The sequence below is a fragment of the Allorhizobium pseudoryzae genome (assembly GCF_011046245.1).
GTDB classification, from domain to species: Bacteria; Pseudomonadota; Alphaproteobacteria; order Rhizobiales; family Rhizobiaceae; genus Neorhizobium; species Neorhizobium pseudoryzae.
On sequence record NZ_CP049241.1, the window covers coordinates 2,087,008 to 2,141,337 of the forward strand.

At 62.9% G+C, this 54,330-nt stretch carries 58 protein-coding genes and 1 tRNA gene (1 of these 59 only partly in view); 27 read left to right on the plus strand and 32 right to left on the minus strand.

Annotated features, from left to right (window positions below):
* Positions 1-72, plus strand: a tRNA-Met gene (locus G6N78_RS10035) (it extends 5 nt beyond the left edge of the window).
* 153 nt (positions 73-225) lie between these two features.
* Here G6N78_RS10035 and G6N78_RS10040 read toward each other — a convergent pair.
* On the minus strand, positions 226-447 hold the full coding sequence (locus tag G6N78_RS10040; RefSeq protein WP_165217957.1) for a helix-turn-helix domain-containing protein: 222 nt from the start codon (positions 445-447) through the stop codon (positions 226-228).
* 389 nt (positions 448-836) lie between these two features.
* Between G6N78_RS10040 and G6N78_RS10045 the strand changes: the two genes are divergently transcribed.
* The 3 genes from G6N78_RS10045 to G6N78_RS10055 all read left to right on the plus strand — a co-directional run bounded on the left by G6N78_RS10045 (position 837) and on the right by G6N78_RS10055 (position 3,111).
* Entirely contained in the window at positions 837-1,025 is a 189-nt protein-coding gene (locus G6N78_RS10045; RefSeq protein ID WP_165217959.1) for a hypothetical protein, read from the plus strand.
* A 184-nt stretch (positions 1,026-1,209) separates the two neighbouring features.
* A complete protein-coding gene (locus G6N78_RS10050) occupies positions 1,210-2,172 on the plus strand; it encodes a 1-phosphofructokinase family hexose kinase (RefSeq protein WP_165217961.1) in 963 nt (320 codons plus the stop codon).
* A 108-nt stretch (positions 2,173-2,280) separates the two neighbouring features.
* Positions 2,281-3,111 (plus strand): universal stress protein, encoded by an 831-nt coding sequence (locus G6N78_RS10055; protein ID WP_165217963.1) that lies wholly within the window; start codon positions 2,281-2,283, stop codon positions 3,109-3,111.
* Here the strand turns inward: G6N78_RS10055 and G6N78_RS10060 are convergent, their stop codons facing one another.
* The 6 genes from G6N78_RS10060 to G6N78_RS10085 form a co-directional block, all read right to left on the minus strand.
* Entirely contained in the window at positions 3,112-3,951 is an 840-nt protein-coding gene (locus G6N78_RS10060; RefSeq protein WP_306416191.1) for a GNAT family N-acetyltransferase, read from the minus strand.
* Positions 3,948-4,691 (minus strand): aspartate/glutamate racemase family protein, encoded by a 744-nt coding sequence (locus tag G6N78_RS10065; RefSeq protein WP_165217965.1) that lies wholly within the window; start codon positions 4,689-4,691, stop codon positions 3,948-3,950. The genes G6N78_RS10060 and G6N78_RS10065 overlap by 4 nt, the downstream gene beginning before the upstream one ends.
* Positions 4,691-5,512 carry an ABC transporter permease gene (locus tag G6N78_RS10070; protein WP_165217967.1) on the minus strand — a complete coding sequence of 274 codons (822 nt, stop codon included), beginning with the start codon at positions 5,510-5,512 and terminating at the stop codon, positions 4,691-4,693. Before G6N78_RS10070 ends, G6N78_RS10065 begins: the two co-directional genes overlap by 1 nt.
* Before the next feature lies 1 nt (position 5,513).
* Entirely contained in the window at positions 5,514-6,419 is a 906-nt protein-coding gene (locus tag G6N78_RS10075; RefSeq protein WP_165217969.1) for an ABC transporter permease, read from the minus strand.
* 230 nt (positions 6,420-6,649) lie between these two features.
* Positions 6,650-7,939 carry an ABC transporter substrate-binding protein gene (locus tag G6N78_RS10080; RefSeq protein WP_165217971.1) on the minus strand — a complete coding sequence of 430 codons (1,290 nt, stop codon included), beginning with the start codon at positions 7,937-7,939 and terminating at the stop codon, positions 6,650-6,652.
* 48 nt (positions 7,940-7,987) lie between these two features.
* A complete protein-coding gene (locus G6N78_RS10085) occupies positions 7,988-9,073 on the minus strand; it encodes an ABC transporter ATP-binding protein (protein ID WP_165217973.1) in 1,086 nt (361 codons plus the stop codon).
* Between the two features lie 257 nt (positions 9,074-9,330).
* Here G6N78_RS10085 and G6N78_RS10090 point away from each other — a divergent pair, with 257 nt between their 5' ends.
* Entirely contained in the window at positions 9,331-10,041 is a 711-nt protein-coding gene (locus G6N78_RS10090; protein WP_165217975.1) for a GntR family transcriptional regulator, read from the plus strand.
* A gap of 96 nt (positions 10,042-10,137) precedes the next feature.
* On the opposite strand, the gene G6N78_RS10095 is transcribed toward G6N78_RS10090, so the two are convergent.
* A complete protein-coding gene (locus tag G6N78_RS10095) occupies positions 10,138-11,958 on the minus strand; it encodes a methyl-accepting chemotaxis protein (RefSeq protein ID WP_165217977.1) in 1,821 nt (606 codons plus the stop codon).
* Between the two features lie 323 nt (positions 11,959-12,281).
* Here G6N78_RS10095 and G6N78_RS10100 point away from each other — a divergent pair, with 323 nt between their 5' ends.
* Positions 12,282-12,638 carry a hypothetical protein gene (locus tag G6N78_RS10100; protein WP_165217979.1) on the plus strand — a complete coding sequence of 119 codons (357 nt, stop codon included), beginning with the start codon at positions 12,282-12,284 and terminating at the stop codon, positions 12,636-12,638.
* A gap of 131 nt (positions 12,639-12,769) precedes the next feature.
* Complete coding sequence (locus G6N78_RS10105; RefSeq protein ID WP_165217981.1) at positions 12,770-13,123, plus strand: DMT family protein; 354 nt, start codon at positions 12,770-12,772, stop codon at positions 13,121-13,123.
* Here G6N78_RS10105 and G6N78_RS10110 read toward each other — a convergent pair.
* Entirely contained in the window at positions 13,107-13,970 is an 864-nt protein-coding gene (locus G6N78_RS10110) for a glycerophosphodiester phosphodiesterase (protein ID WP_165217983.1), read from the minus strand. The two genes, G6N78_RS10105 and G6N78_RS10110, sit on opposite strands and share 17 nt — an antisense overlap.
* Before the next feature lie 340 nt (positions 13,971-14,310).
* Here G6N78_RS10110 and G6N78_RS10115 point away from each other — a divergent pair, with 340 nt between their 5' ends.
* Positions 14,311-15,123: an SDR family oxidoreductase gene (locus G6N78_RS10115; protein ID WP_165221599.1), complete on the plus strand. Its 813-nt coding sequence runs from the start codon at positions 14,311-14,313 to the stop codon at positions 15,121-15,123.
* Between the two features lie 419 nt (positions 15,124-15,542).
* Here the strand turns inward: G6N78_RS10115 and G6N78_RS10120 are convergent, their stop codons facing one another.
* The 5 genes from G6N78_RS10120 to G6N78_RS10140 all read right to left on the minus strand — a co-directional run bounded on the left by G6N78_RS10120 (position 15,543) and on the right by G6N78_RS10140 (position 20,716).
* Complete coding sequence (locus G6N78_RS10120) at positions 15,543-15,827, minus strand: hypothetical protein (protein WP_165217985.1); 285 nt, start codon at positions 15,825-15,827, stop codon at positions 15,543-15,545.
* 4 nt (positions 15,828-15,831) lie between these two features.
* Positions 15,832-17,172, minus strand: a complete 1,341-nt coding sequence (locus tag G6N78_RS10125; protein ID WP_234905774.1) for an NAD(P)/FAD-dependent oxidoreductase — start codon at positions 17,170-17,172, stop codon at positions 15,832-15,834.
* Positions 17,169-17,357 (minus strand): hypothetical protein, encoded by a 189-nt coding sequence (locus G6N78_RS10130; protein WP_165217987.1) that lies wholly within the window; start codon positions 17,355-17,357, stop codon positions 17,169-17,171. Before G6N78_RS10130 ends, G6N78_RS10125 begins: the two co-directional genes overlap by 4 nt.
* Positions 17,358-17,632: 275 nt before the next feature.
* The gene (gene treY, locus G6N78_RS10135) at positions 17,633-20,296 is read right to left on the minus strand and encodes a malto-oligosyltrehalose synthase (RefSeq protein ID WP_165217989.1); all 2,664 of its coding nucleotides are present in this window, start codon (positions 20,294-20,296) and stop codon (positions 17,633-17,635) included.
* A gap of 147 nt (positions 20,297-20,443) precedes the next feature.
* Complete coding sequence (locus G6N78_RS10140) at positions 20,444-20,716, minus strand: DUF2309 domain-containing protein (protein WP_165217991.1); 273 nt, start codon at positions 20,714-20,716, stop codon at positions 20,444-20,446.
* Positions 20,717-20,873: 157 nt separating this feature from the next.
* On the opposite strand from G6N78_RS10140, the gene G6N78_RS10145 reads away from it, so the two are divergent.
* Both G6N78_RS10145 and G6N78_RS10150 read left to right on the plus strand, forming a co-directional pair.
* Positions 20,874-21,062 carry a DUF3008 family protein gene (locus G6N78_RS10145; RefSeq protein WP_165217993.1) on the plus strand — a complete coding sequence of 63 codons (189 nt, stop codon included), beginning with the start codon at positions 20,874-20,876 and terminating at the stop codon, positions 21,060-21,062.
* Between the two features lie 173 nt (positions 21,063-21,235).
* The gene (locus G6N78_RS10150) at positions 21,236-21,547 is read left to right on the plus strand and encodes a hypothetical protein (protein ID WP_165217995.1); all 312 of its coding nucleotides are present in this window, start codon (positions 21,236-21,238) and stop codon (positions 21,545-21,547) included.
* Between the two features lie 51 nt (positions 21,548-21,598).
* On the opposite strand, the gene hutX is transcribed toward G6N78_RS10150, so the two are convergent.
* A complete protein-coding gene (gene hutX / locus G6N78_RS10155) occupies positions 21,599-22,132 on the minus strand; it encodes a heme utilization cystosolic carrier protein HutX (RefSeq protein WP_165217997.1) in 534 nt (177 codons plus the stop codon).
* The gene (hmuQ, locus tag G6N78_RS10160) at positions 22,129-22,473 is read right to left on the minus strand and encodes a heme-degrading protein HmuQ (RefSeq protein WP_165217999.1); all 345 of its coding nucleotides are present in this window, start codon (positions 22,471-22,473) and stop codon (positions 22,129-22,131) included. Before hmuQ ends, hutX begins: the two co-directional genes overlap by 4 nt.
* A gap of 165 nt (positions 22,474-22,638) precedes the next feature.
* Here hmuQ and G6N78_RS10165 point away from each other — a divergent pair, with 165 nt between their 5' ends.
* Genes G6N78_RS10165 through G6N78_RS10175 form a run of 3 tightly spaced genes read left to right on the plus strand, consistent with a single transcriptional unit; the run spans position 22,639 to position 25,409 of the window.
* Complete coding sequence (locus G6N78_RS10165; RefSeq protein WP_370691396.1) at positions 22,639-23,520, plus strand: heme/hemin ABC transporter substrate-binding protein; 882 nt, start codon at positions 22,639-22,641, stop codon at positions 23,518-23,520.
* 3 nt (positions 23,521-23,523) lie between these two features.
* Positions 23,524-24,609 (plus strand): FecCD family ABC transporter permease, encoded by a 1,086-nt coding sequence (locus G6N78_RS10170; protein ID WP_165218003.1) that lies wholly within the window; start codon positions 23,524-23,526, stop codon positions 24,607-24,609.
* Positions 24,610-24,611: 2 nt separating this feature from the next.
* On the plus strand, positions 24,612-25,409 hold the full coding sequence (locus G6N78_RS10175; RefSeq protein ID WP_165218005.1) for a heme ABC transporter ATP-binding protein: 798 nt from the start codon (positions 24,612-24,614) through the stop codon (positions 25,407-25,409).
* A 6-nt stretch (positions 25,410-25,415) separates the two neighbouring features.
* Here the strand turns inward: G6N78_RS10175 and G6N78_RS10180 are convergent, their stop codons facing one another.
* Positions 25,416-25,781, minus strand: coding sequence for a YbaN family protein (locus G6N78_RS10180; protein WP_165218006.1), 366 nt, complete (start codon positions 25,779-25,781; stop codon positions 25,416-25,418).
* Positions 25,782-26,004: 223 nt separating this feature from the next.
* On the opposite strand from G6N78_RS10180, the gene galE reads away from it, so the two are divergent.
* From galE to G6N78_RS10210, 6 genes are all read left to right on the plus strand, one after another.
* Positions 26,005-26,994 (plus strand): UDP-glucose 4-epimerase GalE, encoded by a 990-nt coding sequence (gene galE, locus G6N78_RS10185; protein WP_165218008.1) that lies wholly within the window; start codon positions 26,005-26,007, stop codon positions 26,992-26,994.
* 27 nt (positions 26,995-27,021) lie between these two features.
* The gene (gene ung, locus G6N78_RS10190; protein WP_165221605.1) at positions 27,022-27,726 is read left to right on the plus strand and encodes a uracil-DNA glycosylase; all 705 of its coding nucleotides are present in this window, start codon (positions 27,022-27,024) and stop codon (positions 27,724-27,726) included.
* Positions 27,727-27,858: 132 nt separating this feature from the next.
* Positions 27,859-28,791 (plus strand): VOC family protein, encoded by a 933-nt coding sequence (locus G6N78_RS10195; protein ID WP_165218010.1) that lies wholly within the window; start codon positions 27,859-27,861, stop codon positions 28,789-28,791.
* Between the two features lie 10 nt (positions 28,792-28,801).
* Positions 28,802-29,410 carry an alpha/beta hydrolase gene (locus G6N78_RS10200; RefSeq protein ID WP_165218012.1) on the plus strand — a complete coding sequence of 203 codons (609 nt, stop codon included), beginning with the start codon at positions 28,802-28,804 and terminating at the stop codon, positions 29,408-29,410.
* A 238-nt stretch (positions 29,411-29,648) separates the two neighbouring features.
* Positions 29,649-29,882, plus strand: coding sequence for a hypothetical protein (locus G6N78_RS10205; protein WP_165218014.1), 234 nt, complete (start codon positions 29,649-29,651; stop codon positions 29,880-29,882).
* Positions 29,883-29,982: 100 nt separating this feature from the next.
* The gene (locus G6N78_RS10210; protein WP_165218016.1) at positions 29,983-30,384 is read left to right on the plus strand and encodes a RidA family protein; all 402 of its coding nucleotides are present in this window, start codon (positions 29,983-29,985) and stop codon (positions 30,382-30,384) included.
* 169 nt (positions 30,385-30,553) lie between these two features.
* Here the strand turns inward: G6N78_RS10210 and G6N78_RS10215 are convergent, their stop codons facing one another.
* The 7 genes from G6N78_RS10215 to G6N78_RS10245 form a co-directional block, all read right to left on the minus strand.
* Positions 30,554-31,123 carry a transglycosylase SLT domain-containing protein gene (locus G6N78_RS10215; RefSeq protein WP_165218018.1) on the minus strand — a complete coding sequence of 190 codons (570 nt, stop codon included), beginning with the start codon at positions 31,121-31,123 and terminating at the stop codon, positions 30,554-30,556.
* A gap of 73 nt (positions 31,124-31,196) precedes the next feature.
* Positions 31,197-31,778, minus strand: a complete 582-nt coding sequence (locus G6N78_RS10220; RefSeq protein WP_165218020.1) for an NAD(P)H-dependent oxidoreductase — start codon at positions 31,776-31,778, stop codon at positions 31,197-31,199.
* 379 nt (positions 31,779-32,157) lie between these two features.
* Positions 32,158-33,573: an FAD-binding oxidoreductase gene (locus G6N78_RS10225; protein ID WP_165218021.1), complete on the minus strand. Its 1,416-nt coding sequence runs from the start codon at positions 33,571-33,573 to the stop codon at positions 32,158-32,160.
* Positions 33,574-33,578: 5 nt separating this feature from the next.
* The gene (locus G6N78_RS10230) at positions 33,579-34,886 is read right to left on the minus strand and encodes a cytosine deaminase (RefSeq protein ID WP_165218023.1); all 1,308 of its coding nucleotides are present in this window, start codon (positions 34,884-34,886) and stop codon (positions 33,579-33,581) included.
* Entirely contained in the window at positions 34,886-35,722 is an 837-nt protein-coding gene (locus G6N78_RS10235) for an ABC transporter permease (protein WP_165218025.1), read from the minus strand. Before G6N78_RS10235 ends, G6N78_RS10230 begins: the two co-directional genes overlap by 1 nt.
* Positions 35,722-36,543, minus strand: coding sequence for an ABC transporter ATP-binding protein (locus tag G6N78_RS10240; protein WP_165218027.1), 822 nt, complete (start codon positions 36,541-36,543; stop codon positions 35,722-35,724). Before G6N78_RS10240 ends, G6N78_RS10235 begins: the two co-directional genes overlap by 1 nt.
* Before the next feature lie 304 nt (positions 36,544-36,847).
* Positions 36,848-37,852, minus strand: coding sequence for an ABC transporter substrate-binding protein (locus G6N78_RS10245; RefSeq protein ID WP_234905775.1), 1,005 nt, complete (start codon positions 37,850-37,852; stop codon positions 36,848-36,850).
* 195 nt (positions 37,853-38,047) lie between these two features.
* Here G6N78_RS10245 and G6N78_RS10250 point away from each other — a divergent pair, with 195 nt between their 5' ends.
* A complete protein-coding gene (locus G6N78_RS10250; protein ID WP_165218031.1) occupies positions 38,048-39,013 on the plus strand; it encodes a LysR family transcriptional regulator in 966 nt (321 codons plus the stop codon).
* A 338-nt stretch (positions 39,014-39,351) separates the two neighbouring features.
* On the opposite strand, the gene G6N78_RS10255 is transcribed toward G6N78_RS10250, so the two are convergent.
* Positions 39,352-40,149, minus strand: coding sequence for a creatininase family protein (locus G6N78_RS10255; RefSeq protein WP_165218033.1), 798 nt, complete (start codon positions 40,147-40,149; stop codon positions 39,352-39,354).
* A 122-nt stretch (positions 40,150-40,271) separates the two neighbouring features.
* Positions 40,272-41,159, minus strand: a complete 888-nt coding sequence (locus tag G6N78_RS10260) for a DMT family transporter (RefSeq protein WP_165218035.1) — start codon at positions 41,157-41,159, stop codon at positions 40,272-40,274.
* 200 nt (positions 41,160-41,359) lie between these two features.
* Between G6N78_RS10260 and G6N78_RS10265 the strand changes: the two genes are divergently transcribed.
* Both G6N78_RS10265 and G6N78_RS10270 read left to right on the plus strand, forming a co-directional pair.
* On the plus strand, positions 41,360-42,658 hold the full coding sequence (locus G6N78_RS10265) for an adenylosuccinate synthase (RefSeq protein ID WP_165218037.1): 1,299 nt from the start codon (positions 41,360-41,362) through the stop codon (positions 42,656-42,658).
* Between the two features lie 60 nt (positions 42,659-42,718).
* Positions 42,719-45,367, plus strand: coding sequence for a hypothetical protein (locus tag G6N78_RS10270; RefSeq protein WP_165218039.1), 2,649 nt, complete (start codon positions 42,719-42,721; stop codon positions 45,365-45,367).
* Positions 45,368-45,516: 149 nt separating this feature from the next.
* Here G6N78_RS10270 and rpoH read toward each other — a convergent pair whose 3' ends face one another.
* From rpoH to G6N78_RS10285, 3 genes are all read right to left on the minus strand, one after another.
* Positions 45,517-46,425 (minus strand): RNA polymerase sigma factor RpoH, encoded by a 909-nt coding sequence (gene rpoH, locus G6N78_RS10275; RefSeq protein ID WP_165218041.1) that lies wholly within the window; start codon positions 46,423-46,425, stop codon positions 45,517-45,519.
* Positions 46,426-46,686: 261 nt separating this feature from the next.
* Positions 46,687-46,962 (minus strand): helix-turn-helix domain-containing protein, encoded by a 276-nt coding sequence (locus G6N78_RS10280; protein ID WP_165218043.1) that lies wholly within the window; start codon positions 46,960-46,962, stop codon positions 46,687-46,689.
* Positions 46,963-47,026: 64 nt separating this feature from the next.
* Positions 47,027-48,055 (minus strand): RluA family pseudouridine synthase, encoded by a 1,029-nt coding sequence (locus G6N78_RS10285; protein ID WP_165218045.1) that lies wholly within the window; start codon positions 48,053-48,055, stop codon positions 47,027-47,029.
* Between the two features lie 40 nt (positions 48,056-48,095).
* Here G6N78_RS10285 and G6N78_RS10290 point away from each other — a divergent pair, with 40 nt between their 5' ends.
* A complete protein-coding gene (locus G6N78_RS10290; protein ID WP_165218047.1) occupies positions 48,096-48,479 on the plus strand; it encodes a hypothetical protein in 384 nt (127 codons plus the stop codon).
* Between the two features lie 2 nt (positions 48,480-48,481).
* Positions 48,482-49,318, plus strand: coding sequence for a TrmH family RNA methyltransferase (locus tag G6N78_RS10295; RefSeq protein WP_165218049.1), 837 nt, complete (start codon positions 48,482-48,484; stop codon positions 49,316-49,318).
* Positions 49,319-49,331: 13 nt separating this feature from the next.
* Here the strand turns inward: G6N78_RS10295 and G6N78_RS10300 are convergent, their stop codons facing one another.
* A complete protein-coding gene (locus G6N78_RS10300) occupies positions 49,332-50,516 on the minus strand; it encodes a coiled-coil domain-containing protein (protein ID WP_165218051.1) in 1,185 nt (394 codons plus the stop codon).
* A 159-nt stretch (positions 50,517-50,675) separates the two neighbouring features.
* On the minus strand, positions 50,676-51,269 hold the full coding sequence (locus tag G6N78_RS10305; protein ID WP_165218053.1) for a DUF1134 domain-containing protein: 594 nt from the start codon (positions 51,267-51,269) through the stop codon (positions 50,676-50,678).
* A 197-nt stretch (positions 51,270-51,466) separates the two neighbouring features.
* Here G6N78_RS10305 and chpT point away from each other — a divergent pair, with 197 nt between their 5' ends.
* Both chpT and G6N78_RS10315 read left to right on the plus strand, forming a co-directional pair.
* On the plus strand, positions 51,467-52,114 hold the full coding sequence (chpT, locus tag G6N78_RS10310; RefSeq protein ID WP_165218055.1) for a histidine phosphotransferase ChpT: 648 nt from the start codon (positions 51,467-51,469) through the stop codon (positions 52,112-52,114).
* 111 nt (positions 52,115-52,225) lie between these two features.
* Entirely contained in the window at positions 52,226-52,588 is a 363-nt protein-coding gene (locus G6N78_RS10315; RefSeq protein WP_165218057.1) for a response regulator, read from the plus strand.
* 181 nt (positions 52,589-52,769) lie between these two features.
* On the opposite strand, the gene ctrA is transcribed toward G6N78_RS10315, so the two are convergent.
* Positions 52,770-53,471: a response regulator transcription factor CtrA gene (gene ctrA / locus G6N78_RS10320; protein WP_165218059.1), complete on the minus strand. Its 702-nt coding sequence runs from the start codon at positions 53,469-53,471 to the stop codon at positions 52,770-52,772.
* A 438-nt stretch (positions 53,472-53,909) separates the two neighbouring features.
* On the opposite strand from ctrA, the gene G6N78_RS10325 reads away from it, so the two are divergent.
* Positions 53,910-54,260, plus strand: coding sequence for a flagellar export protein FliJ (locus G6N78_RS10325; RefSeq protein ID WP_165218061.1), 351 nt, complete (start codon positions 53,910-53,912; stop codon positions 54,258-54,260).
* Positions 54,261-54,330 lie beyond the last annotated feature (70 nt).

Genomic DNA, 54,330 nt, shown 5'->3' on the forward strand with positions numbered 1-54,330 from the left:
GGTAGCTCAGGTGGTTAGAGCGTGGGATTCATAACCCCAAGGTCGGCGGTTCAAGTCCGCCCCCCGCTACCACTCCAGTCTTCTGCTTGAAAAGTTTGGCAGGTCGACAAGGCGCACGGGTTTCCGGAGCGCCTTTTTTCATGCGCGCCATCGGCAGGTGTCAAAGGAGAGCCCTGTCGAGGAGGTGCGAGAGCGGGCCTTTGCCCGCTCCTGCCGGTCTTGGGATCAGATGGTCAGCGAGCGCAGCTTGAGGGCTGCTGCCACGCGCTGGAGACGGCTGGGATCGAGATCCGCTCCGGTCTCGATCACTTCCAGTTCCTGCACGGTCAATCCGCAGGCAATGGCGAGATCCTCCAGGCTATAGCCGGCGGTGCGTCGTGCATCTGCAATGGTCGAGGCAATGGAAACGGAGTTCTTTGTATCGAAATCAGTCTGAGAGATGGTCATGGATCACTCCTTTGGGTGTGCCGACCGAAGTCGGAAAATGAAGCATCAGCAGCAAAGGATGTTGCGGTGCTGATAAACGCATGCCGCAGCGCACCATAGATAGGCCTGAATTTTGAAGAGTCAAAGAGCAATCGCCCCACGCTGCCTCCGCGGCGCCATTTTGTTGCCCTGAGACGCGTTTTTTGGTCCTGTTGCGTACCATTTGATGTCGGATAAGTCGTCGCGCCCGTTCTGATTGCGCATTTCGACCGCCTCAAGGATCGGAGAAAGTCATGCTCAGGTCCGGCAAAGCCGTGGCAAAGCATTTCCCCCGTTGATCTTGACGGACGTGGCAAGTCAGACGACACTCTTTCGTGTACAGGATGTCCATCAAACTGGGAGTTGCGACTATGATTGGTGGTTTGACTCTGTTTGGTTTCGATCTCTTCGGTCTGTCGGAACGATCAATGCTGCGTCAGCAGCCGGCCGTACCACAGCCGACAGACGAACCCCGTCCGGAGGCGGATGAGGTCAAGCACGATGAGCGGTCGGTCGAGCCGTCCGAAAGCTTTTTCTGGGGCATGTATCCGGTCTATTGACCTTTTCGCACTGCAGCATGGCGGCAGCCGGTTCGAGCGCCGGCCGTGCCTCATTCCGTCATCCGGCTGCGCTGGATCAAACAAAACATGTGCCTGCGTGTTAGCCATGTAAGGATGGGCGGCTTCATCCAAGCTGCCCGGTTCCTGATCCTGCGATGCAGGCTGGTTTTTGAAAGGCGCGCGCATGTCCGATATCCTGTGCATTACGCTCAATCCGACACTTGATCTGTCGAACGAGGTGGACCGGGTCGTGCCCACCCACAAGATGCGGGTGCGCAACCAGCGCCACGATGTTGGCGGCGGCGGCATCAATGTGGCCCGTGTCGTGGCGGAACTCGGTGGCGCTGTGGATGCGCTGGTGCTCTCCGGGGGCGCGAGCGGCACCATTCTGGAGGCGGGGTTAAAGGCGCTGCCTGTCGGCGTGCACGTCTTCCCGATGGCTGGCGATGTGCGGATCGCCTTCATGGTCTACGAGCAGCAGACCGGCCAGGAATATCGTTTCGTGCCCGAAGGACCGCTCGTCAGCGAGGCTGAGCTTCAGCCGCTGCTCGATTTTCTCGAGACCCATCCGGCGCGTTTTGTCGTGGCGAGCGGCAGCCTGCCGCGCGGTCTTGCGGCGGAGACCTATGCCCGCATGGCAAGGATCGCGCGGCGCACCGGTGCGCGCTTCGTGCTGGATGCCTCCGGCGATGTTCTCTCGGCGGCCCTGGACGAGGGCGGCATCTTTCTGTTCAAACCCAGTCTCAGCGAGTTGGAGAAACTCGCTGGTCAAAGTTTCTCCATCGAAGCCGCCAGCCAGTTTGCCGGCGACCTTGTCGCGCGTGGTTCGGTCGAGAACGTAGCGCTCACGCTTGGTGCAGACGGCGCCATGCTGATCCATGCCGAGGGCGTGTTCCGCATGCCGGCAATCCCCGTTCCGGTCCGCTCGGCGGTCGGTGCGGGCGACAGTTTCGTCGGTGCCATGGTCTGGGCGCTGTCGCAGGGGCAGGGGATGCGGGAGGCTTTCCGCTTCGGCGTTGCGGCGGGTGCAGCGGCGGTCATGACGCCCGGCACGGAGCTTTGCCGGCGGGCCGATATCCTCAGCCTCTACGCCAAGGCCTGCGCCGATCAGCATGAGGCCCAGGCTGCACGCTGGACGGCAGGCTGAGCAAGATTTCTCGTCGAAGTTTGACGAAGATCAAGAGGGGCGCGGGCTGCTTCGCCTAGTTTGCCTGCAGCCGGCCGTCAGGCCCGAGCAGTTGCAAGGAGAAAGACAATGTTGTTCAAGACCGTTCTAGCCGTCATCGGCAGCAAGGATCAGGCGGCCGACATTCACCGGGCGATCGAGGTAGCGACGAAGCTCGGCGCGCATCTGTCCGTGCTGGCGGTGGATCTGTCGCTTCCGCCGACGGTGGGGGATTATCCGGTCGGCACCGCCTGGCTGGACAATCGCGTCGAGGATATCAAGGCGCTGCACGAAGCCGCCGACAAGGCCAAGGCCGCCTGCGAAACCGCCGGCATTCCCTTCGATCTGGAGCGTTATTACACCGAAAAGGCCTTCCTGGCCGATACCGTGTTCCGCCGGGCCCTCTATACCGATCTCGTGGTGATGGGCGACAAGACACGAGCCGTTTCGGCCATCCTCAATTCCGTCGTTGATGGCGCGGTCTTCGATGCCCAGCGGCCGATGCTGCTGCTGCCCGGCGCCGACCGGCCGGTGGAGAAGGTGAAGACGGTGATGCTTGCCTGGAATTCGCGCGCCGAAGCCGGCCGTGCGGCACGGGAGGCGATCGATTTCCTCAGCAATGCCGAGAGCGTGCATGTCGTCCTCGTCGATCCGGACGCGTCGTATCAGGCAAGCGGCGGCGAACCGGGCGCGGATGTGGCGGCTTTCCTCGCCCGCCACGGGGTCAACGTGACCGTGGATCAACTGCCGAGCGGCGGTCGTCCGGTCGAGGATATTTTGAGAAACCATGCGGTCGAGATCGGCGCCGATCTCATCGTCATGGGCGCCTATGGCCATTCGCGGCTGCGCGAGCGCGTGTTCGGCGGCGTGACACAGTCGATGCTGGAGAACCCTCCGGTACCGGTGCTGATTGCGAGGTAATCAGCCCAGTTCGAGTGTCGTGACGCCAAAGACGAGGCGCTCTTCCAGGCGGGGAGGGGCGCCTCGATACATTCGTGCCGTATCGAAACCACGGGTAAAACCGAAGCCGGCAAGATGGTTGGAAAACTCCGCCTGATCCTCCGGCACGTCGATCGAGATGAGGCCGTGTCCCGCCTCGCGGGCAAGAGCAGCAAACAGCTGTTCTGCCTCCCGCGGCGTCTCCGCAAACAGCGGGCCGATCTTGAAGCCCTCGTGGCAGGGCCGCAGCACCCCATAACCTGAGAATGTCCCATCCCGCACCAGCGCGCGTGCCATGCGCGGCGGCTTCAGCCATGCCGCCAGAAAATTCTGGCGCGGGGCGGGGAAGGCGCGGCGGTCGAGGATATCGATTGCCGGGAGACGCTCATCCGTGACGGTGACGATATCGCGGGATGCACTGGTGAGCGCCGGAAATCGCCCGCTCCAGCGCCAGGTGCGATAGGCGGGCGCAAAACCCATCGCCGCATAATTGCCCTGCTGGGCCGGCACGCCGTCAAGCCCGATGGTGCGGCCATCAAGCGAGGCCATGGCATAATCCCAGACCGCTCGGCCATACCCTTTTCCACGACAGTCCGGGCGGCTGATATAAAGGCCGATGAAGGCGAAATCCGTGCCGTAGCGGACGGCGGAAATGCCCGCGACCATCCGCCCATTGATGAAGCTGCCGAAGAAGCCGCCTTCGTCTGCGGCAAGGAAGGGGGCAGCGTCCGCCAGACCCGGATTCCAGCCCTCCGCCTTTGCCCAGCCGAGAAGCTCTTCAACCTCGGGCAGAGTCAGGGGGCGGATCTCGGCTGGCATCATGCGGTCACCGCCTTCGGTTCGAACGGTTCCAGCAGCCCGTGATAGGGCTTGGAAATGGGAAAGGCATAGGCGCCGCGCTTGGCGGTGGAAAGTCCCATGGTGATCAGGGCTTCGGCCTGCTTCACCGCCGCCGCCACGCCATCGACCACCGGCACGCCGAATTCGCGGCGCAGCTCCGCCGTCAGGTCCGCCATGCCGGCGCAGCCGAGCACGATCGCTTCCGCCTTGTCCTCGCGCAGTGCTGCGGCAATCTCGTTGCGCAGCCGGTCGCGGGCGTTCGACTGCGGATCTTCCAGCGACAGGACCGGAATATCGGCGGCGCGCACTTTTGCGCGGCCCGTCATGCCGTAGCGATGCACCAGATGCTCCAACGGCAGGCGGGAGCGCTCCATCGTCGTGACGATGGTGATACGCTGGGCGATGAAGGAGACGGAGGCAAGTGCCGCCTCGCAGATGCCGATGACCGGAATGCCGGCGAGTGCGCGCGCGGCATCAAGGCCGGTATCGTCGAAACAGGCGATGATGGCGGCCTGTGCGCCGGCCTTTTCGCCACGGGCGATTTCCAGGAGCAGGCCCGGCACGGCGAGCGCTTCGTCGTAATAGCCTTCGATCGAAACCGGCCCCATGGAGGAGGTGGCGGCGATGATCTCGGTACCGGGGGCGGCGACACGGCGCGCGGCATCGGCGGCGGTTGCCGTCATGGTGGCCGTGGTATTCGGGTTGACCAGCAGGATTTGCATCAGCGGCGCGCCTGGCTGCGGCGGTTGAGCGCCACGATGAGGCCGAGCGTGCCGGCAATCACGAGGAAGGAAAAGACGGTGGTGACGGTGCCGAGCGCATACAGCACCGGCGTCGTGACATTCGTCGTCATGCCGTAGATTTCGAGCGGCAGCGTGTTGTAGGTGCCGGACGTCATCAGCGTCCGGGCGAATTCGTCATAGGAGAGCGTGAAGCCGAAGAGGCCGACGCCGACGAGCGAGGGTGCGATCATCGGCAGAACGACATGGCGAAACGTCTGCCAGGAGGTGGCGCCGAGGTCACGGGCTGCCTCCTCGTAGGAGGGCGAAAAGCGGTTGAAGACGGCGAGCATGATCAGCACGCCGAAGGGCAGCGTCCAGGTGAGATGCGCGCCGAAGGCGGACGAATACCAGGCCGGCTGCAGGCCAAGCTGCGAGAAAAGGACGCCGATGCCGAGCGAGATGATGATCGACGGCACGACGAGGCTTGCGACCGAGAGATAGAAGAGCGGTGTGGCGCCGACGAACTTGCGGCGGAAGGCGAGACCCGCCAGCAGCGAGACCACCACCGTCACGACCATCACCATCAACCCGAGCGCCAGTGAGCGGCGGAAGGAGCCGCCGAAATCACCCACCGCCTGTGTTTCGAAGAGGTTGGCGAACCAGTGCAGCGAAACGCCGTTCAGCGGAAAGGTGAGTCCGCCATTTTCGCCCTGAAAGGAGAGGATGACGATCGCCGAAAGCGGGCCGTAGAGAAACAGCACGAAAAGGGCAAAGACGACAGCGAGGATATAGAATTCGCGGGAGCGCTTGTCGGCATACATCTTAGAGCTCCTTGCGGATATCGACGATACGCAGGATGCCCGCGACCATCAGGAGAACGAGGACGAGCAACACCACGGCATTGGCGGCGGCGGCCGGATATTGCAGAAGCGACATCTGGTTCTTCATCATCAGCGCAACGGAGGCACTCTGGCCGCCGGACATGACCTGCACGGTGGAGAAATCCGCCATCACCAGGGTCACGACAAAGATGGTGCCGATCGCCATGCCGGGTTTGGCGAGCGGGATGATGACGTTGGTGAGCACCTGCCAGCTCGTGGCGCCGGCATCCCGCGCCGCCTCCACCAGTGATTTGTCGATCCGCATCAGCGTGTTGAAGATCGGCGTCACCATGAACAGCGTGTAGAGATGCACCATGGCGAGCACGACGGCGAAATCCGAATAAAGCAGCCATTCCACCGGTTCGGAGACGATGCCGGCATTTACCAGGCCGGAATTGATCAGCCCGTTTCGCCCGAGCACCGGGATCCAGGAGATCATGCGGATGATGTTGGAGGTGAGGAAGGGCACGGTGCAGACGAGGAAGAGCACCATCTGCATGGCGGTGGTGCGGATGTGGAAGGCGAGGAAATAGGCGACCCAGAAACCGAGGACAAGCGTGATCGCCCAGACCATGAAGGCGTATCTCAGCGTGTTGAAATAGGTCTGCCAGGTGACCCAGGAGCCCAGCGTCTCCTCGTAGTTCATCATCAGGAAATCGGGATACATCTGGGCAAAGTCGTAATCCCAGAAGCTGACGACGATGATCATCAACAGCGGCAGGGCCAGGAAACAGCCGAGGATCACCGTCAGCGGCGTCGCCTGCAGGTAGGAGGCGAGCTTCGGCGAGATACGGAAGTCCCGCTTCGGCCTCGGCGTGCCTGCGCCTATGAATCGGACTGTCGTCATTAATCTTCGTCTCCCACAGCCGAGGCTAGCCCCGATGTTGTCATGTTGAGGGGTGCCCCTCATCCCCCTGCCGGGACCTTCTCCCCGCAAGCGGGGAGAAGAGGAAAGCCGCACTGCCTTGCCTCCCCATAAACGGAAGAGACATCCGACCTGGTTGCCGCAACCGCGTCCCCTCTCCCCGCATGCGGGGAGAGGGTTAGGGTGAGGGGCGAGCGCCCTTTGTGCAGATCTTACGCCGCGATAAACTCGTTCCAGCGGCGGACCATGTAGCGGTCCTCGTCCATGACGGAGTTCCAGCAGGCGACCTTGCCCATGCGGTCCTCGAAGGAGCCGCCGTCGCGCACGGCGCCGGCCTTTTCCATCACCTTGCCTTCCGGCGAGAGGATTTCGCCTTGGGCCGGCTTGCCTTCGATCCAGTAGCCCCATTCGTCGGCGCTCATGAAGCCCTTGGCGGTTTCCATGCAGGCCGAGTAGTAGCCCTGGCGGTTCAGGTAGCCACCGACCCAGCCGGAGGTGTACCAGTTGATGTATTCGTAGGCTGCATCGAGCTGGGCGCCCTTCAGGTGCGAAGCGAGGCCGAGACCACCGCCCCAGGAGCGGTAACCTTCCTTCAGCGGCTGGTATTTGCAGGCGATGCCCTTGGAGCGGACGGCGGCCACCGCCGGCGACCACATGGACTGGATGACGACTTCGCCCGATGCCATCAGGTTGACCGACTCATCGAAGCTCTTCCAGAAGGCGCGGAACTGGCCGGCCTTCTTCGCCTTGATCAGGAAGTCGATGGTGGCATCGATTTCCGCCTTCGTCATGTTGCCCTTGTCGGCATACTTGATGTTGCCCATGGCTTCCATGATCATCGCGGCATCCATGATGCCGATCGACGGGATGTTGAGGATCGAGGTCTTGCCCTTGAAGGCCGGGTCCATGATGTCGGCCCAGGTGGTGATCTCGCGGCCGACGAGGTCGGGGCGGATGCCGAGCGTGTCGGCATTGTAGATCGTCGGCATCATGGTGAAGTACTGGGTTTCGCCCTTGGCGAATGCCTTGTCGCCCGGCTTTTCGACGTAGCCGACGGTGTGCGGGGCGGTGCCTTGCGCAATGACGCTGTCCGGCTTCAGCTTGCCGTTCTTGAACAGCGGAACGACCTTGTCGTAATATTTCAGCTTCTTGACATCCATCGGCTGGATGACGCCGGTCGGGTAGACCTTCTTCAGGATCCAGTATTCGATGTCGGCGATGTCGTAGGAGTTCGGCTGGGTGACGGCGCGCTGGGCGGCGGCGTCCGAGTCCGTCGCGGTCATTTCGAGCGTGATGCCGAGGTCCTTCTTGCACTGCTCGGCAATCGCGTTGATGTTCGAAACGCCGGTGCCGAACTGGCGCAGCGTGATGTTCGACTGGGCCCAGATGGTCGGGAAGCCGGTGATGGCGCCCGAACCGGCGGCGAGGCCGGCGGCGGCAGAGGCGGTTTTCAGCAGGCTGCGGCGCGTGATGCCGGCCGGCGTCTTCTTGGTATCGGTCATGCCATGTTCCTCTCTTTTGTGGTGTGTCAGCACGGATGTTATTGTTGGTTAGTGGGGCCGGCCGAGAACGATCACGTCTTCGGGCGCCCAGGACAGCTGGATGGCTTCGCCCACCTTGACGGGTGTCGCGAAGAACATCGTGTCGCTGAGGATGGCCGTGAATTCCTCGATGCCGGCGCCGGTGGCGACGAGTTTGACCGAAGAACCACGGTATTCGATGTTGGAGATGGTGCCGGTAAAACCGAGACCGGTTTCCGCCGCCTCGCCGATCTTCACCCGGTCGGTGCGGATGGCGATGTCGATGGGATCTCCCTCGGGCGTGCCGCTTGCCGGTGCCCAGAAACTGCCGCCGGACGGCACGGAGAGCACCGTCTCCATCATGTTGGAGGTGGTGACGCGCCCCGAGATCACGTTGTGATCGCCCATGAAGCGGGCGACGAAGGCGGTCGCCGGCTGCTCGAAGACGGTACGCGGCGGAGCGGCCTGTTCAATGCGCCCGTCATTCATCACGACGATGATGTCGGCCAGCGCCATCGCCTCTTCCTGGCTGTGGGTCACGTGGACGAAGGTGATGCCGAGCGAGGTTTGCAGCTTCTTGAGTTCGGCGCGCATGCGGATCTTCAGGAAGGGATCGAGCGCCGAGAGCGGCTCGTCGAGCAGAAGCGCTTCCGGATCGGTGATCAAAGCGCGGGCCAGCGCCACGCGCTGCTGCTGACCGCCGGACAGCTGCGCCGGACGCCGGTTCGCATAGGGCTCCAGCTGCATCAGCTTCAGCATGTCGAGCGCCTTGGCGCGCCGGGTGTCCTTATCGACGCCCTTCATCTTCAGACTGAAGGCGACGTTGTCGATCAGGTCGAGGTGCGGAAAGAGGGCGTAGGACTGGAACATCATCGCCGTGCCGCGGGCTGCGGGGGCAAGATCGGTAACGTTCTTGTTGCCGAGCAGAACGTCACCGCTGGTGATGCTCTCATGGCCGGCGATCATCCGGAGCGTCGTCGTCTTGCCGCAGCCGGAGGGCCCGAGAAGGCAGCAATAGCTGCCGGCCGGAATCTTCAGGCTGATCGCGTGAACGGCCGTCGTCGTTCCATAGGTCTTGGTGACGGAGGCGATTTCGATCTCTGCGGCTTTCGTCATGCATGTCTCCCCTGAGGCAAACATATCCATGCATCCCGCGTGCCAGTTTGACTTTTTCGGTAAAACAGCCGGATCATGCCGCATCAGCGGGCAGTGCCTCATCGGTGTGCACAGAAGCAATGCAGGGACTGCACAAGAAATCGGCGGATCGTGTACTATGTGATGGCCGTATCGTATTCAATCCGGCCGCTTCGGTTCAACGAGCCCTTGCAAATCACCTTGCCCGGGGTACAAATACGACAGAAGCAGGATTTCCGATGAACATCAGCGAAAAGATCTCACCCTTCGATGTCGTGCCGGACGACCGGGTTCTGGCCATTCGCGAGGCCTTGCGCAACGCCATCGTCGATCGTCGCCTGGCGCCGGGGATGAAGCTGGTGGAAAGCGAAGTGGGGGATCTGTTCGAGGCGAGCCGTACCGTCGTCCGGGCGGCGCTGCAGATGCTGACCTTCGAAGGGCTGGTCAAGACGGAACGAAACAGGGGCGCTTTTGTATCCAATCCGACGCCGGAAGAAGCACGCCAGGTGTTTGCCTCCCGGCGGCTTCTGGAACCCGGCATCGCGGCGTCCGCCGTCGAGCGCGTCACCGATGCCGATATCGATGCTTTTCGCCACCATTTGCAGGAAGAGGTCCGCTTCATGAACGAGCGGGGGCCTGCCGCGCGGCGGGCGGAGATCAAGGCATCAGGCGATTTCCATCTGATGCTCGCCAGTGTGGCCGGCAACCAGATCCTGCAGCGCTTCATGGATGAACTGGTGGCGCGTTCCTCGCTGGTCATAGCGCTCTACGGCAGCACGGGTGTTTCCCGCTGCGGCCATCATGAGCACGCCGATATCCTGGAGGCGCTGGAAACCCGGAATGCGGAACGGGCCGCCGCCCTGATGCTGCACCATATCGATCATATCGAGGCGGACCTCGATATCCGCGTGCGCGACGGACTGGCGCTCAAGGATGCGCTGGATATCTGAACCGGTCGTCGCTCCTTTGACGAAGCTCCGAACCTGGACATCAAAAAAGGCCCCGGAACCGGAGCCTTTTCTCTTGGCGTCTTGTCGCGATCGCGATCAGGCGGCGCGGCTGTAACCCTGCGCCTGTCCACCGGCCTGGGGCAGGCGGAACTGGCTGAGAAGCTGCAGCAGGGTTGCCGCTTCGGTCGAGAGCTGGTGCGAGGTGGCCGTTGCCTCTTCCACCATGGCCGCGTTCTGCTGCGTGCCCTGGTCGATCGCGTTGACGGCGGTGTTGACCTCCTGCAGTCCGACAGACTGTTCGCGGTAGGCTTCGGCGATTGCCTGGACGTTCGAGGTGATCTGCTGCACCTGATCGACGATGCCTTCCAGCGCCTTGCCGGTATCGCCGACGAGAGAGACGCCGTGTGCGACCTGGGAGCTGGACGTGTTGATCAGGTCCTTGATCTCCTTGGCGGCCTTGGCGGACCGCTGGGCCAGTTCGCGGACTTCCTGTGCAACGACCGCAAAACCCTTGCCGGCTTCCCCGGCGCGGGCGGCTTCGACACCGGCGTTGAGTGCGAGCAGGTTCGTCTGGAAGGCGATCTCGTCGATCACGCCGATGATCGAGGAGATTTCGCCGGACGACTTCTCGATGGCATGCATGGCGTCCACGGCGGAGCGGACGACACCGCCGGAGCGGCGGGCGTCTTCGCCGGTCGTTGCCACCAGGCGGCGGGTTTCCTCGGCGCGCTTGGCACCGTCGCGCACCGTCGTGGTGATTTCTTCCAGCGCTGCGGCGGTTTCCTCGATCGAGGCCGCCTGCTGCTCGGTGCGGCGGGCAAGGTCGTCGCTGGAGGACCGGATCTCGTTCGCACCAGCGCTGATCGCATGGGCATTGCTGCCGACGAGTTGCATCGCCTGGGCGAGCTTGTCGAGCGAGTGGTTGAAGTCGGCGCGCAGGCTGTCAAGCTTCGGCGTGAACGGACGGTTGATGCGGTGCGAGAGATCGCCATCGGCGAGCGCCTTCAGGCCGTTGGCCAGCATCTGGACAATCTCGGCCAGCGTGCCGGCTTCTTCCGCCTTCAGCGCCTCGTTGGCAGCGCGTTCCTCTTCGGTCATGCGGCGCGCCGCTTCGGCCCGGCTTTCCAGCTCGCCGCGTTCCAGCGCATTGGCGCGGAAGACTTCGACGGTCTTGGCCATGGCGCCGATCTCGTCGCGGCGCTCGGTGCCGTCAACCGGAGAGGTGGCGTCGCCGGAGGCAAGCGCTGCCATGCGCGACCGCAGCCGTTCCATCGGCGCGGTGATGCCGGCGCGGGCGACGTAGACGGCAATCGCGATCGTGGCGAGGATGCCGATCAGCAGAGTGGCCATGCTGGTGGTGATCACGGCGTCGGTTTCGGCGGAAATGGCTTTGCCGCCACCTTCAACCATGCCGGTCAGCGTCGTGTTGTTGGCGCCGGACTTCGTGGAGAAGCTCGCTGACATCGCGTCCAGCGAACGGACAAGGGCAATCGCCTCATCGTTCTTGCCGGCTTCCTTTGCGGCGACGACCTTGTCGTAAACCGCCTTGAACTGGTCCATCAGGCCGAGCAGTTCGTCGGAGGCGGGTTTTGTCTGCGGCACCTTTGCGGAGATATCGACGAGCTTCGTCTTGGCGCCATCGAGGTTGCGGACAAAGGCAGCCTTGCCTTCGTCATAGGCAGGCGTGCCGACATCGTTCAGTGCGACGCGGGTGATGGCGTTGACGGCTGTCCACATGCCGGCCGAGGAGCGCGCGCCCAACACGGCTGCCGATGCCTCGTTGGCAATGAAGTGCGCGTAGCGATCGTTTACGGAGTCGAACTGGTTGCTGACATAAGAAACGCCGGCGACGGAAAAGAGACCAAGAAAGATGATGACGGACAGAATTTTTGTCCGGATCGCGAGATGACCTAACATCAATGGACCTTCAAAAACAGAGGAACGCGCGTTTCCGGCCCCCTGCCGGCAGCACGCTTGTGAAGAAGGCAAGACTGAACGGTGATGTGTGGATTCCCCGGTATGCCCCCACCTGAGATAAAGTGCTCAAAAGGTTAACCCAGCGTATAAGAATGAAAGAATGGCTGCATAAATTTACGGTCATTGCGGGGACGGAAGATCACGCCGACACTTTTCCGCCGCACTGACTGTGATTACAGTGATGGAACCCGAATCTGCATTGTGCGTTCAAGCCGGGCGTAGAGACATCGGGTGCCGAAGCAGAGCGGCCCCAAGGAGGAAACATGTTGAAGGTGATCCATGCCGCCGGCTTGGCCCTTGTCGTGACGGTTGCAGGTCTTGCAACGACGTCGCCCGTCCGGGCACAGGACATTGAACTGCGCATCGGGCCGGATGGGGTTCGCCCGGTCATCCGCGATCCGCGTCAGCCGGAATATCGCGGCGACGACCGCCGCCGTCCGCCACCGCCGCCGTCGCGGGGCTGCAGCGAGCGCGAAGCCCGTGCCGCCGCCCGCGAAGCCGGCCTGCGGGATCCGGAAGTGGTCCGTGTCACGCCCGGCCGTGTCGTGGTCGAAGGTTATACCCGCCGTGGTCCGCAGCGCATCACGTTCGCCAACGAGCGTGGCTGCCCGGAGCTGTGAAGCTTCGGCTTATCCACCATTCCTTGAAGCCCGGTTGACGCCGGGCTTTTTGCTGCCTTGAGATTGACGCGAGGCGGTGCAAAAAACGCAAGCATCATCCTCATCTTCTTCTCAACCTCGAGATCCTGCCCATGCCCTTCTCGCTTTCTCCCGCGGCCGTCTGGCCGATCGTGATGCTGTTTGCCTCGAATGTGTTCATGACGTTTGCCTGGTACGGGCATCTGAAACACAAGAGTACCGCGATCTGGATTGCGATCGTCGTCAGCTGGGGCATTGCCTTCTTCGAATATTGCCTCGCGGTGCCGGCCAACCGCATCGGTTCCGACGTCTATTCGACGGCGCAGTTGAAGACTATCCAGGAGGTGATCACGCTCCTGGTCTTTTCCGGCTTCTCGGTGTTCTGGCTCGGCGAGAATTTTACCTGGAACCACGCCATCGGCTTTGCGCTGATCGCGGTCGGCGCATCCTTCATCTTCCGGGGGTGATGCGTGCCATCCAGGCCCGCTCCGTGGCCGGCGCCTCGTCGGTGGTGATCTGGTCTGGCTTCAGCGCCATCAGCGTGGAAAACTGCTGCCACTCCGTATCGCTGAAGCCGGCGTGTCGCCTCTTCAGGTTATAGGTCCAGGCATCCACCGTCCGCCCGGCATCGTGGCAGAGGCCGATGAGGTCGAGACCCGCCTCATGCGCGTTCAGGATCAGCGGCCAGGAGAGGTAGATCATCTCCGGTTCGGTCGGTCCCTGAAGATCGGCCGTCAGCTCCGCTTCCACGGCGGCGATGTCCCCCGTGGCCAGAATGTCCACCAGTTTGTCGGTGGGATCGATGCCGCGAGGGATCTCCGGCAGGCGGTTCTTGATTGCGACGATCAGGTCGAGATCGCGGCCCGAGACGATGATCGAGCCGCCCGCCTTCGAAAAATGTTCGGCGAGGTGATCGAGCCCGCGCGCGCCGATCGTCGTCAGCCGGTCCTTCATGTCGAACTGCAGAAGCGCCTCCGGATGCGCCTTGGTGAGAAGCGAGGCTAGGTCTTCACCCAGGATGGGAGCCGTGCCGCCCGCCCGCATGCGAAGAGACCGGATGGCTTCGCCGGAGCTCTCGCAGACCAGGCCTTGGCCGCTGGTTTCGCCTGAAAGATCCGCATCATGCAGCACCACGAAGCCGCCATCGCCGCGCACGCGCAGATCCAGTTCCATGGAGGCGCCGAGGACAAAACCGAGCGCCATGGTTTCCGCGGAAAACAGCGGCGCATCGAGGCTGAGGCGCAGGCGATGCCACTTGAGACGGGTGCGATGCCCGGCGTGGAAGAGATCAAGACCGGGGGGCATGTCGCTCATGGTGTCCGATTGTCCGTCGATTGGCGTTCAAGTGTCGTGGGGTGCGGTGCGGTTTGTTCCCAAGGGGTGAACCGCACATTCCGTTCCATCGATAGAGGATAAGAGGTCCGGACGCACGATCTCGTCCGGCCTTTCCTGCAGGACTATTGCCTGTCGTGCATGACAACGCTGTGATCGGAATAGCTGGAGGCGAAATTGACGTCGTAGAGAGAGCGCCACGGAAGATGGCCGATTTGGGAACATCGGCCTCCGCCTCCAGTTGGGCTATCGATTCCAACAGATGAGGTTTTCCATGGCACAGCAACATCCGACGCCGCCGTTTCCGCAGGGCAAGATCCCGATGCCTGGCACCACCGGGCAGATGAACCCCGTCCCGGATCACGGCGAGCAGTCCTATCGTGGTTCGGACAGGCTTGCCGGCAAAAAGGCGGTCATCACCGGCGGCGATAGCGGCATCGGACGTGCGGTGGCCATCGCCTTTGCGCGCGAGGGCGCCGATCTCGTCATCGCCTATCTGGACGAGGATGAGGATGCGAAGGACACGCAGCGTCTTGTCGAAGAAGCGGGCCGCAAGGCGGTGTTGGTGCGTGGCGACCTGCAATCGGCCGATCATTGCCGCCAAGTGATCGATACCGCGGTGTCCGAACTCGGCGGGATCGACATCCTGGTCAACAATGCGGCGCACCAGGCCACCTTCTCCTCCATCGAGGAGATCCCGGACGAGGAGTGGGAGCTGACTTTCCGCGTCAACATCCACGCCATGTTCTACCTGACGAAGGCCGCCGTTGCCCACATGAAGCCCGGCAGCGCCATCATCAACACCGCCTCGATCAATTCCGACAGCCCGAACCCCTCGCTGCTCGCCTATGCAACGACGAAGGGCGCGATCCAGAACTTTACCGCCGGTCTCGCCCAGCTGCTGGCGGAAAAGGGCATCCGCGCCAATGCGGTGGCGCCGGGCCCGATCTGGACGCCGCTCATTCCCTCCACGCTGCCGGAGGAATCGGTCAAGAATTTCGGCAAGCAGGTGCCGATGCAGCGCCCCGGCCAGCCGGCGGAGCTCGCCACCGCCTACGTGATGCTCGCCGATCCGCTGTCGAGCTACGTATCCGGCGCGACCATCGCGGTCACCGGCGGCAAGCCGATCATCTGACGGTCGGTGACGAGGACCTCTTCCCATAACGGGAAGGGGCCGGACTGCTGACACGTGCCTTGTGCCCTATTTCGTCATGCTCGGGCTTGTCCCGAGCATGTCCAAATAATTGATTTTATTCGATTTTGATAGATCCTCGACACAGGGCCGAGGATGACGCCGCGTGTTGGCAGGTCGGCCTCTCAACAAACTGAGCCATCCGAACAAGGACTTGGGGCTTGCCTCAAGCGCTTGTCTTGGCATGGACCTTGATCAATTGGCTGCTTCGCCGACGGGAGGGGTATGGCTTCCAGGTCACACCAGCTCTCATAAAAGGGCAAAGACCCAACTTCGTGCGGTCTCCCCCTTTGTGCGGAAGATGGCGGCAGCCAGAGGGGCCGGGCCCCGTAAGATCGCAGCGTCAAATCGGTCGCCGCCCCTCAGCTATGCCGCCCCACATGGCGGGCGAGGTCCTCGAAATTCACCTCCGCGCCCTTTTCCGCCGCCTCGTTGGCGGTGATCAGCAGCCGGATCGGAAAGGCCACCGCCTTTCGATGCGAGTCCGAAACGCTCGCCGGCTCAGGGTCCCGCAGCACCGTGCGCTCGGTCTCCAGAAGCGTCTCGTGGATTTCCTCATGCGTCAGAAGCTGTTTTTCGACCAGCAGGCGGTTCATGGCCGCGACGGCGAGATAGAGGCCTTCCAGTTGCGGATTGGCGGTGTTCATTCCTTCACTCCGGTTGGGTGGTCGCGGGCAGCACCGACGCCACGTTTTCATCGATCAGCCGCGCGCCGCGCTGGCGGGTGAGATACCGCCAGATCCACTGGATGGTAACGAGCAGGCGTTTTTCGAAATTGACGAGCAGATAGACATGCACGAGCGCCCAGAGCAGCCAGGCGAGCCGGCCCTTCAGCTGCCAGCGGCCAAAATCGAAGATCGCCGCGTGCCGGCCGATGACGGCGGTGTTGCCGCGATTGTGGAAGTGGAAGGCGCCCGGCTTGCGACCGTCCAGAAGCTCTCCCCGCAGCGCGTGCCCCAAAAACTGCCCCTGCTGCTTGGCGACCTGGGCAAGCGCCGGCAGCGGCTTGCCATCCTCGCCGAGCCCCAGCGCGGTGTCGCCGATTGAAAAGATGTCGGCAAAACCCGTGATGCGCAGGTCCGGATCGACGGGAATGCGCCCGCCGGCCTTGCCTTCGATCCCCAGCCAGCCGGCAGCGGGTGAGGCTTTGACGCCAGCGCCCCAGATGACGTTGCCGGTGCGGATGGTCTGGCCGCCCGCCACCACGCGGTCGCGGGTCACCTCATCGACCCGCTGCCCGGTCGTCACCTCGACGCCCATCTTCTGCAGCTCTGCGGCCGCATAGGTAGTGAGGTTTTCCGGGAAGGCGGCGAGAATACGCGGGCCGGCCTCCACCAGCAGCACACGAAAATCCTCCGGCGCCAATTTCCGGAAATCGCGGGTGATCATGAAGCGGCCAAGCTCGGCAATCGCGCCGGCCATCTCGACGCCAGTCGGCCCGCCGCCGATGATCACGCTGGTGAGGAGCGCCTTCTTCTCCTCCGGGTCGGTGGAGAGTTCGGCACGCTCGAAGGCAAGCAGCAGGCGCTGGCGGATCAGCCGCGCCTCGTGGATGGTCTTGAGGCCCGGTGCCGCGGCGCGCCAGTCATCATGGCCGAAGTAATTGTATTCGGAGCCGGTGGCGATCACCAGGCGGTCGTAGGAGACGGGAAGGCCATGATCGACCAGCACGGTCTTTGCCACCGGATCGATGCCGTGCACCTCCGCCAGCATCACCTTGATGTTGCGATAGCGCCCGAGCGAACGGCGGATCGGCTCGGAAATGTCTGCCGGCGAAAGGGCGGCGGTGGCCACCTGATAAAGAAGCGGCTGGAAGAGATTGTGATTGCGACGGTCGATGACGGTGACATCGATCGCACTGTTGCCGAGCGCCCGGGCCACCGCCAGACCGCCGAAGCCGGCGCCGATGATGACGACGCGCTGTGGACGTGACGGGGCGGTGCGTGGTTCGGCTCCGCCTCTCAGGATCGCCATGTCGGGATTGATGCTCATGAAATGTCCTTTGCCGTCGCGTCGTCGGAAAGACCGCGCACTTCGGCCGAACCGCCTGATCTGCCGAAGGTTCCAGCGGAGGGCGGCGGAACCTTCGCGGCAGGTTTGCGTTTTTCAAGCGGAACAACTCGGAGCGTGAAAATGAACAGCATCGTTTGGCTCGTGGGAGCCGTCGTCATCATCATCGCCGTTCTCAACCTTGTCGGTTTTGCCTGAGCGGCGAAACCATAACCCCATTCAGGAGGGACTCATGAACAGCATCGTTTGGCTCGTAGGCGCCGTCGTTATCGTCGTTGCCATTCTGTCTTTTGTCGGCATCGCCTGATCCCGTCAGCACACCCAACACAAAAAGGCGCTCGCCCCCTCGGCGGCGCCTTTTTTCATGCCGTTTTGCAGCCGGTAGCGAACTTAAGGGTGCGATGGCCTCTCGCCGTCGGACGACGAGAGGCCGCTGAGCGGTTCAGCCTTTGATGAGCACCGAGACGGGAGCCTCCAGGATTTCCAGCGCAAGCTCGGCTCCCGCGTCGATCTGCTGGTCGCTCAGCAGGTCGCGATAGGTGCCGCCGCCGAAGACCTCCGTCAGGGAAACGGTGGTGCCAGCCCAGAAGGAGGCCTCCGGCAGAGCCTTGGCATCGCGGATGGCGGAGAACAACAGCCGCGGCGCGATCACCACGATCCGTTGGTCCTGGAAACGCCGGCCGAAGGCCACCACATGGTTTGCCGCCCGACCCGAGACCGGCAGCGGCACGTAATCACCCGTCCGGAACAGCTCCGGATGGTCGCGCCGCAGCGGCAGGATTTTGCCGACCACCTGCTGCTTCAGCCGACCGTCCAGCCAGAGCGCCGGGTCCGAGGTGTCGGCTTCTCTATCGAGCCCGGCGGTCAGGCGGGCAAAATCCGGCATGCGGCGATTGTCGGGATCGACCAGACTCAGGTCCAGGCCTTCGCTGCCCTGATAGATGTCCGGCACGCCGGGGGCGGTGAGCTTGATCAGCGTCTGCGTCACGCCGTTGACGGCGCCTGCGAGGAAGACGGTTTCCATGCGGCTGACGAAATCGCGGCGGAAGTCCGCGGCCTCTGGCGAAAACAGGTGCTGCGCATAGGCCGTGACCGCCTTCTCATAGCCCTGGTTCTGGTCGTTCCAGCTGGTGCGCAGCTTTGCTTCGCGCAACGACTTTTCCAGATAGGGGAGGAAACGCTCCTCGAGGGCCTTCAGGCCCTCGGTGTCATCCGGTCCGAGATCCTCCGGCCAGACGCCGATCAGCGCCTGGTAGATCAGCCATTCGACGGCCGGCTCCGGAGCGGGACCGTCGTTGAGAGAGACGACGGCCTTGGCGTTCATCCGGCGCCAGTCCTCAAGCGCCGCCTGCCACAGGTCCGGAGCTTCCGACAGGGCATAGAGACGGGCGCGGGCATCTTCGCCACGTTTCGTGTCGTGCGTGGAGGTGGCAGACAAGCCTGCGGGCTGGCTCTCCTGGCGCGCCTTCATCTCGGCATGGAAGGCGTCAAGGCCGAATGTTCGGCCATGCGGCTCCGAGCCCACCTCGTTCAGCGCCAGCAGCGGGTTCAGGCGGTAAAACAGCGTGTCCTCGATGGATTTCGCCATCAGCGGACCCGTCAACTGCTGGAAGCGGGTGCGGAACATGCGCGCGGTGGCATCGACGCCCTGCCTCACATCGCCCAAGAGGATACGGCCGAGGAAGGTCAGAGCCTCCGGTTTCGGCGGTTTCGGGCTTCGCCCAACCGTCTCCATCACATCGGTCAGCCGCTGGCGGTCGGCGAGAGCGAGGCCGATCTCGTTGCCATAGGTGCGGTAGACCGGGAAGGCGATCAGCAGTTCCCGAAGCGCCTGGCGCAGGTCGTCCTCCGAGAGGGTCTGTGCATCCGCATCGTCGCCGGCAATCTCTGATGCAAGGTCTAGCAACCTGCGGCCTTCACCCTCGAAGTTTACGTCCGCCATCAGCCCCTTGGCGGCGCGCAGTTCGGCTCCGAAATCCACCGGCTTGCCCGTCACGTCCGCATACTGGCGGTTAAAGGTCTCCACCGTCTCCGGGGCCAGCATCACGTCGGACAGGGCGGCGATGAATTCGTAACCGGTCGTGCCGGAAATCGGCCAGCTCGAGGGCAGGTGCTCGCCATGCGCCAGGATTTTTTCGACGGTCAGATAACAATCCGGCCCGACTTCTAGCCGCAGCCGGTCGAGATAGGCGCCGGGATCGGACAGGCCATCGACATGGTCGATGCGCAACCCGTCCACCTTGCCCTCCTTCACGAGATCGAGGATCAGCCGGTGACTTTCGGCAAACACGGCCTCATCCTCGACCCGCAGGCCGGCAAGGCCGGTGATCTCGAAGAAACGGCGGTAGGAGAGGTCCCGTGGTGCATCGCGCCAGGAGATCAGCCGATAGGGCTGCGCTTCATGCAGGGCCTGGAGCCGGCGCTGATCCTTCGCCTGTTCGGCCAGCGCCGCATCCAGCCGGTCGGCCTTGGCACTTTCCGCGAGCGCCCGCATCGCCTGATGGAAATTCTCTTCCCGCTCGGGGTCGGCCTTGGCCGCCAGGGCGCGGATTTCGTCTGCCACCGGAAGTGCGATGCCCTCCAATGCCTGCGGATAGGTGGACGGAGAGAGCGGGTAATGGCTGTCGAAATAGCCGAGCGCCAGACAGCCGGCCTGGCGATCCAGAACGAGGGTCAGGTCGCCCTGAGCAAGAACCGTGACGAAGTCATCGCCCAGAAAGGGCAGGGTCAGGCGTTTCGTCCAGTTGACGTCGAAGAAACGGGCATAACGGCTGTCACGACCCCATTCGATGATGCTGCGCCACCAGCGGTTTTCGAGCCCTGCCGCCATGTGGTTCGGCACGATGTCGAGGATGAGGCCGAGCCCCGCCTCTTTGAGCGCTGCCGACAGCCGGTCGAAACCCTCGCGTCCGCCAAGCTCCGGATCGATCTTGTTGGCATCCGCCACATCATAACCATGCGTCGAATCCGGCGCCGCGGTGAAGATCGGCGAAGCGTAGAGATGGCTGATGCCGAGCCGCTTCAGGTAGGGGACGAGTTCAACGGCACGGTCGAAGGTCATGCCGTTGCGGAACTGAATGCGATAGGTGGCGGTAGGGATCGTCACGCTGGGCTTCTCCTGCGGGGGGCGTTGGGTGAGGAAGGGCAAGTAACGCCACCCAACGCCGGGGGAAGATTGCGGTTCCCGGCGCGGCCATCGCGTCTAGTCAAAATGCAGGGGCTAAGACCTGCTGCCGGCGCCGGAGTGACCTGCTCAGCGTTCGGGATTGTCGGCATTGGCCATCGGGCTCGGGCGTCCGTCAGCGCCGTCTCCATCCAGCCGTTCGTCCAGATCTTCGAGATCGGTTTCGACGAGATAGGTATCACCGCCGCCTAGCCGGGAGGCTTCCTGTACGGCCTTGAGGTTCGTGTTGTCCTCGCGTGCATGCAGCGCATCTTCGGCGCGTTCCCGCCCGTCTTCGGCAAAACGGCGCGAGCCTTCGTCCGTCATCTTCTCACGGGCATCCATATTGTCCTTCATGGCCATGTGGCTCGTCCTTTCATGATCTGCGGCGCGGCATTTGCCGCCTGCCACCAACAACCCCCGGCACCGCTATCCGGTTCCGCACCCCGCATCAGGCGCGGGGGAACGAGAGTGGCGCCGTGCGCGTTCGGCGAGAGGTCCAACCCCAGGGAGACAGCCGATGCCGGCAAAATCCAAGGCACAACAGAAAGCGGCGGGAGCGGCCCTTGCCGCCAAGCGCGGCGAGATCAAGAAGAGCGAGCTTCAGGGCGCCTCCAAGGGGATGGAGAAATCCATGTCCGAGAAGGAATTGCACGACATGGCGGCGACCAAGCGCAAGGGCAAGCCGGAGCATGCCTCCAAGAGCTGAGGTGACTGGCTTGCCGGATCGAACACCATAACATCCTCTTCATCTTGAACCGGCCGACGTCATCCCCATATGGAGCTCGACCCGGTGGTCCGGGCCCCTCTGGTGGAAGATCGGCGCTTTCACGATGTCGGACCTCTTCAAACGGCATTTGACGCCGACAGAGGATAAACGACATGCTTTCCGATATCGCAGCCTGGTTCATCACGATGGCGGTGCTCAACCCCGTGCAGGCGGAGGTTCAGACGCGTCTCGATCAGGTCAATGCGTCGGCTCAGGCCGCCACACAGGTGCAGCAATGCATCACGACGCAGGCGCCACTGCTGATCGAGCGGGCGGCCAACGAGCCGTCCTGGGCGATCAAGACCGTGATCGGCGTCTCGGTCGGCTGGACCTCACCGGTGACGCTTCTCGATGTTCAAGATCCGAATTGTGCGGCCCTTGCCGCCCTGCTGCAAAGTGGCGAGCAGGAGAGCGAGCAGTCTTAAGCCGCTGAGGCTCTAGAGACGGAGCGGCAAAAACCGCTCCGTCCGAACGCGTCATGCGCCGGCGTAACGGTCGCGCAATGCTTCGAACTTTACCAACTGCTCCGCCACCAGTTCGCGGGCCTCGTCGCGCTTGACGAAGACCTTGAACATGGCCGAGCCCTTGGCGTTCATGAACCAGACCGAACAGGACCGGCGGCCATGAAAGGCACGGTCGACGAAGGTGATGCCGGCGCAGTTGTCCTTGCGGATATGACCGCCAATCGGGCTGTCGCCATGGATGTTGAACCAGCCGTGGCCTTCGCTACCGGCCGGGAGCGAACCGGTGGCTTCCAGCACGATGTCATCGGTATGGACGATGAACAGGATCTCGCCCCAGCCGGACATTTCTGTCCAGATCGCTTCGAATTCCGACACATCGGCGGTTGTTGCTGCACCCTTCGGCAGGATGGCGAGGACTTCTGCCGGCGTTACCTCTGCCTTGGCGGCAATGGCTTCCACCACGCCATCCGGCTTTTCGGCAAGGGCGGCCAGAGCCCGCTCGCGGCGCTCGACGGGAGCGGTGGAAAGAGCCGTCACGCTGCTCATGCAGCCTCCGCGCGGTTGCCTTTGGCATCTTCGTGAATGATCACTTCAAAACCTTCGAAATGGGGGCCGGAGAGGTATTCGACCTTGCCCTTGTTCTCGCCGGCGCGTGCATGGGCGGCGCGGAACTGCTCGGATTTCGTCCAGGCGGTGAAATGCTCCTGGGTTTCCCACAGCGTATGCGAGGCATAGAGCGTGTGGTCCTCATGCTTCGGGCCTTTCAGCATGTGGAATTCCAGGTAGCCCGGCACCGTCGAGAGATGCCGCTCGCGCGTGCGCCACATCTCTTCAAACGCCTCTTCGAAACCCGGTACGACGCGGAAACGGTTCATTGCGATATACATGGATCAGCATCCTCTTTTAAGTGGTGTGGTATTCTCAAGATATCTGTTGCCCCGGCTCTTGAAAAGCCCTAAACCGGATGAATTATCTCCAGTTTTATGCGGGAGCGGTGAGCCTCGACGAGAGGGCTTGTCGTCCCGCAGATTCAGGCGTCGAGGCAAAACGATATGACGATGCGCACGGTTTTCAAAACAGGTTTTCTGGCGGTTCTCGTGAGCGGAGGTCTGAGTGTCGCGCCGGTGCTGGCGTCCGATGCCGCGAACCCGTCCGCCAAACGGATCGTCTCCATCGGCGGCACGGTGACGGAGATCCTCTACGCACTGGGTGCTGGCGACCGGGTCATCGCCCGCGATTCGACCAGCAGCTTTCCGGTGGAGGTGATGAAGAAGCCGGATATCGGCTACATGCGCGCGCTGTCACCCGAAGGGATTCTCGGCCAGTCGCCGGACCTGATCCTGTCGGAGGATGGTGCCGGCCCGCCGGATGCGCTGGCGATCCTGAAGGCGAGTGAAATTCCCATGGTGACGATCGACACGCCGCCGGACGGTGCCGCGATCGCCAGGAAGATCCGGGATGTGGGCGCCGCGGTCGGTCTCGCCGACAAGGCGGAAACCCTGGCGGTGAAGACCGATGCAGATCTGGCGGCGCTGGCGGGCGAGGTGAACAAACTGCCGCAGCCCCGCAAGCGGGTGCTGTTCGTCTTGTCCGTCGCCAATGGCCGCATCATGGCTGGCGGCAAGGACACGGAAGCGGGTGCGATCATCGAGATGGCCGGCGGCGTCAACGCGGCCGAGGGTATCACCGGCTACAAGCCGCTGACGGATGAGGCGGTGATTGCCGCCAAGCCGGATGTCGTGCTTGTGATGCACACCGGCAATCACGGCGTCAAACCTGAGGAGGTGTTTGCGCTTCCCGCCTTCCAGTCCACGCCGGCGGCCGCCTCCCAATCTCTCATCCGCATGGATGGCCTATTGCTTTTGGGCTTTGGCCCACGCACGCCGGAAGCGGCGCGCAGCCTTGCCTCGCAGCTCTATCCGGGGAGCTTCTGAGCCATGCGGTCTGAGGCGTTGCGGCTCAGTCTCGGAACAGACGACGGCGACCGCTCGCGTCAGGGCGTTCTATGCATCGTCGTTCTTCTGCTCCTGCTCGCCATCGCCTGCCTGATTTCGCTCGGCAGCGGCCCGACGGGTGTCGATCTCACCCATTTGTGGCTCTATCTCACCGGTCGCGGCGATCAATTGGCGCTGCAGGAGCGTGTGGTGCTGGAGGCGGTGCGCCTGCCGCGCACGGCGCTCGGACTTCTGGTCGGCGCGGGGCTCGCAATCTCCGGTGCGATGATGCAGGGCCTGTTCCGCAATCCACTGGCCGATCCGGGCGTGGTCGGCGTCACCTCCGGTGCCGCCCTCTTTGCCGTTGCCGGCATCGTTCTGGGCGGCGGTCTGCTGGCGCCCGTCTCCATGGCGCTTGGCAGCCATTTCCTGCCGATGATGGCCTTCTTCGGCGGGCTCTTCAACACCTGGCTGCTCTATCGCATCGCGACCCGCGGCGGCCGAACCCACACCACCACGCTGATCCTCTCCGGTATCGCCGTCGGCGCGTTGAGCGCCGCGATGATGGGACTTTTCATCTTCGTCGCGGATGACCGCCAACTGCGCGACATTACCTTCTGGAGCCTCGGTTCGCTCGGGGGCGCCACCTTCAGCCGCGTCGTGTCAGTCCTTCCTTTCGTGGCGCTGGTGCTTGCGATCATTCCCTTTGTGGCCCGTGGTCTGGACGCGCTGATCCTCGGCGATGCGGCGGCCTTTCATTTGGGCATTCCGGTGCAGCGGCTGAAGCGGTTGGTCATCCTCGCCGTCGCCGCCGCCTGCGGGGCAACGGTTGCGGTCTCCGGCTCGATCGGCTTCGTCGGCATCGTCGTGCCGCATCTCTTGCGCCTCGTCATCGGCCCGTCGCACCGGTTCCTGCTGCCGGCCTCCGCGATCGGCGGCGGGGCGCTGCTTCTGGTGGCCGACAGTGTCGCCCGCACGATCGTCGCACCCGCCGAACTGCCGATCGGCATCATCACCGCTCTCTTCGGTGCGCCGGTTTTCCTGATGCTGCTTCTCGGCCGCCATGGGGCGCGCCGCATGGGAGATTGACGATGATCCGTGCCCATTCCGTGAGCGTTGAACGCGCCGGCCGCCGCCTGCTGGACGAGGTCTCGCTCGAACTTCGGCCGGGGGAGATGACGGTGATCATCGGTCCGAACGGGGCGGGCAAGTCCACGCTGCTGAAAGCGCTCTCCGGCGAGATCGGCGTCAGCTCCGGCCGCGTCACCTATGATGGGATGGAGATTTCGCTCTACCAGCCGCAACAGCTGGCGGCGCGCCGGGCGGTGCTGCCGCAGGCAAGCGAGCTTGCCTTTCCCTTCACTGCGCTTGAGATCGTCCGCATGGGGGCGGTGGCGCAAGGGGCTCTCGATCCGACGGTGCAGGCGCGCCAGGCGCTGATGCGGGTCGGGCTTGCCGGTTTCGAGGGCCGCAGCTATCCCTCGCTTTCGGGCGGCGAGCAGCAGCGTGTGCAGTTTGCCCGGGCGCTCGCCCAGGTTCCGTGTGCGGTCGATCGCGGGCTGGCGCGCGGCCTGTTCCTCGACGAGCCGACCGCAAGCCTCGACCTTGGCCACCAGATCGCGGTTCTCGAAACCGCCCGCGCCTTTGCCAATGAGGGCGGTATGGTGCTCGCCATCCTGCACGACCTCAATCTGGCAGCGGAATTCGCCGATCAGGTGATCGTGCTGCAAAAGGGGCGCGTGGTGGCGGAAGGCCCGTGCGTTGAGACGCTGAGCGACGAGATCATCGCCAATGTCTATGGCATTGCCGGTGCTGTCGGGCGCATGCCGGCGGCGCACATTCCCTTCGTGCTGCCGCAATCGCGGCATGGGGCCTCTGCCTCAGCGTGATCTGGTTCAGGCGCCGGCATCCGGTCGCGTGACGATGAAGAGCGATGAGCCTGCGAGGATCGCCAGCACCAGAAGGGCGCGCCAGAGCGGCGGCGAGGTGCCGAACAGGAAGATCGCGTAGCTGGCCGCCATCAGGCTGACCGCTGCGATCTTCGCCTTGCGCGAAATCGCGCCATTCCGCCGCCAATCCTGCAAGGGCGGGCCGAAGCGCGGATGGTTCATCAGCCAGGCTTCGAGCCTCGGCGAAGACCGGGTGAAGCAGGCGACGGCCAAAAGCAGGAAGGGCGTGGTGGGCAGAAGCGGCAGAAAGGCGCCGACGATGCCGAGCGCGACGAAGAACCAGCCAAGGCCGAGAAAAACCCATCGTGTCATCAATGATCCATCCGTCATGCGCCGTCTGCGATGATAGCGGAAGGCTGCAGGAGTGGGAAATCCTTATCCTGTCGCTCCAGTTCCATTTTTTCGGCGATAGGGGTGATACATGACGACGGCGGTGCGTGACGGCGGTTGTGTTTTCAACAACGGCACAGGCTGGCCTTTGATGCGGACGAAGTTATAGTGCACCCCGCAAATCAACGGGAGTCGCAGCCGGTTCATGTCTCAGAAAAAGGTCCTCGTCGTCGGCGGTGCCGGCTATATCGGTTCGCACAATTGCCTGCTGCTCGCCGAGCGCGGCTACCAGCCGATCGTCTTCGACAACCTCACCAACGGCCATGCGGAATTCGTCAAATGGGGACCGCTGGAAGAGGGCGATATCCGCGACCGGGCGCGTCTCGACGAGGTCTTCGCCAAGCACAAGCCGGATGCCGTTTTGCATTTCGCCGCGCTGATCGAAGTGGGTGAATCGGTGAAGAACCCGGTCGCCTTCTACGACAACAATGTCATCGGTGCGCTGACGCTTCTCTCGGCGGCGATGGATGCCGGGGTCAAGGCCTTCGTCTTCTCCTCCACCTGTGCGACCTACGGGCTGCCGGAACAGGTGCCGATGGACGAGACGCATCCCCAGGCGCCGATCAATCCGTATGGCCGCACCAAATTCATCATCGAACAGGCGCTGAAGGATTACGGCACCTATAAGGGCCTGCGCTCGGTGATGCTGCGCTATTTCAACGCCGCCGGTGCCGATTTCGAAGGTCGCATCGGCGAATGGCATACGCCGGAAACACATGCCATTCCGCTCGCGATCGAGGCGGCGCTCGGCCGCCGTCAGGGATTCAAGGTGTTCGGCGACGACTACGATACCCGCGACGGCACCTGCGTGCGCGATTATATCCACGTGCTCGACCTGGCGGACGCGCATGTGCGGGCCGTCGACTACCTGCTGGCCGGCGGCGAGACGGTTGAACTCAACCTCGGCACCGGCACCGGCACGACGGTGAAGGAACTGCTGGCAGCAATTTCGGATGTCTCGGGCAAGCCGTTCCCGGTGGAATATGTCGGCCGCCGCGACGGCGACTCCACCACGCTGGTTGCCAACAACGAAAAGGCGAAGGCTGTGCTCGGCTGGGAGCCGCAATATTCGCTGCACGACATCATCCGTTCCGCCTGGGACTGGCATTCGAAGGCGAATTTTCACCTGCAGTAACGGTGAATGACAGAGGGGCGTATCGGCATGGCAGAGAGCGGCGTGAAGCTGGAAGAGACCTGGAAACAAGCACTCGCGCCGCAGTTTGCCGATCCCTACATGGCAGCGCTGCGGCAGTTCCTGACCGCGGAGAAGCAGGCCGGAAAGCACATTTTTCCGAAGGGCGCCGAGTATTTTCGCGCGCTCGACCTGACGCCTCTGCCGGACGTGAAGGTGGTGATCCTGGGGCAGGACCCCTATCACGGCGCGGGACAGGCGCACGGGCTCTGCTTCAGTGTCCGGCCCGGCGTGCGCATTCCGCCCTCGCTCGTCAATATCTACAAGGAAATGCAGGCAGATCTCGGCATTCCTCCGGCTTCGCACGGCTTTCTGGAGCATTGGGCGCGCCAGGGTGTGCTGCTCTTGAACAGCGTGCTGACGGTGGAGGAGGGCAGGGCCGCCGCGCACCAGGGCAAAGGCTGGGAACGCTTCACCGATGCCGTGATCCGCGCGGTGAACGACGAGTGCAGCCATGTCGTCTTCATGCTTTGGGGCGCCTATGCCCAAAAGAAGGCGGCCTTCGTCGACCAGCGCCGGCATCTGGTGTTGAAGGCGCCGCATCCGTCCCCGCTGTCGGCCCATAACGGCTTTTTCGGTTCCCGGCACTTCTCCCAGGCGAATGCCTACCTCGTCTCCAATGGCCGCGAGCCGGTGGATTGGCAGCTTCCGGCGACGCCGGGGCTGGATGGCTAACGGCAAGAGCTATTGTGTGAACAATGCGTTCTGATTGTTCACTCTATGCGCTGACCCAAAAACGCACCATCTTCACCCCAGACAAGCGGACCGATCACTGGGCCGCAGAGATTGAGGATAAAGGGTCACGCCATGCTGAACCAGATCAAAGGCCTGCATCACGTCACATCGATGGCAGGCAGCGCCCGCACCAACAACCAGTTCTTTACCGATACGCTCGGCCTTCGCCGGGTGAAGAAGACCGTCAATTTCGACGCGCCGGATGTCTATCACCTCTATTACGGCGATGAAGTCGGCACGCCGGGTTCGGTGATGACCTACTTCCCGTTCCCGCATATCGCCAAGGGCCGTCCCGGCACCGGTGAAGTCGGCACTACGGTGTTTTCGGTGCCGCAGGGTTCGATCTCCTACTGGGGCAATCGTCTGGCCGCCAAGGGCAGCCTGGAGATGAAGACCGATGAGGCGTTTGGCGAAAAGCGCCTGAACTTCTTCGGCCCGGATGGTGATGGTTTCGCGCTGGTCGAAGTCAAGGATGATCCGCGCGCGCCCTGGACCGGCAATGGCGTGGATGTCGATCACGCGATCCGCGGCTTTCATTCGGCCTCCATGCGCCTTCGCGATGAAGGGGCAACCGTCGAACTCCTGAAATTCATGGGCTACGAGCAGGTGGACCACAAGGACGGTGTCACCCGTCTCGCCATTCCCGGCGGCAACGGTGCCGATTACATCGACATCGAAACAATGCCGAACATTGCCCGTGCCAACCTCGGCGCCGGCTCGGTCCACCACATCGCCTTTGCTGTCGAAAACCGCGAAAAGCAGTTGAAGGTGCGCAAGGCACTGATGGACACGGGTTACCAGGTCACGCCCGTGATCGACCGCGACTACTTCTGGGCAATCTATTTCCGCACGCCGGGCGGCGTGTTGTTCGAAATTGCCACCAACGAACCGGGCTTCGACCGCGACGAGGATACCGCCCACCTCGGTGAAGCGCTGAAATTGCCGACCCAGCATGCCCACCTGCGCTCCTACCTGGAAGAGCATCTGGAAAAGCTGGAAGGCTAAGGTGACGACCATGACCACAGACGCCTATATCCACCTCAAGCGCCCGGGCAAACCGGGCGCCCCCATCCTGTTTGCCTTCCACGGTACCGGTGGCGACGAGAACCAGTTCTTTGATTTCGCGAGCCGGCTTTTGCCGGATGCGACGGTGATTTCGCCGCGCGGCGATGTCTCCGAACACGGTGCCGCCCGCTTCTTCCGTCGCCGGGCCGAAGGGCTCTATGATCTCGAGGATCTGGCACGCGCGACGGAGAAGATGGCCGGCTTCGTCGCCGCTCATCGCGATGCCGCCTCGGCGGGGCCGGTGATCGGCCTCGGTTTTTCCAATGGCGCCAACATCCTCGCCAACGTGCTGATCGAAAAACCGGGCCTCTTCGACACCTCCGTGCTGATGCATCCGCTGATCCCGTTCGAGCCCAAGGCACGGCCCGGTAAGGGCCGCGTGCTGATCACCGCCGGCGAACGCGATCCGATCTGCCCGGTGCCGTTGACGCAGTCGCTTGCCGACTATTTCACCGCCCAGGGCGCACAGGTCACGCTGGACTGGCATCCGGGCGGCCACGAGATCCGCGGCAACGAGATCGAGGCGGTGAAGGCGTTTCTGGCATCCTACGGGGCGTGAGGGGGCTTCCCCCCTCTGTTCGCCGACGGGGCCAAACCGGATGCAGTTCGGGCCAGACTGTGCTATCGTCCCTCGGGCGTAGCCGCAGTCTCGCGCCCGGGCCATTCTCGCAAAAACGTGCATTTCAAAAGGGTTTGAATCTGATCTGAACAGAGCTGGGGTCAGCACGAACACGGACAATATCAGTCTCGAGATTCAGGCAAAGCAATCAAAGCTTCAGATGGATGAGATGCGCCTGATGCGGAAGGATCTGGGCGACATGATGCGGCTGTTGAACGCCACCTATGATCTAACCAGGCGGGTCGAACGGCGGGAAACAGAACTGCGTGATGACATCGAATTGATGGTCAAGATGGCGCTTGGTGGCACGCTCGCCAACATGCAGACAGTTCTGGAGAATTCGCTCTCCCGGATCGAAGACAGCGTCAGGACTGTCTTGCAAAGAGTGGAAACGCTTGAAGGCAAGGTCTGACCCGCCGTGCCGCGCCGCAATTGCTGCAGCGTTTCCGCTTCCGACCCACCCAGCCGCCGCTATACTCCTCCCATCAACGCGAGAATCAGGAGCGGGCGGCATGGCACACTCGGACAAACAGGTTTTCAACCCGCCCTCCGTGCGCACACCGTTTGGAGCCTATAATCACGGGCTTCTGGTGCCGCCGGGGGCCTCTTTGCTCGTCACCTCCGGTCAGCTCGGCATCGCCCCGGATGATACGATCCCGCCGGATGTGACCGGCCAGGCGGAACTCTGTTTCGAGGCGATCAAGGCCATTCTCGCGGAAGCCGGCATGACGTTTGCTGATGTCATCCGCATCTCGGGTTTTGTGACGAAGCGCGAGGACTTCTCGGCCTATATGGCCGTGCGCGACCGGTATACGGCAGAGCCTAAGCCGGTCTCGACGCTGATCGTGGTCGGCGGGTTCACCCGGCCGGAATTTCTGGTCGAGGTTGAGGTAACGGCGGCGAAGGTGGTTTGAGGTTTGCGAGGCGGGCATCAGGACGATGGGATCTTCAGATGTCCCCGTTTGCCCTGCCGGGCATCTCTCCCACAATGGGGAGATCGGAAAGCCCGCAGCAGCGGGGTCTTCGTCAAGGTATGACCATTCGATGCCGGACTCTGCGATAGCGCGAGCCGGCACCTAAAAATCAGTAGCCGCAGGAGCGCAACTGCCGTTCGTAGCGGTCGGCAATGCCGGCGGAGCGTTGGGCGGCGGCCCGGATCGCGGAGGTGAAGCTTCCCCGCTCATACCCCGCATGGCCGGCGTAGTAGGCAAGATAGAGCCGATAGGTATCGGTGAGCGCGATGCCGTTTCGCCGGTTGCTCTTGTTGTGATACCAGCCGACGAACTTGATCGCATCGCCGAAATCGGTGCGGCTTGCCGCCCAGCGGCCGGTCTCGCGCTGGTAGGCGGACCAGGTGCCGTCGAGCGCCTGGGCATAACCATAGGCCGAGGAGGGCCGTTTCCAGGGAATGAAACCGAGCAGATAGGTCCGCTTCGGCCGCGCATAGGCGCGAAAGCCGGATTCGGTGTAGATGGTGGCCATCAGCACGGGCACAGGGACTCCGTACTCGCGCGATGCGCGCTTGGCATCGCGTGCCCAGTTGTTGAAGAGCCCGTCGCGCTGCGCAAAGATGGCGCACGCGTTATCAATCCTGCTCGGCGCGGTTCCGCAGCCGGCAAGAAAGAGAAGGGCGATGAAAAACGCATAACGCATCGCTTATCCTCTCGATCTGAGAGGATTAATAGCCGGTAAAAATTAAATAAACGTTTAGCGAGTGCGGCGCGTCTCAGAAGGCTTCCATCTCGCTCTTCACCTTGGCCAGGAAGGCGGCGCGGGTCTCGTCCGTGCAGTTGTTCATGTCGTAATGCGCCAGAAATTTCACCGGCGCGCCGATCTTGATCTGGGCGCGGATGACGCGCTTGATGATTTTTTTCGGCGGGTTGCCGACGAGAAAGGCCCGCATCGGCGTTCCGCCATAGGTCATGACGGCGGCGAGTTTTTCGATGTGGCGCAAAGTCGGCGTCAGCTTGCCATCCTTCAACCCGAAGGAGACGCCGGGCAGCCAGACGCGGTCGAAATAACCCTTCAGCATGGCCGGAAAGCCGAAATTCCAGACCGGCGTGCAGATGACGAGGCCTTCCGCCGCCTTCAGCCGTGCCACATAGCCTTCCAGCCCCGCCATGTTTTCCGGATAGTCATGGTAGATGCGCCGGCCATGGGCGGAAAGCACCGGATCGAAGCCTTCCGCATAGAGATCACAGGCATCGACCTCGTATCCGGCCTTAGCGAGGCTCTCGCAGGTCTGGCGAAACAGCGCCTTGCCGTAACTTTCCTCGACGGGGTGGGAATGCAGCACGAGAACGCGCATCGAACAATCTCCAAGTCTCTTCCCGCGGCCCCTGCCGTCGGGATCGGTCGAAAATATCCGCGCCGTTTGTCCCAGCACCCTGGCCCTTCGCCGCCCAGCCGAAGGGATCAGGACGCCATGTCTCTGTGTCACATGAGCCGGTGAAGCCGGCCGGGAGTACCTTCGGAATGTGTGTGGTGGCGGTGATTCTTTGTCAAAATCCTTTTGGCGATGGGGTGGCTCGTCGGGATGACCCCTCATCCGCCCTTCGGGCACCTTCTCCCCAAGGGGAGAAGAGATGGCCGCACCGCCTGCGGTTCTCCTCTCCCCTTGGGGAGAGGGTGGCCGAGCGAAGCGGAGGCGGGTGAGGGGGCGCCCCTGACGAAGCGCTTATGCGATCCTACTCCCCCGCTTCGGCAAAACCCTGCAGGCCGGGAAACAAGTAATTCTTGCCGGCCTTGAAATCGAAATCGGGGTTTTCCCAGGCAATCATCTTGCCGGGGTTCAGCAGGCCCTTGGGATCGGTTTCCTTCTTGAAGGCCAGCTGCACCTCGTCGGTCTGCTTCATGCCGCCTTCCTCCAGCGTGTAGCGGTGCGGGTTGAAGATCGGGCAGCCATGATCCTCGTGGATCTTGATGATCTCCTCCAGCCGCTCCTTGGTGGTGTAGCGCACCAGCGGCAGGCCGGCGCACTGCATGTTGCCGTCGAACTTGATGAATTCCAGGTGACCGGGCACCTCGTCGCCAAAGATTTCCACCATCTTGCCGACCTTGGCCACATGGTCCGGGCTCGGATACTGCACCTGCAGATAGGTGAATGTCGGATCGACCTTCAGCGCCCTCAGCGTCGTATGGTTCCAGGCCAGCTCATAGGCATGCGGGATGCCCTTCATGCTCTCCACCGTGTCGGAGCGGAAGAGGATCTCCCCCTTCATGCGCTGCGTCAGCGCGACAAACGCATCCACCGAATGCGGCGCCACCATCACGACGACGATCGACTGGCCGCGATGGCGGATGAACGGCTTATGACGGGGGAAATAGTCATACGGAATGGGGGCTGCGATCGGGGCGATTTCTTTCAGGAGTAGCCCGTTCTTGTGAGCGAGCACGTCGGAGAAACGCACCGCATCCATGAAGTCGTCGTAACCGACCAGCACGTCCACCCAGTCGTAAGCGGGTGCCAGCGGCATTTCCACTTCGGTGATGATGCCGTTGGTGCCATAGGCGTGGCTGACCTTCTGCAGGTCCCAGGCGGTCAGTTCCAGCACCCGCGGTTCGGCCTCCATGGTGACGACGCGCAGGCGCAGGATATTACCAAGGTCGCGAAGCCCGCCCCAGTGGATGGAGCCGACACCGCCGGAACCGCCGGCGATGAAGCCGCCGATGGTGGCCGTCTGCGCTGTGGACGGGTGGAAGCGCAACTCCTGGCCGGAATGCGCCTTCGTTTGCTTGTCGAGGTCTGCGATAATGATGCCCGGTTCGCAGATGACGCGGCCCGGATGAATTTCCTTGACCTTGTTCATGTTGATGAGGTTCAGCACGATGCCGCCGGACAGTGGCATGGCCTGGCCGTAATTGCCGGTGCCGGCGCCGCGCGGGGTGACCGGCACGCCATGCGCGAAGGCTACCTTCAGCGTGCGGATCACCTCTTCTTCGGATTTCGGCGAGACGACGAGATCGGCCGTCACATGGTCGAGCTCCGCCTTCAGGATCGGCGAATACCAGTAGAAGTCGCGGCTTTTCTGGCGCACCAGCGCCGGATTGTCCTCCACTGCGATGCCTTCGAGGTCTTTTTTGATCTGTGCGTAATCCGCCATGGCGCTCACTTCATCAGGATCGGGTCAAGGTCACGATAATCCGGCAGGCGGCGGTCGATGCCCATGCCATTCCGCATCACGATGCGGTCCGCCTGCGGACGGGAAAGGAATTCGCTCCAACGCCGCGCGCTGAAGAGGACGAGATCGGCCGGTGTCCCCGCTGCAATGCGGCCGATGTCCGGCCGGCCGAGAATGTCGGCGGGAGTCGTGGTGACGACGCGCGCGGCCTCGGCCAGCGGATGGTCGAGATGCAGGATGCGCACCGCCTCGCGGAAGACTTCGACGCCATCCAGATCACCATAGGCATAGAAGGGGTCGCGGGTGTTGTCGGAGGAGACGGCGGTCTTGACGCCGGCGGCTGTCAGTTCATGGAACAGCGTCACGCCGCGCCAGCGGGGCGTGCGGCCGGCATGGCGATCCTGCAGATACATGTTGCACATCGGTAGCGAGACGACCGAAAGGCCGGCCTCCGCCACCAGATCGATCGTGCGTCTGGCCAGATCGTCATCCTGCCTTGCCAGCGAGCAGCAATGGCCGACGGTGACCGCGCCTTCGAAGCCGGTCTTCAGCTTGATCTCGGCGATGGTCTTCAGCGTCAGGACCTGTTTGTCTTCGGTCTCGTCGACGTGCAGGTCGATATCGAGGCCGTTGTCGGCGGCCACGCGGAACAGAGTCTCGAGGATCTTTTCAAAATCCGGCAGAATACGGGTCGCACCACCGAGCAGCCCGCCATGGCGTTTCGTCACCGCGACGATATCGCCGAAGACGGCCGGATCGAGCACGGATTCAAGCGGCAGCAAGGCCACGGCCTGCAGTGCGATCTTCTCCTTCCACTCCTCTCGGATTTCGGAAAATACTTCGAAGGAAATGCTGTGCTGCGGTGGAATGCTGTCGAGATGTGTGCGGATCAGCTTTGTGCCATGCGCATAGGCCGTCTTCAGCGAAAACTCCATGCGGGCGCGCACATCGTCTGCCGACCAGTGGGCGGCACGGTCGGCGCCGACATTTTCGAGCGCGCCCATGAACGAGCCATCCGGATTGCGGCGGCGCTCCCAGATGTGGCCCTTGTCGAGATGGGTGTGCATATCGACGAAGCAGGGCCAGACCATGCCGTCGCGCAGATCGGCGCGCGGAAGTGCCGCCGGCGCCGTGCCGGGCGCCAGAATGCTCTCGACCTTGCCATTGGCGATGACCAGATCGGCCGTGACCAGACCCTCTTTCGCCGGGGCGGAAAACCCTTCGACGGTGACAGCCTGCAGCGTGGCATTGGCCAGCACGAAATGCGGTGCGTTCGGAAGTTCGGCAAAGGACATCAGTTTTCTCTCCGAAGGCTGCTTTCGTGCCAGCGATGCAGGCTGAGCCAGGCGATGAAGGAGGTGATGCCGAAGATCACCACGCCAAGGACGGAGAGCAGGATGAGGGCGGCAAACAGGCGGGGAATGTTGAGGCGGTACTGCGCCTCCAGCAGGCGGAAGGCGAGGCCGGAGCCGGCACCGGCGGACCCTGCGGCAAATTCCGCCACCACGGCTGCAATCAGCGACAGACCGCCGCCGATCTTCAGGCCGGTCATGAAATAGGGAAGGGAGGCCGGCAGCTTCAGGTAGAGCAGCGTCTGGAGCCTGGAGGCGCCATAGAGGTCAAACAGGTTGAGCAGGTTGTGATCGACGCTTTTGAGGCCCTGCACCATGTTCGAGAGGATCGGGAAGAAGGCGACGAGGAAGGCGCAGATGAGAAGCGCCACCTGGGTCGTCGGCGCATAGATCAGGATCAGCGGGGCGATTGCCACGATTGGCGTCACCTGCAGGATGACGGCGATCGGATAGAAGGCCGTTTCGATCCATTTCGACTGGACGAGGAAGATCGCGATGCCGACACCGCCCAAAAGCGCGAGGCCGAGGGCTGCCATGGTGATCTTGGTGGTGACCCAGAGCGCCGGCGAGAGCGTACCCCAGTCCTTGACCAGTGCACCGGCGACGGCGCCGGGGCCGGGGAGGATGTATTGCGGCACGCCGGTTGCCGTCACCAGAACCTGCCAAAGGATGACGAGCGCCACGACCACCAGGATCGGGATCAGGATGCGCAGAAGCGTTTCGCGGTTCTTGGCGGTCATGGCGCGACTGGTGGGCGAAGAGGGGGAGGGCGTCGTCATCAATGCATCTCCATGGCGTCACCGCCGATCGCTTCCAGCAGCGAAGCGGACACCTTTTCGCAGGCCGCACGATACTCTTCCGAGGCCCGGTAGAGCGCGCCGCGTTCCAGGCTGGTCACGAGCGGAAAATCCGCATGTACACGGCCCGGCCGCGCCTTCATCACCACGATGCGGTTGGACAGGTACGCGCTTTCGAACACGGAGTGCGTGACGAAGATCACGGTGATGCCCGTCTCCCGCCACAGGCGCAGAACGTCGTCGTTCAGCTTCTGGCGGGTGATTTCGTCGAGCGCCGCAAAGGGTTCGTCCATCAGGAGCAGCTTCGGTTTCGTCACCAGCGCGCGGGCAATCGAGACGCGCATCTTCATGCCGCCGGAGAGCTCCCGCGGATAGGCGTCGGCGAAATCTTTGAGCCCCACCGTGTCGAGGCAGGCCATGATCGTATCACGCGCGGCCGTCTTGGAAATGCCGCGCAGGCGAAGCGGCAGGTAGACATTGCCGAACACCGTCTGCCAGGGCATCAGCGTCGGCTCCTGGAAGACGAAGGAGATATCGCCCTCGGGGAGCCCCTTGGCATTGATGCGCGAGGCGGGCCAGTCGATGGACCCGGTGGTGACATCGCCAAGGCCTGCGATGATGCGCAAGGCCGTCGACTTGCCGCAGCCGGAGGGCCCGAGCAGGCTGACAAACTCGCCGTTTTCCACCGTCAGCGACATCTCCGACAGCGCGAGCGTGCCGCTGGAAAAGCTTTTCGACACGTTGGACATCACCACCAGCGGGCGCTTGGGCGATGGGGAGGGGGGAGCGTCTGTCGTGTTCATCAAAGGCCTTACGGTTTCAGTCACAGGGGCTGGTGCGGCAGTCACGGCCACCCCGCGGTTTGCCCCTCACCCTAGCCCTCTCCCCGTCAGACGGGGAGAGGGGACATCGTTGCGTCTGGTCATTGCCGTCTCTGTCTCAAGCGATGTTCAGCAAGCCGTCCGCTGCGGATGGATCAAGCCGCCGGTGATTTGATGTGGCACTGCACTTGCGGGTCATGTCACCGGTTCGTTTGCCACGTTCCCTCTCCCCGTCTGACGGGGAGAGGGTTAGGGTGAGGGGCAAGGGTTGACGCGGAGGCTGACCCTACTTCTTCAGCGCCATGCCGACGCCCTTGCAGACGAACTTGGTGGTGTAGGCCTTCTTGTAGTCGAGGTCCTTCGGCTCCACGCCGATCTGCACCATCTCGTCGAAGAACGTCTTGTAGCGTTCGTCCGTCATGCAGCCGATGCCCTTTGTCAGCGCCTCGCCGGATTCCAGAATGCCGTATTCCTTCATCTTGGCGATGGAATAGGCGATCTGGCCATCCGTCATTTCCGGATTGTCCTTCTTGATCAGCTCGTTCGCCTTCTTGTTGTCGCCGTAGATGTAGTTGTACCAGCCTTCGATCGAGGCATCGACGAAACGTTGCACCACGTCCGGCTTCTTGTCGATCATGCTCTGCGTGGTGGTGATCATCGTGGAGTAGGGGTTGTAACCGGCATCGGCGAGCAGGAAGACTTTTGGCGCCCAGCCGGCCTGCTTTTCGATCTCGTAGGGTTCAGAGGTCAGATACCCCTGCTGGGCGGATTTCTTGTCGGCGATGAAGGGTGCCGGGTTGAAGGTATAGGGCTTGTACTGCTCTTCCTTGAACCCTTTGAAATTCTTCTTCATCCACTCGAAATAAGTGACGTAGCCGTCCTTGCCCATGAAGATGGTGTCGAGCTTGGCAAGGTCCTCGAATTTCTCCACACCCGCATCCGGGTGGGCCAGCAGCACCTGCGGATCCTTCTGGAAGATCGAGGCGACCGAGATCATCGGAATGCCTTCCTTGACCGCGTCCATGTCGCCGAGCGGGCCGCCCATATAGAAATCCACCTTGCCGGCGATGAGCAGCGAGCGGTTGGCCGCATTCGGGCCGCCCTGCATGATCGTGACCTTCAGTCCGTATTTCTCATAGGTGCCATCGGCCACCGCCTGATAGAAGCCGCCGTGCTCGGCCTGGGCGAGCCAGTTCGTGCCGTAGGAGACTTCATCCAGGGCGAAAGCCTCGCCCGAAGCGGCGAGGCCGAAGCCGATTGCGAGAGCGGCAAGCGATGCCTTGAGTGTCATGTGCGTGTCCATCCGACGTTCCCTTGTTCTCCGGAGACAGCCTCTTTTCAGGCTTTCATTTTTTCCCATTTCAGCCATTGCTTTTGGGCTTTGAAAAGCGCCAAAATTCGCTCGGATCGATGCCTTAATGGCATCGCTTGTCCGTCTGATGCACAAAATGTGCGTCGTGGTGAATTTTAAAGCAACAGGCCTGTGATGCTCCATTCGCGAAAACTGCATTACATCGATGAAATCGCCCGCGCCGGCTCCATCCGCAAGGCGGCGCAGCGGCTGAACGTCGCCTCGTCCGCCATCAACCGGCAGATCCTGGCGCTCGAGGAGGAACTCGGCGTGCCGATCTTCGAGCGGTTGCCGCGCGGGCTCCGGCTGACGGCGGCCGGAGAGCTGTGCATCGAGCATATCCGCGAGGTGCTGAAGGCGTATGACAAGCTTGAAACGCGCGTGCGCGGGCTGAAAATGCCGCAGGGCGGGCGCGTGTCGATGGTCTCGACGGTGGGCTTGGCGGCGGGTCCGCTGCCGGAGATCGTCGCCCGTTTCGTCGAGCAGCATCCGCGCATGCGCCTGCAGCTCGCCATCGACGGCGCGACGACCACCGCCAATCCGGTGCTTTCCGGCGAAGTGGATCTCGGCATCGGCTTCAACATTCCGGCGACCGCCGGACTTCGCACGCTCGCCACCTTCGACATTCCGATCGGTGTCGTTCTGCCGCCCGATCATCGGCTGGCGAAGGAGGAAGGGCCGCTGGAGCTTGCCAAGGTGGTGCAGGAACCGCTGGTTCTCGCCCAGTCCGGCATGAGCCTGCGCAGCATGATCAACCTCATTCTGGCACCGCTGCCCGCCCCGGTGGAGCCGGTCGTCGAAAGTGCCGGCCCGGAGACGTTGCGCCATCTCGTCAAGCGTGGCACGGGGCTCAGCTTCCTCAATCCGCTCGACGTGATCGGCGACTGCCGGCGCGGCGAACTGGTCTTCCGTCCGCTTGCCGAACCGCACCGCCGCCAGCAGCCGCTCAAGATCTTTGCCCGCTCACGCGCGACGCTCGACACGGCGGCGAGCCTGTTCGTCGAATTCCTGCTCGGCGAGCTGACGGTGCTGGTGGCCGAAATGGAGGCCAAGGGCCATGTGCCGAAGCAGAACGCGTCTGGCTTTGTGGGGCGGGAGTGAGTGTGCCCAAAGGGCGAATGGCAAGATGCCTTTCCATGGGGAGCGCCACCGATGAGAAAGCGGTTGGTGCGGCATGCCCGACATGGCCCCCTCTCTCCGGTTGCGGGGAGAGGGTTGAGGTGAGGGGCTTTGGCGGCGGAGAAGCGTGTGGTTTGCCCCTCATCCGGCCTGCCGGCCACCTTCTCCCCGCCGAGCGGGGAGAAGAAGAATCGCGGCGCCCTCCCGCCCCCTCGCAGCGGTGGTGGTTGAGCAATGCCCCTTGTGGGGGAGATGGCCGGCAGGCCAGAGGGGGAGTTGGCTTCTAAACGGTCGTATCGGTCCTCAATAGGAACCCCGGATCACCGCGCATACAGCGCGCTCAGCGGATAGCTTTCCAGATCGCGCAGCAGGTCGATGAAGCCCGCCACCTGATGGCGGCAGATGGCTTCGCCTTTGTCCGCCGTGCCGGCTGCGGCATTGCCGACGACGCCGGCGGGGTTGAGGTCGTGGGCGATCCAGGCGAGCGTATGGGGCGGCAGCGGCTGCAGGAAGCGTGTGTTTTCCTTCATCCATTCGGCGCGGGAGGCAAAGTTCTCTGCCTTGTCCATGCGCACCAGGTCCGGGCGGAAGTGAAGCATCAGCGAGGTTTCCACCTCGCCGCCGTGAATGCCGAAGGCCTGTTCGTGCGCGCTCACCATGCCGTCCGGATGGCCGAAGCGGCCCCATTGGGTGGCGACCACCGCCATGCCGAAGCGCACGCGCATTTCTCGCGCGACGATGTTCATGATGTCGAGATTGCCGCCGTGCGAGTTGACCATCACCAGCTTTTTCGCGCCAGCTTCCGCCACCTTGCCGCCGATCGCCGTCCACATCGGGATCAGCAGTTCGGCCGAATAGGAGAGGGTGCCCGGACCGTAGATGTGCTCGTTCGCCTTGCCGATCTCCTGCGTGGGCAGAACCAGGATGTCGAGATCGTCCGGACGCTGGTGCTTCAACTCGGCCAGCATGCCGTTGGCGATCGCCACATCGGTGGCGACCGGCAGATGCGGGCCGTGCTGTTCGGTGGAGGCGAGCGGCAGGATGGCAATCGTCCGGTCGGCGGACAGGCTCGCGAAATCCAGCGTGTTGAGTTCGTTCCAATAAAATGGTTTGGCCATGGCGCGTCTCGTCTCCTTGCCCGTCATCTCTCTTGGTTAGGAGATCACGGCGGGGCCGAAAAGCGCCAAATTCCGCGCGGCTTGCTCTCTTTTTGCGATCGCTTGAGCAAGCGCCTTGCGGTTCAACCGCCCTGCGGCTTCCAGCGTTCGGCAATCGCGATGCCGCCGAGCGCCAGGACGAGCGCCACGATGTGGAAGGTGTACAATTCCTCGCCGATGATCAGGACCGACAGAAGGGTGCCGAAGACGGGAACGAGATTGATGAACAGGCCGGCCCGGTTCGCGCCGATCTGTTCGATGCCCTGGATGTAGGAGATCTGCGCGATCAGCGAGGCGAAGAGACCCGTGTAGAGGGCGGCCGCCCAGCCCGGCGCGTCCGGCCAGATCATCGCGCCGCGGGTCCACTCCCACGTGACGAGCGGCAGGGTGCACAATAGCGCCACCAGTGCCGGGATCGCCATCATCGTGCGCCAGTCGACGGGCGGGCGCCAGCGCAGCGCGATCGTGTAGGCGGCATAGGCCACGACCGCGATCAGCATCAGGCCGTCGCCGAAGTTGACGCTGAGCGACAGCAGCGTCGCCAGATCCCCGTGCGAGGCTGTCAGCCCGACGCCGATCAGCGTCAGGGAGAAGCCGAGCACCTGGGCGAGCGAAATGCGGATGCGAAACAGCAGGAAGTTGGCGAGGAAGATCAGGAAGGGAATGCCGGCCTGCTCGATCGTGACGTTGATCGCGGTGGTGTAATGCACGGCGGAATACAGCAGCACATTGAAGAGCGTGTAGCCGATCGCACCCAGGAAAACCATCAGCGGAAGATGGTTCTTCACGACCGGCCAATCCTTCTTCAACTGCGGAATGGAAATGGCGAAAATGATGGCGCAGGCAAAGATCCACCGCCACATGGTCAGCATCATCGGGCTGATGTGGCCGATGGCCAGTTTGCCGACGACGGCATTGCCGCCCCAGCTCAGCGTTGCGAGGATGAGGAAAAAATAGGCTCTCAAATGCAAGGGTATCCTCCCGGATGAAGGGATCGTCGGCGCCCTCCCGGTCTTCGTTGGATGGGGAAATAGCCCTTCCATCGGCAATCTGTCACGCAAAAACAGTCGGAAAGGTCATAAACGTGTCGCTTTCCCGAAAATGACACAGTATAGATGCGCCGGTTTGAGCGGGAGTCCGGAGCCCGCAGGTACAGCAGGAAAGCTTCGAAATGACGAATGTCGTGGTAATCGGTTCGCAGTGGGGTGACGAGGGCAAGGGCAAGATCGTCGACTGGCTCTCGGAGCGGGCCGACATCGTCGTGCGCTTCCAGGGCGGTCACAATGCCGGCCATACGCTGGTCATCGATGGCGTCAGCTACAAGCTTTCGCTGCTGCCGTCGGGCGTCGTGCGTCCGGGCAAGATGGCGGTCATCGGCAATGGCGTGGTCGTCGATCCGCATGCCCTCATCGCCGAAATCGGCCGCCTGAAGGCACAAGGCGTCGAGGTGACGCCGGAGAACCTGCGGATTGCCGAAAATGCCACGCTGATCCTGTCGCTGCATCGCGAGCTTGACGGGATGCGCGAAGATGCCGCCACCAACAGCGGCACGAAGATCGGCACCACGCGACGCGGCATCGGCCCGGCCTATGAGGACAAGGTCGGTCGCCGCGCCATCCGCGTGATGGATCTCGCCGATCTCGACGCGCTGGAAGGCAAGGTCGAGCGGATCCTCACCCACCACAATGCGCTGCGCCGTGGCTTTGGCGCTCCGGAAGTCGAACACAAGACGATCATGGAGGAACTCACCTCGATCGCCGATCGCGTCCTGCCGTTCATGGATTCGGTCTGGAACATGCTCGACAAGGAGCGCCGCAAGGGCTCGCGCATCCTGTTTGAAGGCGCGCAGGGCTCGCTGCTCGATATCGACCACGGCACCTATCCCTTCGTGACCTCGTCGAACACGGTTGCCGGCCAGGCTGCAGCAGGCTCCGGCATGGGGCCGGGCTCGCTCGGCTACATCCTCGGTATCACCAAGGCCTATACGACGCGCGTCGGCGAAGGTCCGTTCCCGACGGAACTGACGGACGAGGTCGGCCAGTTTTTGGGCGAGCGCGGCCATGAATTCGGCACAGTTACCGGGCGTAAGCGTCGCTGCGGCTGGTTCGATGCGGCGCTTGTGCGCCAGTCGGTCGCCACGAACGGCATCACCGGCATCGCGCTCACCAAGCTCGACGTGCTGGATGGCCTGGACGAACTGAAGATCTGCGTCGGCTACAAGCTGGATGGTCAGGAGATCGATTACCTGCCGGCGGCCCAGGCGGCCCAGGCGCGTGTCGAGCCGATCTACATCACGCTGGAAGGCTGGAAGGAATCCACCGTCGGCGCCCGCAAATGGGCGGATCTGCCGGCACAGGCAATCAAATATGTGCGCCAGGTGGAGGAGCTTATCGGTGCGCCGGTGGCGCTCCTCTCCACCAGTCCGGAGCGCGACGACACAATACTTGTGACGGACCCGTTTGAAGACTAAAGTCCGGCGCTATCTACCTTTTCACTCGGCGCCAATGCCGGTGATCAAGAGAAAGTATCAATGGCTGATTTTGTAGCGGTTATTCGCCGGGCCGTCGATGGCCTGGCGAACAATACTCCCGAGATGCGTGTCCGGGTTTATGAGAAGGCTCGCAGCGCCGTTCAGCGGCAGCTGGAGAACATGAAGCCGCGCCCTTCGGACGAGATGCTGCGTCGCCAGTTGGAAAAGCTGGACGCGGCCATTGCCGCCGTGGAAGCCGAGCATGCGGAGGCGCTGCCGCCCGAACCTGCCGCACCGGTGCCGCCGGTTGCCGCCGCAGCCGCCTATGCCGCACCGGAAGAGAGCGCCGAAGAGGATCTTCATCCCGAACCGCAGCCGGTAGACGAACAGCCGGTTGAACCGGCCGCACATGATGCCGAGGCGGACGACCGCCTGCCGCAGGACTACTCTGAGCCGGAAACGGTTGCGGAGCCTTACGCTCCGGCTCCCGACCATGCCTATCCGCAGGACGAGGCCACGGACGCGGTTTCTCCGGCAAGCGATCCTTTCGATGCGCAGACCGATGGGGAGCCGCTCGAGACCGAGCCGGTAGCAGAAGTCTATTCTCCCGCTCCGTCGCAGCCGTCTGCCGATCCGTTCGGCGATGAACCCCAGGCCGCCGAAGCCGCGCCGCAGAATGACGGTTCGTGGAACTCGCCGGAACCCGTGTATGAACCGGTGCCGGAACCTGTACACGAGCCGGCCTATGAACCGGTCACCGAACAGCCGGAAGAGCCGGTCGTCGAGCCTGCTGCTGATCCGGTGGTCGATTGGCGCCCCGAAGAGGCAGCGCCCGCCATCGAACCGGTTGCGCATGAGCACCGCGAAGTCGTCTATGACCAGGCAACCTACCACGAGCATGTGGACAGTGCGCCGGACATCGGACCGGAAGAGACGGCGGTAGAGGCCGAAGCGGTGCCGTATGGCACGGGACCCGTGGTCGAACCGGCAGCCGATGTGCTCGCCGATTTCGACCAGCCGCGGTCAAACTTTGCCCGTGCCCGCAGCGAGTGGCCGGATGCGCCCTCGACGGCTCCGATTGTGTCTTCCGATCCCTATCTAGACGAGCCGGCTCCGGCCGCCGAGACCAACGACTGGTATCTTCCCGAGGCGACCGTGGAGGCCGATCACCGGCTTGCGGAGAGCCAGCCGCCGGCGGACGAGCCGGCACAGGGCGCCTCCGAGCCGGACTGGGCCATGCCTGCCGAGATCGGCATGCAGACGGCCGCCGCACGCGATGCGGTCGAACCGGAAGACATCTTTAGCGCCCATTTTGATGACGAGCAGCATGCAACCGCTCAGCCGCGCATGCCGGCCGTCTCCGACCTTCCGGACCTGACGGCGCCGCCGGCGCGGTCTGCCGAACCGGATTTCGATGAGGATCCGCTCGGCGAATTTTTACAGCCGACGGCCACCACCGCGAAGATTGCGCCGGCGCCAGCCGATGCGGATGATCCGTGGAACGACCTGGAAGAGCTGATCGGTTACGACCGCAATGCCGACGGCACGGTTGCTGCCGGCGGATCCGCCGCAGGCGCACGGGACGGTCGGGCCGACAGCGCCGAACTCGAAGCGCTGATGGCGGCCCCGGTTGCCAAGTCCTACCGCATCAAGCCGAAACCGAAGCGCAGTTATGCGGTGATCCTGCTTGCCGTGCTGGGGCTTGCCCTGCTGGGTGGCGGTGGCTACGCGATCTGGATGAACCGTTCGGCCCTGAACTCGCTGGTCGGAAACGGCGCAGGGCCGGAGGCTTCCGGAACGGCAACACCCGCGGCAAACCCGGGGGCAACGGCACAGACCAGCCCGACAGCACCGGCGACGACCCCGGCGGCGAATGGCGGCTCGGCTCCTGCTGCCACACCCGCCTCTACGCCCGGCGAACCAGCCGGCCCGACCAAGTTCACCCAGAGGCTTCTTGCGGATGGGACCGAGGTGGATCAGGGATCGGGCGGTCCGCAGGCCAGTGCCAGCGGACAATCTGTGGCGCAGTTGAATGCGCCGCCGGCGGAGCCCGCTGCCGGTCAGCCGGCCAATGGTGCGGCCGCACAGGCCACGCCGCCTGCCACATCGCCGACGGCTCCCGCGCAGACCCCGGCAGAGGCGCCAGCACTCGCGGGCCAGAAGATCTTCCTTTATGAAGAGCGCGTCGGCCAATCGACCCCGATTGCCGTCGAAGGCACCGTTTCCTGGTCGCTGCAGAACGAATCGGGCGAGAACGGACGTCCGGAGCCGGTGGTTCAGGGCCGCATCAACATTCCCGATCGCGGCCTGACGGCGCTCGTCACCTTCAAGCGCAACACGGATGCCTCGCTGCCGGCAAGCCATCTGGTGGAGTTCGTCTTCTCGCTGCCGAAGGATTTCGAAGGCGGCGCGATCGACAGCGTTTCGCGCATCTCGATGAAATCGACGGAGCAGGATCGTGGCGATCCGCTGATTGCGGTCCCGGCGAAGATCACGGCTGACTTCCACATGGTGGCGCTGAACGATTTTCCGGATGCGCGCGCCCGCAACATGGAACTCCTGCGCACCCGCAACTGGATGGACGTGCCGCTGGTCTACAACACCGGTCGCCGGGCACTGCTGACCATGCAGAAGGGCCCGGACGGAACCAAGGCCTTCGACGAGGCGATCCGCGAATGGGGCGCCCTGGCACCGCAGCAGGGCCAGTAGGATTAGTCGCCAGCGCTGACGATCTGAGATCCGCCGGGACCAAGCGTCCGGCGGATCTTTTCGTTTGAGCCGGCGGCAGGATTTCTATGAGACCAAAAAAAGCCGCCCGGTCGGGGGCGGCTTGGTTCTTTCGGCGCGACGTTTTCGGATCAGGCATCGACATCCACGACGCGCAGGGCCTTCGCCTGGGCGAGCGCTTCCTTCTGCACGGCCTCCTGGACCTTTTCGAAGGCGCGCACCTCAATCTGGCGGACACGCTCTCGGCTGATGTCGAATTCGGACGAGAGTTCTTCCAGCGTCACCGGATCTTCGGACAGGCGGCGGGCTTCGAAGATGCGGCGTTCGCGTTCGTTCAGAACGCCCAAGGCCTTTTCCAGCATGCGGCGGCGGGTTTCGAGTTCGTCCTGTTCGATTAGCACCGCTTCCTGGCTGTCGTGCTCGTCCACCAGCCAATCCTGCCACTGGCCGGATTCGCCTTCGGTCGCGCGGATCGGTGCGTTGAGCGATGCGTCGCCGGTGAGGCGGCGGTTCATCGACACCACTTCCTCTTCCGAGACGTTCAGCTTGGTGGCGATTTCCTTGACCTGGTCTGGCTTCAGGTCGCCTTCCTCGATCGCCTGGATCTTGCCCTTCAGGCGGCGCAGGTTGAAGAACAGCCGCTTCTGGTTGGCGGTCGTTCCCATCTTCACCAGCGACCAGGAGCGCAGGATATATTCCTGGATCGACGCTTTGATCCACCACATGGCATAGGTCGCGAGACGGAAGCCGCGCTCGGGGTCGAACTTCTTCACCGCCTGCATCAGGCCGACATTGCCTTCGGAGACCACTTCGCCGATCGGCAGGCCGTAGCCGCGATAACCCATGGCGATCTTCGCCACGAGGCGCAGATGGCTGGTCACCAGTTGATGGGCGGCGTCACGATCCCCATGTTCCGCATAACGCTTGGCGAGCATGTATTCCTGCTGCGGCTCCAGCATCGGGAACTTGCGGATTTCATCGAGATAACGGTTGAGACCGGCTTCGCCGGACGTAATCGATGGTAGAGTATTGCGGGCCATAAAGCACCCCCTTCTGATCCTTGTGCGGCTCCCGTGGGCAATCCCCTGGACGAAAATCCTTGGGTCTCACCCGGTGGCGAGCCTTGTCGGCGCGGGTCTTTTCCCTCGACCCCGCACCAATCCACGTAACAGATAAGTGCGGCAGAAGGGTGATTCAAGCACTCGCCCGCGCTCACGTCCTCGTTATGACATTACGGGGCGGGCGTGGCTTGGATCATTGGACGGAGAAGAGGCAATGCGAAAGCAGCTCTTACGCAGCGCTTATGCGACGGCTTGCGCCACCATCTCTGGAAACTGGCTGATCACCCGGACATAGGCGATGGCAAAATCCGGTGCTGTGGTTCGGGCCTGTTCCCAGTCCCGCAGCGTGCCGACGGGTACCTTGAACCGATCGGCAAACTCCACCTGCGACAGGCCAAGGCCTGTTCGTGTGCGACGGATCAGGCGCGCGCGCTGTGCCCGTTCGAGGCCCTCTGCCGTCACGTCGAAATCATCCGGATCGGAGGGATCAGCCGGTAGAATGATAGGCTCGTTCATGCCGGTAACCTACGGAATGTCCGTAGCGCTGTAAATGCCCGTCGGTCCGTGGCGTAGCCAGGCGTCAGCTCTCCCGCAGCGCCTCCAAGAGTTCCTCCAGGTCCGCCGGAACCGGGGCCTCGAATTCCATCACCTCGCCGGTGCGCGGGTGTTCGAAGGCCAGCAGATAGGCATGCAGGGCCTGGCGGTGAAAACGGTTGACCACCGCCTTTGCCGCCTCCGGCAGGCGGTTCGCCTTGGTCTTGAAGGCGGCGCCATATTCCGGGTCGCCGATCAGCGGATGGCCGATATGGGCCATGTGCACGCGGATCTGGTGGGTCCGGCCCGTTTCCAGCCGGCATTCGACCAGCGAGGCCAGGCAGGTCGCGTCCTCCTGCTCGAGAAAACGCTCCACCACCTCGTAATGGGTGACGGCCTCGCGGGCATCCATCGCCTCCTCGCGCTTGACGCTGCGCTTGGTGCGGTCGGCACTCGAACGACCGAGCGGGGCGTCGATCGTGCCGCGCAGTTGCTGCGGGCGGCCCCAGACGAGCGCGATATAGGCACGTTCCAGATCGCCGGTGCGGCCGTGATCGGCAAACTGGGCGGCCAGATGCCGGTGGGCGACATCGTTTTTCGCCACCACCATCACGCCGCTGGTTTCCTTGTCCAGCCGGTGCACGATGCCGGGGCGCTTGACGCCGCCGATGCCCGACAGGCTGTCGCCGCAGTGGTGGATCAGCGCATTGACCAGCGTACCGGTCCAGTTGCCGGCGCCCGGATGCACGACCAGCCCGGCGGGCTTGGCGATCACGATCAGGTCAGCGTCCTCGTAGAGCACGTCGAGCGGGATATCCTCGCCCTTCGGTTCCGGATCTTCCGGTTCGGGCAGGCCGATCTCGACCAGATCCCCGGCGCGGATCTTCTTTCTCGCTTCGGTGCAGGGTGTTCCGTTGAGGGATACTGCGCCCTGTTCGATCAGCGCCTTGATGCGGCTTCTCGAAAATTCGCCGTCCAGTTCGGCGGCAAGCCAGGAATCCAGCCGGCCTTCGGCATCTTCGCCGGCGGTCAGGACTTTCCTCGGGCGGGAAGCTTCGTTAAAGGGGTCGTTCATTTTGTTTTCCAGATCAATCTCAGCAAGGACGCCCAGCACCATGGCCAATCACGAACCGGAGCACCTGGAGGAAGAGCCGCTCGATCCGGTGATGGAAAAGGTCCGCCGCAAGATGGTGCGCCTGCAGATCGTTTCGGCCGGCATCATGTTTGTCAGCCTTATGGCGGTCTTGGTGGCCGTTGTCTACAAGGCGTCGAACAGCAGCGAGGCGGCAAAGCCCGCGGCTCCCGGCGGCTTTGCGGTTCCGGCCGACCAGCCGCTTGCCGCCACGGCCACCCTGCCGACCGGCTTCGTCATCCAGTCGGTCTCGAATTCCGGCAGCCAGATCCTGTTCTACGGCACGCTTGCCGGCGCCCGCAAGGTGATGATCTTCGATCTCTCCGTCGGGCGGATCATCGCCGACGTGACGGTTGCCGAACACTGATCATGCCTGTGCCCGCCCGAGAGATAATCCGCATCGAGGATGCCGGCGATCCGCGTATCGCCGAATTCCGCGACATCAAGGAGAAGGATCTCGTCGGACGGGCAGGCGGTTTCATTGCCGAAGGGACGGTGGTGCTGCGCATGCTCGCCGCCGCCCATGCGGCGGGCGGTGCCTTTCGGGCGGAGAAGGTCCTGCTCCTGGAAAACCGGGTCGCGGGGCTTGGCGAACTGCTTGAGGCCTTTCCGGCGGAGGTGCCGGTCTATGTCGCCTCCGGGGCCGTGCTGGATGCGATTGCCGGTTTCCATCTCCATCGCGGCGTGCTGGCGCTCGGCCGCCGGCTTTGCCTGCCCGAGGTGCCCGATCTGCTGAGAACAGCGCCCGATCCGGCGCTTGTGGTGATTGCCTGCGGCATTTCCAATCACGACAATCTGGGTGCGATCTTCCGCAATGCCGCCGCCTTCGGGGCGTCTGCCGTGCTGATGGATGGTCTGTGCTGTGATCCGCTCTACCGCAAGGCTCTGCGCGTGTCGGTGGGTGCGGTGCTGTCGGTGCCCTATGCGCGGGGTGGACAGGTGCTTGATCTGCTGCAGACGGTCGATCGGGCGGGTTTTGCCATCTGGGGGCTATCGCCGCGCGGCGCGGTGGATCTGCGCGACATCCCCCCGGGCCGTGGCATTGCGCTTGTGACGGGAACGGAAGGCGAGGGGCTCCCACCGGAGGTTCTGGCGCGGTTCCGCTCCGCCCGTATTCCGCAGCGCCCCGGCCTCGACAGCCTGAATGCGGCGACGGCGACGGGGATCGCCCTCTACGAGATCGCCCGCCTGCAGCGGCTGATCTAGATTGGCAGGGTGATTATTTGCCAGGATCGGCCTGCGGAACGAGGCTGACATAGGTCTTGCGGGCGCGGGCGGCGAGGCTTTCGCGACCCGTCTGGCGCTGCTCGTCGCTCTCCTTTGCCAGAAGCGCCGGAATCGGCGATCCAGCCCCCTCGAGTGCTGCGGTCAAAGCCACCATGTCGGCCGCGATGCTGGCGAGTTCCCGGCGCAGCGCATCCTGAGCCTTCTTGCTCTTCGATTTCGACAGCTGCGCCGCCAGCGCCGTGCTGCGGTTGCGGATATCGTCGGCAAAACTCGTCAGGTCGATCATCGGGGTCACGTTCTGTGCAGGCTCTGCCGGCTGCGGGGCGCTCGCCTCTAGGGCAATTTGATCCGGGGTCTGCTCATCCAAACCGTCGTCTGGCGTATCCTGCAACGACATCAGCCCGGACAAATTCGCGCCGTTGATCGGCTTCAGCGGATAGTTGCCGGTGACCGGCTGCCAAAGCTCGGCCTTCACCGTCTTTGCCCGTCCTCTTGCGCGGGCAAGTTCCTCTTCGCGACGCTCCAGCCGGGTTGCAAGATCGGTCCTCGCCGCGATTTCGCGGGCGAGTTTCTCGTCCAGCCGTGCGAGGCGCCGCTTTTCCTCTTGCAGTTGCGTTTCGGCTTCCTTGGCCCTTGCGGTCAGAAGCTTGACTTCGCTGCGCAGCGTCTGCCGTTCCTCGCGCAGGTTTTCCGTGCGAACGCGGGTGTTTTCCAGTTCGGTATCCCGGGCAGCAAGCGAGATCTTCAGGTCATCGAGGTCCGTCAGGATGCGGCTGATGCGCTTCTGCAGCGCGTCCGTCTCCTCGTTCTTGGCCTCCAGCGTGCTCTCGATCAGCGCCAGCGATTGCTTCAGCTGCAGGATGAAGCCTTCCTCGCGGCGCAGGCGAGAGCGAAGGTCGGCGGCTTCGCTGCTCATGGTGTCGATCTGCATCTGCATGTCGTGATTGGCGGCGTGCAGTTCGGTGGTCTCGGCCGCCAGTCTGTCAAAGCGGATCTGCAACGCCGTGGCGCGGTCGCGCTCCTCTATCAGGTCCTGCTTCGTGCGGGCATTTTCCGCGGCGTAGACGGCGCGCGCCATGTCTCGTTGGGCGCGCACTTCCGCCGGGCTGATCGGCATCGTCGCCTTGAGCCGATTTTCTGTATAGCGCACCACCCGCCGGTGAACGGCAGGTGCCATGACCATCACGATCAGAGTTGCGCTGAGAAAACCCAGGCCAAACAATAGCGCGAACTCGATCACAGGCGGTCCATCATAGATTGGTGTTATCGATAGAGCTAAAACATCCCTTGCAGGGCGGCAATAGCGCCGTTTGTACGAAACTACGGGGTTTATCGATCAGAACGGGTTCCAGGTCGGCGCCTGGGTGAATTTGAGGTAGCCGACATTGACGCCGAGGCGGGCGCCAATACCGGTGCGGATCGGCACGATGACGACGTGCTCGTTCTTCAGCGCCGTCATCCCGACACCGGCGACGACGAAGGCCGATCCACTGACGCCGCCGAAACGGGAATAGAGGCTCTGGATGTCGGGCAGGTTGTAGACGAGCATCATGGTGCGGGCGCCCTGGCCGCCATAGTCGAGCCCGAGCGATGGACCTTGCCAGAAGGCGGGATGATTGCCGGCATTCTTGGTGTAAAGCTCGCCTTCGCCATAGGTGAGGCCGGCGATGAAGGCACCGGAGCCTTCCTGCCCGAGGATGTAGCCATTCGGCAGGCCGTATTGCTGAAAGGCCTGTTCGACCACCTTGGCAAGACCGCCGGTGGTGGAGCCGAAAAAGCCATGGCCGGCATCGACAATTTCCTGAACGCTGTATTGCGAACTGTTCTGGGCCTGCTGTGCCTTGGCAGTGAAGACCGGAAGCGCGAAAAACGCGGAAACGAGCAAGGCGGCAAACAGTTGTACCGAGCCGAAAACTCTGTCGAAGCGCATTGGCCTCTCCATTTTTTGTTCATTACGATGCCGAGTGTCGCGGCAGCAGCATCTTGCGTTGATCCTGTTAACAAGCGGTTTACCAAAAATGGTGTCATTATGGCGGCAATCGCGGTTCGTCATGGTCTGCCATCACACCCGCACAAGCTTTTCGTGAAAATTTCACGTGATAGACGCTCACATCAGGAACCCAGTCCATGTCGAAGAACCCGAATCTCACCCTCAGCGGTCCCGATCTGGCAGCGCTCCTGTGCAGCCGGGTGTGCCATGACGTCATCTCGCCGGTCGGGGCCATCAACAATGGTCTCGAACTGCTGGATGAAGGCGGCACCGATGCCGACGCGCTCGACCTCATCCGCACCTCCGCGCTGAATGCCTCGGTGCGCCTCAAGTTTGCCCGGCTCGCCTTTGGCGCCTCCGGCTCCGTCGGTGCGTCCATCGATACGGGCGAGGCGGAAAAGGCTGCCAAGGATTTCGCCGCTGCCGAAAAGAAGACCGAAGTCACCTGGAGCGGTCCACGCGCCATCATTCCGAAGAACAAGGTGAAGCTGCTGCTCAACCTGTTCATGGTGGCCTACAGCTCCATCCCGCGCGGCGGCTCGCTGGACGTCCTGCTGGAAAATCCGGAAACGGATGCCAAGTTCACCATCACCACCAAGGGCCGCATGCTGCGCCTGCCGCAGAAATATGTGGAAGTCAGCAGCGGCACGCTGGAAGAAGCGATCGACGCCCACACGATCCAGCCCTACTACACGGTTGTTCTGGCCGAGGAGTGCGGCATGGAACTGAAGCATGTGGTGTCCGAGGATCGCATCGCCTTCATCGCGGAAACCGCGATCGTCTGATTCTTTCCGGTAACCCTTCCTTAGCGGTCGCCGACTAAGCTTCCAGTTGAAGTGCCCGGAACCCTGGTCCGGGCGTGGCGGGGCTCGTGCCCGTGGCTGGAGGAGGTTCTCATGCGGCGCCTGATGATTGCAGACACATCCGACATCGTCCGCACGGTGGCCAAGCGCATCCTCTCGGAACTGGGCTTTCTGGTTGCGGAAGCTTCCAGCGACCGCGAAGCGATGTCGCGCTGCCAGGCCGAGCTTCCGGACGTGCTGATCGTCGATGCCAACCTGGAGGGTGCGCTGGAGCTGATCTCCGGCGTCCGATCGTTGCCGGAGGGCGATAAGGTGCGCATCTATTACTGCGTGATCGAGGCGGATCTGAAGAAGATGATGGCAGGCAAGCGTGCCGGCGCCAACGACTTCCTGCTGAAGCCCTTCGATCGCAAGATCCTCACCTCGGTCTTCGCCAACATTCCGGCTGCGGCTTAAGACGCCCCCATCCTCCGCGCGGCCTGAATTTCAACCCCTTCGTCCGACCCGGCGGAGGGGTTTTGCGTTGGCGACCTGGAAACGGGCTTGAAAGTTCTCGGTCCCAAACGGCAAAACGCCCGGATCAGAGACCCGGGCGCGCATCAGATGATGGGAATATTCGGCGGTCTGGCAGGCGAAATCAGGCGGTTTCGGCGTATTCCGCCCCGTCCGGCTCGCGCAGCACATAACCGCGGCCCCAAACGGTTTCGATGTAGTTTGCACCGCCCGCCGCATTGGCAAGCTTCTTGCGCAGCTTGCAGATGAAGACGTCGATAATCTTCAGTTCCGGTTCGTCCATGCCGCCATAAAGGTGGTTAAGGAACATTTCCTTCGTCAGCGTCGTGCCCTTGCGCAGCGAAAGCAGCTCGAGCATCTGGTATTCCTTGCCCGTCAGGTGAACGCGCTGGCCGCCCACTTCCACGGTCTTGGCATCCAGATTCACCACCAGTTCGCCGGTCACGATGATCGACTGGGCATGGCCCTTCGAACGGCGGACGATGGCGTGGATGCGTGCAACCAGCTCGTCCTTGTGGAACGGCTTGGTCATGTAGTCGTCGGCGCCGAAGCCGAGGCCGCGAACCTTATCCTCGATACCGGCCATGCCGGACAGGATCAGGATCGGTGTTTTGACCTTCGACAGACGCAGAGTGCGCAGAACCTCGTAACCGGACATGTCCGGCAGGTTGAGGTCGAGCAGAATGATGTCGTAGTCGTACAGCTTTCCCAGATCGACGCCCTCCTCGCCGAGATCCGTCGTGTAGACGTTGAAGCTCTCGGACTTGAGCATCAGCTCGATGCTCTGAGCAGTCGCGCTGTCATCTTCGATGAGTAGAACCCGCATAATTTTCCCCTTTACCGCCGCGAAGGTGTGAATGCCCCCTAACGCGAAACGGATCCAGACGTTGCCTGATTTGGAAGCTGACACCAATTGGTTAACAAACTCTGACTCCCTTTGGCAAGGCTCAGAATTTCGTTAAACAAGCTTGGTATTCGCCTGATTTTTCTTGTGAATCTGCCAGCGCCATACCTGAATCTCTTTGTGAGGTTTTGCCACCAAGTGATTCATACGACTCATCATTGTCGTCTGCCGAAATCGGCCATGGCATTTACGGACCCTTAAACGATCGTCCCTATCATTAACGATGCCCGTAAATGAAAGGTTACCGCGGACGTCAAATTCCTTAACGCCGCAGCAATTTTTTCATCCGAACTGTGGCAGTTCGGACTCAGGGTTAAAAGTGTAGAAGCCGGGGTCTCGCTATCCACGGGAGTATTGCGTATGAAGACGCGTGACAGCCTTGTGCGCCTGAAAGAATTTCAGGTGAATGAAAAGCGCCGCCAATTGCAGCAGTTACAGCTGATGATGGCGGAGTTTGAACGTATGGCGAAAGAGCTGGAGCACCAGATTTCGCTCGAAGAGAAGAAATCGGGCATTTCCGATCCGAATCACTTCGCCTATCCCACCTTTGCCAAGGCCGCGCGTCAGCGTGCGGACAATCTGCAAGTCTCGATCCGGGAATTGCGGGTGCAGCAGGACGGCGCCGAACTGGCGCTTGAAGAAGCCCAGGCCGAACTTGCCAAGGCAACGGCTCTCGAAGAACGCGACGGTGGCATGCGCGCCCGCGCGTAACCACACCACCGTAAGACGCGAGACCCGAACACAACAGGCGCGGATGCAAGGCTTGCATCCGCGCTTTCCC

Coding starts and splice junctions, on each gene's coding strand:
- G6N78_RS10180 (WP_165218006.1), bottom strand. CDS start 25,781: ATGACACGATGGGTTTTTCTCGGCCTTGGCTGGTTCTTCGTCGCGCTC.
- G6N78_RS10265 (WP_165218037.1), top strand. CDS start 41,360: ATGACGAATGTCGTGGTAATCGGTTCGCAGTGGGGTGACGAGGGCAAG.
- G6N78_RS10250 (WP_165218031.1), top strand. CDS start 38,048: ATGCTCCATTCGCGAAAACTGCATTACATCGATGAAATCGCCCGCGCC.
- G6N78_RS10095 (WP_165217977.1), bottom strand. CDS start 11,958: ATGTTAGGTCATCTCGCGATCCGGACAAAAATTCTGTCCGTCATCATC.
- G6N78_RS10105 (WP_165217981.1), top strand. CDS start 12,770: ATGCCCTTCTCGCTTTCTCCCGCGGCCGTCTGGCCGATCGTGATGCTG.
- G6N78_RS10145 (WP_165217993.1), top strand. CDS start 20,874: ATGCCGGCAAAATCCAAGGCACAACAGAAAGCGGCGGGAGCGGCCCTT.
- G6N78_RS10305 (WP_165218053.1), bottom strand. CDS start 51,269: ATGCGCTTCGACAGAGTTTTCGGCTCGGTACAACTGTTTGCCGCCTTG.
- G6N78_RS10055 (WP_165217963.1), top strand. CDS start 2,281: ATGTTGTTCAAGACCGTTCTAGCCGTCATCGGCAGCAAGGATCAGGCG.
- G6N78_RS10125 (WP_234905774.1), bottom strand. CDS start 17,172: ATGAGCATCAATCCCGACATGGCGATCCTGAGAGGCGGAGCCGAACCA.
- rpoH (WP_165218041.1), bottom strand. CDS start 46,425: ATGGCCCGCAATACTCTACCATCGATTACGTCCGGCGAAGCCGGTCTC.
- G6N78_RS10060 (WP_306416191.1), bottom strand. CDS start 3,951: ATGATGCCAGCCGAGATCCGCCCCCTGACTCTGCCCGAGGTTGAAGAG.
- G6N78_RS10050 (WP_165217961.1), top strand. CDS start 1,210: ATGTCCGATATCCTGTGCATTACGCTCAATCCGACACTTGATCTGTCG.
- G6N78_RS10045 (WP_165217959.1), top strand. CDS start 837: ATGATTGGTGGTTTGACTCTGTTTGGTTTCGATCTCTTCGGTCTGTCG.
- G6N78_RS10070 (WP_165217967.1), bottom strand. CDS start 5,512: ATGTATGCCGACAAGCGCTCCCGCGAATTCTATATCCTCGCTGTCGTC.
- galE (WP_165218008.1), top strand. CDS start 26,005: ATGTCTCAGAAAAAGGTCCTCGTCGTCGGCGGTGCCGGCTATATCGGT.
- G6N78_RS10130 (WP_165217987.1), bottom strand. CDS start 17,357: ATGATGATGACGACGGCTCCCACGAGCCAAACGATGCTGTTCATTTTC.
- hutX (WP_165217997.1), bottom strand. CDS start 22,132: ATGAGCAGCGTGACGGCTCTTTCCACCGCTCCCGTCGAGCGCCGCGAG.
- hmuQ (WP_165217999.1), bottom strand. CDS start 22,473: ATGTATATCGCAATGAACCGTTTCCGCGTCGTACCGGGTTTCGAAGAG.
- G6N78_RS10325 (WP_165218061.1), top strand. CDS start 53,910: ATGAAGACGCGTGACAGCCTTGTGCGCCTGAAAGAATTTCAGGTGAAT.
- G6N78_RS10175 (WP_165218005.1), top strand. CDS start 24,612: ATGATCCGTGCCCATTCCGTGAGCGTTGAACGCGCCGGCCGCCGCCTG.
- G6N78_RS10240 (WP_165218027.1), bottom strand. CDS start 36,543: ATGAACACGACAGACGCTCCCCCCTCCCCATCGCCCAAGCGCCCGCTG.
- G6N78_RS10300 (WP_165218051.1), bottom strand. CDS start 50,516: ATGGCACCTGCCGTTCACCGGCGGGTGGTGCGCTATACAGAAAATCGG.
- G6N78_RS10110 (WP_165217983.1), bottom strand. CDS start 13,970: ATGAGCGACATGCCCCCCGGTCTTGATCTCTTCCACGCCGGGCATCGC.
- ung (WP_165221605.1), top strand. CDS start 27,022: ATGGCAGAGAGCGGCGTGAAGCTGGAAGAGACCTGGAAACAAGCACTC.
- G6N78_RS10280 (WP_165218043.1), bottom strand. CDS start 46,962: ATGAACGAGCCTATCATTCTACCGGCTGATCCCTCCGATCCGGATGAT.
- G6N78_RS10210 (WP_165218016.1), top strand. CDS start 29,983: ATGGCACACTCGGACAAACAGGTTTTCAACCCGCCCTCCGTGCGCACA.
- G6N78_RS10285 (WP_165218045.1), bottom strand. CDS start 48,055: ATGAACGACCCCTTTAACGAAGCTTCCCGCCCGAGGAAAGTCCTGACC.
- chpT (WP_165218055.1), top strand. CDS start 51,467: ATGTCGAAGAACCCGAATCTCACCCTCAGCGGTCCCGATCTGGCAGCG.
- G6N78_RS10165 (WP_370691396.1), top strand. CDS start 22,639: ATGACGATGCGCACGGTTTTCAAAACAGGTTTTCTGGCGGTTCTCGTG.
- G6N78_RS10245 (WP_234905775.1), bottom strand. CDS start 37,852: ATGACACTCAAGGCATCGCTTGCCGCTCTCGCAATCGGCTTCGGCCTC.
- G6N78_RS10205 (WP_165218014.1), top strand. CDS start 29,649: ATGCGGAAGGATCTGGGCGACATGATGCGGCTGTTGAACGCCACCTAT.
- ctrA (WP_165218059.1), bottom strand. CDS start 53,471: ATGCGGGTTCTACTCATCGAAGATGACAGCGCGACTGCTCAGAGCATC.
- G6N78_RS10075 (WP_165217969.1), bottom strand. CDS start 6,419: ATGACGACAGTCCGATTCATAGGCGCAGGCACGCCGAGGCCGAAGCGG.
- G6N78_RS10225 (WP_165218021.1), bottom strand. CDS start 33,573: ATGGCGGATTACGCACAGATCAAAAAAGACCTCGAAGGCATCGCAGTG.
- G6N78_RS10230 (WP_165218023.1), bottom strand. CDS start 34,886: ATGTCCTTTGCCGAACTTCCGAACGCACCGCATTTCGTGCTGGCCAAT.
- G6N78_RS10085 (WP_165217973.1), bottom strand. CDS start 9,073: ATGACGAAAGCCGCAGAGATCGAAATCGCCTCCGTCACCAAGACCTAT.
- G6N78_RS10170 (WP_165218003.1), top strand. CDS start 23,524: ATGCGGTCTGAGGCGTTGCGGCTCAGTCTCGGAACAGACGACGGCGAC.
- G6N78_RS10115 (WP_165221599.1), top strand. CDS start 14,311: ATGCCTGGCACCACCGGGCAGATGAACCCCGTCCCGGATCACGGCGAG.
- G6N78_RS10040 (WP_165217957.1), bottom strand. CDS start 447: ATGACCATCTCTCAGACTGATTTCGATACAAAGAACTCCGTTTCCATT.
- G6N78_RS10270 (WP_165218039.1), top strand. CDS start 42,719: ATGGCTGATTTTGTAGCGGTTATTCGCCGGGCCGTCGATGGCCTGGCG.
- G6N78_RS10295 (WP_165218049.1), top strand. CDS start 48,482: ATGCCTGTGCCCGCCCGAGAGATAATCCGCATCGAGGATGCCGGCGAT.
- G6N78_RS10200 (WP_165218012.1), top strand. CDS start 28,802: ATGACCACAGACGCCTATATCCACCTCAAGCGCCCGGGCAAACCGGGC.
- G6N78_RS10255 (WP_165218033.1), bottom strand. CDS start 40,149: ATGGCCAAACCATTTTATTGGAACGAACTCAACACGCTGGATTTCGCG.
- G6N78_RS10065 (WP_165217965.1), bottom strand. CDS start 4,691: ATGCAAATCCTGCTGGTCAACCCGAATACCACGGCCACCATGACGGCA.
- G6N78_RS10195 (WP_165218010.1), top strand. CDS start 27,859: ATGCTGAACCAGATCAAAGGCCTGCATCACGTCACATCGATGGCAGGC.
- G6N78_RS10215 (WP_165218018.1), bottom strand. CDS start 31,123: ATGCGTTATGCGTTTTTCATCGCCCTTCTCTTTCTTGCCGGCTGCGGA.
- G6N78_RS10120 (WP_165217985.1), bottom strand. CDS start 15,827: ATGAACACCGCCAATCCGCAACTGGAAGGCCTCTATCTCGCCGTCGCG.
- G6N78_RS10080 (WP_165217971.1), bottom strand. CDS start 7,939: ATGACCGATACCAAGAAGACGCCGGCCGGCATCACGCGCCGCAGCCTG.
- G6N78_RS10150 (WP_165217995.1), top strand. CDS start 21,236: ATGCTTTCCGATATCGCAGCCTGGTTCATCACGATGGCGGTGCTCAAC.
- G6N78_RS10235 (WP_165218025.1), bottom strand. CDS start 35,722: ATGACGACGCCCTCCCCCTCTTCGCCCACCAGTCGCGCCATGACCGCC.
- G6N78_RS10220 (WP_165218020.1), bottom strand. CDS start 31,778: ATGCGCGTTCTCGTGCTGCATTCCCACCCCGTCGAGGAAAGTTACGGC.
- G6N78_RS10315 (WP_165218057.1), top strand. CDS start 52,226: ATGCGGCGCCTGATGATTGCAGACACATCCGACATCGTCCGCACGGTG.
- G6N78_RS10100 (WP_165217979.1), top strand. CDS start 12,282: ATGTTGAAGGTGATCCATGCCGCCGGCTTGGCCCTTGTCGTGACGGTT.
- G6N78_RS10140 (WP_165217991.1), bottom strand. CDS start 20,716: ATGGCCATGAAGGACAATATGGATGCCCGTGAGAAGATGACGGACGAA.
- G6N78_RS10090 (WP_165217975.1), top strand. CDS start 9,331: ATGAACATCAGCGAAAAGATCTCACCCTTCGATGTCGTGCCGGACGAC.
- G6N78_RS10290 (WP_165218047.1), top strand. CDS start 48,096: ATGGCCAATCACGAACCGGAGCACCTGGAGGAAGAGCCGCTCGATCCG.